This window comes from Nostoc sp. PCC 9305, assembly GCF_963920915.1.
GTDB lineage: Bacteria > Cyanobacteriota > Cyanobacteriia > Cyanobacteriales > Nostocaceae > Nostoc.
This window is the reverse complement of record NZ_CAWUDN010000059.1, coordinates 1-50000: the sequence shown is the minus strand read 5'-3', so window position 1 is coordinate 50000 and position 50000 is coordinate 1. Positions and strand designations below refer to the sequence as shown.

The 50000-nt window shown below is 42.3% G+C and carries 44 protein-coding genes and 1 CRISPR repeat array; of the genes, 22 read left to right on the top strand and 22 right to left on the bottom strand.

Annotated features, from left to right (window positions below; translation table 11 throughout):
• Positions 1–249: 249 nt before the first annotated feature.
• On the bottom strand, positions 250–612 hold the full coding sequence (locus ACM0OX_RS21455) for a hypothetical protein (RefSeq protein WP_414517001.1): 363 nt from the start codon (positions 610–612) through the stop codon (positions 250–252).
• Between the two features lie 256 nt (positions 613–868).
• On the opposite strand from ACM0OX_RS21455, the gene ACM0OX_RS21450 reads away from it, so the two are divergent.
• Genes ACM0OX_RS21450 through ACM0OX_RS21440 form a run of 3 tightly spaced genes read left to right on the top strand, consistent with a single transcriptional unit; the run spans position 869 to position 2909 of the window.
• Entirely contained in the window at positions 869–1933 is a 1065-nt protein-coding gene (locus ACM0OX_RS21450; protein WP_414517000.1) for a DMT family transporter, read from the top strand.
• A 28-nt stretch (positions 1934–1961) separates the two neighbouring features.
• Positions 1962–2195, top strand: coding sequence for a hypothetical protein (locus ACM0OX_RS21445; RefSeq protein ID WP_414516999.1), 234 nt, complete (start codon positions 1962–1964; stop codon positions 2193–2195).
• A 21-nt stretch (positions 2196–2216) separates the two neighbouring features.
• On the top strand, positions 2217–2909 hold the full coding sequence (locus ACM0OX_RS21440) for a DUF2996 domain-containing protein (protein WP_414516998.1): 693 nt from the start codon (positions 2217–2219) through the stop codon (positions 2907–2909).
• Positions 2910–2961: 52 nt separating this feature from the next.
• Here the strand turns inward: ACM0OX_RS21440 and ACM0OX_RS21435 are convergent, their stop codons facing one another.
• Positions 2962–3459, bottom strand: a complete 498-nt coding sequence (locus tag ACM0OX_RS21435; RefSeq protein WP_414516997.1) for a TM2 domain-containing protein — start codon at positions 3457–3459, stop codon at positions 2962–2964.
• Positions 3460–3960: 501 nt separating this feature from the next.
• The gene (locus ACM0OX_RS21430; protein ID WP_414516996.1) at positions 3961–4113 is read right to left on the bottom strand and encodes a hypothetical protein; all 153 of its coding nucleotides are present in this window, start codon (positions 4111–4113) and stop codon (positions 3961–3963) included.
• Between the two features lie 46 nt (positions 4114–4159).
• On the opposite strand from ACM0OX_RS21430, the gene acsF reads away from it, so the two are divergent.
• Complete coding sequence (gene acsF, locus ACM0OX_RS21425) at positions 4160–5236, top strand: magnesium-protoporphyrin IX monomethyl ester (oxidative) cyclase (RefSeq protein ID WP_414516995.1); 1077 nt, start codon at positions 4160–4162, stop codon at positions 5234–5236.
• Between the two features lie 181 nt (positions 5237–5417).
• On the opposite strand, the gene ACM0OX_RS21420 is transcribed toward acsF, so the two are convergent.
• A complete protein-coding gene (locus ACM0OX_RS21420) occupies positions 5418–6632 on the bottom strand; it encodes a type I restriction endonuclease (protein WP_414516994.1) in 1215 nt (404 codons plus the stop codon).
• 896 nt (positions 6633–7528) lie between these two features.
• On the opposite strand from ACM0OX_RS21420, the gene ACM0OX_RS21415 reads away from it, so the two are divergent.
• Positions 7529–8041 carry a hypothetical protein gene (locus ACM0OX_RS21415; protein WP_094348271.1) on the top strand — a complete coding sequence of 171 codons (513 nt, stop codon included), beginning with the start codon at positions 7529–7531 and terminating at the stop codon, positions 8039–8041.
• Between the two features lie 122 nt (positions 8042–8163).
• On the opposite strand, the gene ACM0OX_RS21410 is transcribed toward ACM0OX_RS21415, so the two are convergent.
• The 3 genes from ACM0OX_RS21410 to ACM0OX_RS21400 form a co-directional block, all read right to left on the bottom strand.
• On the bottom strand, positions 8164–8745 hold the full coding sequence (locus ACM0OX_RS21410) for a thioredoxin family protein (RefSeq protein WP_414516993.1): 582 nt from the start codon (positions 8743–8745) through the stop codon (positions 8164–8166).
• A gap of 108 nt (positions 8746–8853) precedes the next feature.
• Positions 8854–9627: an SDR family oxidoreductase gene (locus ACM0OX_RS21405; protein WP_414516992.1), complete on the bottom strand. Its 774-nt coding sequence runs from the start codon at positions 9625–9627 to the stop codon at positions 8854–8856.
• Positions 9628–9745: 118 nt separating this feature from the next.
• Positions 9746–10585 carry a nuclear transport factor 2 family protein gene (locus ACM0OX_RS21400; RefSeq protein ID WP_414516991.1) on the bottom strand — a complete coding sequence of 280 codons (840 nt, stop codon included), beginning with the start codon at positions 10583–10585 and terminating at the stop codon, positions 9746–9748.
• Positions 10586–10669: 84 nt separating this feature from the next.
• Between ACM0OX_RS21400 and murG the strand changes: the two genes are divergently transcribed.
• Together murG and ACM0OX_RS21390 are read left to right on the top strand one after the other, a co-directional pair.
• Positions 10670–11743: an undecaprenyldiphospho-muramoylpentapeptide beta-N-acetylglucosaminyltransferase gene (gene murG, locus ACM0OX_RS21395; RefSeq protein WP_414516990.1), complete on the top strand. Its 1074-nt coding sequence runs from the start codon at positions 10670–10672 to the stop codon at positions 11741–11743.
• A 25-nt stretch (positions 11744–11768) separates the two neighbouring features.
• Positions 11769–13058 carry a hypothetical protein gene (locus tag ACM0OX_RS21390; RefSeq protein ID WP_414516989.1) on the top strand — a complete coding sequence of 430 codons (1290 nt, stop codon included), beginning with the start codon at positions 11769–11771 and terminating at the stop codon, positions 13056–13058.
• 151 nt (positions 13059–13209) lie between these two features.
• Here the strand turns inward: ACM0OX_RS21390 and ACM0OX_RS21385 are convergent, their stop codons facing one another.
• On the bottom strand, positions 13210–13575 hold the full coding sequence (locus ACM0OX_RS21385; RefSeq protein WP_414516988.1) for a VOC family protein: 366 nt from the start codon (positions 13573–13575) through the stop codon (positions 13210–13212).
• A gap of 310 nt (positions 13576–13885) precedes the next feature.
• Here ACM0OX_RS21385 and psbA point away from each other — a divergent pair, with 310 nt between their 5' ends.
• The 3 genes from psbA (at position 13886) to ACM0OX_RS21370 (ending at position 16660) form a co-directional block, all read left to right on the top strand.
• Positions 13886–14968 carry a photosystem II q(b) protein gene (psbA, locus tag ACM0OX_RS21380; RefSeq protein ID WP_335181037.1) on the top strand — a complete coding sequence of 361 codons (1083 nt, stop codon included), beginning with the start codon at positions 13886–13888 and terminating at the stop codon, positions 14966–14968.
• A 246-nt stretch (positions 14969–15214) separates the two neighbouring features.
• Positions 15215–15724, top strand: coding sequence for a hypothetical protein (locus tag ACM0OX_RS21375; protein ID WP_322637125.1), 510 nt, complete (start codon positions 15215–15217; stop codon positions 15722–15724).
• A gap of 48 nt (positions 15725–15772) precedes the next feature.
• On the top strand, positions 15773–16660 hold the full coding sequence (locus tag ACM0OX_RS21370; RefSeq protein WP_322685843.1) for a hypothetical protein: 888 nt from the start codon (positions 15773–15775) through the stop codon (positions 16658–16660).
• An 86-nt stretch (positions 16661–16746) separates the two neighbouring features.
• Here the strand turns inward: ACM0OX_RS21370 and ACM0OX_RS21365 are convergent, their stop codons facing one another.
• From ACM0OX_RS21365 to ACM0OX_RS21340, 6 genes are all read right to left on the bottom strand, one after another.
• Positions 16747–17469: a hypothetical protein gene (locus ACM0OX_RS21365; protein WP_414516987.1), complete on the bottom strand. Its 723-nt coding sequence runs from the start codon at positions 17467–17469 to the stop codon at positions 16747–16749.
• Between the two features lie 542 nt (positions 17470–18011).
• Positions 18012–18206: a 30S ribosomal protein S21 gene (gene rpsU / locus ACM0OX_RS21360; RefSeq protein WP_069073011.1), complete on the bottom strand. Its 195-nt coding sequence runs from the start codon at positions 18204–18206 to the stop codon at positions 18012–18014.
• Between the two features lie 123 nt (positions 18207–18329).
• Positions 18330–18644, bottom strand: a complete 315-nt coding sequence (locus ACM0OX_RS21355; protein WP_414516986.1) for an RNA recognition motif domain-containing protein — start codon at positions 18642–18644, stop codon at positions 18330–18332.
• Positions 18645–19039: 395 nt separating this feature from the next.
• Positions 19040–19900 carry a 3'(2'),5'-bisphosphate nucleotidase CysQ family protein gene (locus tag ACM0OX_RS21350; protein WP_414516985.1) on the bottom strand — a complete coding sequence of 287 codons (861 nt, stop codon included), beginning with the start codon at positions 19898–19900 and terminating at the stop codon, positions 19040–19042.
• 95 nt (positions 19901–19995) lie between these two features.
• Positions 19996–20853: a sugar kinase gene (locus tag ACM0OX_RS21345; RefSeq protein ID WP_414516984.1), complete on the bottom strand. Its 858-nt coding sequence runs from the start codon at positions 20851–20853 to the stop codon at positions 19996–19998.
• 120 nt (positions 20854–20973) lie between these two features.
• On the bottom strand, positions 20974–21558 hold the full coding sequence (locus tag ACM0OX_RS21340; RefSeq protein ID WP_414516982.1) for a PadR family transcriptional regulator: 585 nt from the start codon (positions 21556–21558) through the stop codon (positions 20974–20976).
• A gap of 340 nt (positions 21559–21898) precedes the next feature.
• Between ACM0OX_RS21340 and ACM0OX_RS21335 the strand changes: the two genes are divergently transcribed.
• Positions 21899–22312 (top strand): hypothetical protein, encoded by a 414-nt coding sequence (locus tag ACM0OX_RS21335; protein WP_335009134.1) that lies wholly within the window; start codon positions 21899–21901, stop codon positions 22310–22312.
• Between the two features lie 61 nt (positions 22313–22373).
• Here the strand turns inward: ACM0OX_RS21335 and ACM0OX_RS21330 are convergent, their stop codons facing one another.
• The gene (locus ACM0OX_RS21330; RefSeq protein ID WP_414516981.1) at positions 22374–23936 is read right to left on the bottom strand and encodes a phytoene desaturase family protein; all 1563 of its coding nucleotides are present in this window, start codon (positions 23934–23936) and stop codon (positions 22374–22376) included.
• 826 nt (positions 23937–24762) lie between these two features.
• Between ACM0OX_RS21330 and ACM0OX_RS21325 the strand changes: the two genes are divergently transcribed.
• Together ACM0OX_RS21325 and ACM0OX_RS21320 are read left to right on the top strand one after the other, a co-directional pair.
• Positions 24763–25737: a DNA polymerase III subunit delta' gene (locus ACM0OX_RS21325; protein ID WP_414516980.1), complete on the top strand. Its 975-nt coding sequence runs from the start codon at positions 24763–24765 to the stop codon at positions 25735–25737.
• A gap of 346 nt (positions 25738–26083) precedes the next feature.
• Positions 26084–27277, top strand: coding sequence for a Coenzyme F420 hydrogenase/dehydrogenase, beta subunit C-terminal domain (locus ACM0OX_RS21320; RefSeq protein ID WP_414516979.1), 1194 nt, complete (start codon positions 26084–26086; stop codon positions 27275–27277).
• Between the two features lie 90 nt (positions 27278–27367).
• Here the strand turns inward: ACM0OX_RS21320 and ACM0OX_RS21315 are convergent, their stop codons facing one another.
• The 3 genes from ACM0OX_RS21315 to ACM0OX_RS21305 form a co-directional block, all read right to left on the bottom strand.
• A complete protein-coding gene (locus tag ACM0OX_RS21315) occupies positions 27368–27727 on the bottom strand; it encodes a VOC family protein (protein ID WP_414517003.1) in 360 nt (119 codons plus the stop codon).
• Between the two features lie 123 nt (positions 27728–27850).
• Positions 27851–29476, bottom strand: a complete 1626-nt coding sequence (locus ACM0OX_RS21310) for an ATP-binding protein (protein WP_414516978.1) — start codon at positions 29474–29476, stop codon at positions 27851–27853.
• On the bottom strand, positions 29473–34203 hold the full coding sequence (locus ACM0OX_RS21305; protein WP_414516977.1) for a PAS domain S-box protein: 4731 nt from the start codon (positions 34201–34203) through the stop codon (positions 29473–29475). Before ACM0OX_RS21305 ends, ACM0OX_RS21310 begins: the two co-directional genes overlap by 4 nt.
• A gap of 202 nt (positions 34204–34405) precedes the next feature.
• Here ACM0OX_RS21305 and ldpA point away from each other — a divergent pair, with 202 nt between their 5' ends.
• The 7 genes from ldpA (at position 34406) to aroF (ending at position 42988) form a co-directional block, all read left to right on the top strand.
• Positions 34406–35599, top strand: a complete 1194-nt coding sequence (gene ldpA / locus ACM0OX_RS21300; protein ID WP_414516976.1) for a circadian clock protein LdpA — start codon at positions 34406–34408, stop codon at positions 35597–35599.
• 82 nt (positions 35600–35681) lie between these two features.
• Positions 35682–37415 (top strand): R3H domain-containing nucleic acid-binding protein, encoded by a 1734-nt coding sequence (locus ACM0OX_RS21295; protein ID WP_414516975.1) that lies wholly within the window; start codon positions 35682–35684, stop codon positions 37413–37415.
• 450 nt (positions 37416–37865) lie between these two features.
• The gene (locus ACM0OX_RS21290) at positions 37866–38045 is read left to right on the top strand and encodes a chlorophyll a/b-binding protein (protein ID WP_414516974.1); all 180 of its coding nucleotides are present in this window, start codon (positions 37866–37868) and stop codon (positions 38043–38045) included.
• A gap of 180 nt (positions 38046–38225) precedes the next feature.
• Positions 38226–38549 (top strand): hypothetical protein, encoded by a 324-nt coding sequence (locus tag ACM0OX_RS21285; RefSeq protein WP_292738173.1) that lies wholly within the window; start codon positions 38226–38228, stop codon positions 38547–38549.
• Positions 38550–38903: 354 nt separating this feature from the next.
• A CRISPR array of direct repeats spans positions 38904–40528; the repeat unit is 37 nt; unit sequence ATTGCAATTAACTAAAATCCCTATCAGGGATTGAAAC.
• A gap of 364 nt (positions 40529–40892) precedes the next feature.
• Complete coding sequence (gene rpsO, locus ACM0OX_RS21280) at positions 40893–41162, top strand: 30S ribosomal protein S15 (protein ID WP_094348354.1); 270 nt, start codon at positions 40893–40895, stop codon at positions 41160–41162.
• Between the two features lie 11 nt (positions 41163–41173).
• Entirely contained in the window at positions 41174–41644 is a 471-nt protein-coding gene (locus ACM0OX_RS21275; RefSeq protein WP_414516973.1) for a PAM68 family protein, read from the top strand.
• Between the two features lie 285 nt (positions 41645–41929).
• A complete protein-coding gene (gene aroF / locus ACM0OX_RS21270) occupies positions 41930–42988 on the top strand; it encodes a 3-deoxy-7-phosphoheptulonate synthase (RefSeq protein WP_414516972.1) in 1059 nt (352 codons plus the stop codon).
• A 269-nt stretch (positions 42989–43257) separates the two neighbouring features.
• On the opposite strand, the gene ACM0OX_RS21265 is transcribed toward aroF, so the two are convergent.
• Both ACM0OX_RS21265 and ACM0OX_RS21260 read right to left on the bottom strand, forming a co-directional pair.
• Entirely contained in the window at positions 43258–43509 is a 252-nt protein-coding gene (locus ACM0OX_RS21265) for a hypothetical protein (RefSeq protein ID WP_414516971.1), read from the bottom strand.
• A 660-nt stretch (positions 43510–44169) separates the two neighbouring features.
• Positions 44170–45432, bottom strand: coding sequence for an HhoA/HhoB/HtrA family serine endopeptidase (locus ACM0OX_RS21260; protein WP_414516970.1), 1263 nt, complete (start codon positions 45430–45432; stop codon positions 44170–44172).
• Positions 45433–45748: 316 nt separating this feature from the next.
• Here ACM0OX_RS21260 and ACM0OX_RS21255 point away from each other — a divergent pair, with 316 nt between their 5' ends.
• Positions 45749–46645 carry an ATP adenylyltransferase family protein gene (locus ACM0OX_RS21255; protein ID WP_414517002.1) on the top strand — a complete coding sequence of 299 codons (897 nt, stop codon included), beginning with the start codon at positions 45749–45751 and terminating at the stop codon, positions 46643–46645.
• A 143-nt stretch (positions 46646–46788) separates the two neighbouring features.
• Here ACM0OX_RS21255 and bioD read toward each other — a convergent pair whose 3' ends face one another.
• Together bioD and ACM0OX_RS21245 are read right to left on the bottom strand one after the other, a co-directional pair.
• Positions 46789–47478 (bottom strand): dethiobiotin synthase, encoded by a 690-nt coding sequence (bioD, locus tag ACM0OX_RS21250; RefSeq protein WP_414516969.1) that lies wholly within the window; start codon positions 47476–47478, stop codon positions 46789–46791.
• Positions 47478–49199: a protein kinase domain-containing protein gene (locus ACM0OX_RS21245; protein WP_414516968.1), complete on the bottom strand. Its 1722-nt coding sequence runs from the start codon at positions 49197–49199 to the stop codon at positions 47478–47480. Before ACM0OX_RS21245 ends, bioD begins: the two co-directional genes overlap by 1 nt.
• 287 nt (positions 49200–49486) lie before the next feature.
• Here ACM0OX_RS21245 and ACM0OX_RS21240 point away from each other — a divergent pair, with 287 nt between their 5' ends.
• The gene (locus ACM0OX_RS21240; protein ID WP_414516967.1) at positions 49487–49699 is read left to right on the top strand and encodes a hypothetical protein; all 213 of its coding nucleotides are present in this window, start codon (positions 49487–49489) and stop codon (positions 49697–49699) included.
• Positions 49700–50000 lie beyond the last annotated feature (301 nt).

The following is a 50000-nucleotide window of genomic DNA, read 5'->3' as shown; positions in this document are numbered from 1 at the left end:
TCTTACTTAATTTGTCAAGCTCACCCTATACCAAATTAGATGAGCTTACCCTGATATCTTTCCTATAAAACTCTCAACATCCACAAGGGAACAAGGGGAAAAAACTCATACCCCTTGTCCACACAGTTTCAAGAAGACTGTTTTCAAAGGTAGTAGTTTATGGCGACATTAAGGGAAAACTCTGCTCCTTTTGCTAGCTACGATCTTACAATTTTTCAAATTTTCAGCACCTAGCTTGGACATATTAAGTTACTTCACTTCGCTGGGTTCAAATTTAGTTACCTTACCTTTCTTAATAGCAACAATTACATCGTAATGCGAACAGTAAGCGAATGTGACATCATTAGCTTTGTTATAAAGGTTAACTACATGACCTGCACCACCTACCTGGATACCGATTGGTTCCAAGTCACCAAAAAAGAAACGACGTAGTTGATCGCCACTACCAATTTGACCCTTACTCTTAGTAAGCAAATCTAATTTTTTTGCTACAGACATTTCTTCGGCTGCTGATGCCTGCACTAATGACGGATTGATCGCCTTTAATGGTACGTCCCAAACTGTGAAAAAACCAACCAAGGCTACACTTGTAAGTAAGGGTGCGAGTTTCATTTGTTACTTCTCTTCTTTGTTTTATCCTGAACATCCTAAGCATCTCAGGTGGCAGTGAGAGCTTATTGAAACTCAGCCACTATTTTCATGAATTTATTCCTTGAGAAAATTTAGTTAATTCTCAGCATTTTCTCAGCTAATCATGGCTGCTCAAAGTCACAGGATAATTTCAGTATTTTCTCAACAAAACCTCATTTTGAAGTGCGTGAGGATAACTTAATATGATGAGCAATGCTTTCATTGCAGTAATGTTATTGTGACTAGACCCAAAAAACTACATCGCCAAATCCATAGAATTTCAGGACAAACATATCTCTGGCTAGCAATGCTAATTTTTGGAGCATCTAGCGCCGTTACCCGGAAACTAACAGAAATTGGCGCTCAACATTTTATCGGTAATGCCTACGGCGGCAAGCTACGCAATCCGATTTCTTTGTGTAATGTTTTATTCGTGGGAAACCTTTGCGCCTTAATACTTCTGATCCTAATCTATGGGCGGCAGTGGAACAAAGCTACTTTGAAGCAACTCTCAAGGAAAGATTGGGTTAGTCTAACGGCGGTAGCTATTTTATCAGGAGCGTTAGCCCCTGGTTTAATTTTCCAGGCACTGGCACTTACAGGGGTGAACAATGTCATCTTGGTGGGACGCTTGGAACCGCCTCTAACTTTGGCCTTATCAGTCTGGTTATTGAGAGAACGGGTAAATATTTGGGAATTTATTGGTGCGATCGCAGCTTTTGTTGGTGTTATCCTAACTATTATCCTTCAGCCTGCAACAGGAACCGTGATGAACATGGGAGGTTTCGGTTTAGGCATAGGGGAACTTTTGGCAGCAGTAGCATCTGTAGCCATAGCCGCTTCTACGATTATTAGTAAGAAACACCTTTCGCAGATTCCTTTGGGAATCTATAGCATTTTTCGGACTGCACTTGGAACTGTAATCTTTTTCTTCATTGCTTTAGTCCTCTATGGCAAGGATCATTTTGCTGATGTCCTTTCACCATTCTTGTGGCAGTGGATGTTTCTCTATGGCGGGTTGATTGTGGTGGTAGGCCAGTCTTTTTGGGTTAAAGGCTTGAAAACTACCACTGTATCTACAGCTTCCCTAATTAGCTCATTTGGCCCAATTGTGGGAATCATAGCAGCCTATTTAATTTTGGGTGAAGCCCCTACCCGACCTCAATATATTGGCGGTAGCTTGATTTTAGGAGGTATATTCTTGAGCCAAGTTGGCACCAAGCGTCAGACTTCTACCGGCAAGGTAAATTCTACTCCAGCACAGCAACAGGTAGAAACTGGTATAGGATTCAAAGGGATTTGAAGGATGAAAATTCTAGATCGCTAAAGATGTGATTTATCGCCATCAAGACAAAAGACTGAATATTGTAGAGACGGCGATTCATCGCGTCTCTTCCCTTAACCGAACAGTCTTGCAAGTAAACCACCCATCCCAAATAAATGAAACCCTTGCAGTATATAAATTACGAATTACAAATACAAATTACGAATTCTGCACAGCGGTAGTAGTATGTCAAAATAAAAATACCCGATACATCAAGGTGAGCGATCGCTCCCAAAGCTAGATTAAAGGATTGACCTGAGCAATGGCAGACCCAACCAATCACAATCAAGCGGGAGAAGTAGCTCCCAGCACTGTTGACAAACAAGCTCCCAGTGTCGCTGAAGAACACGCTCCTAGTACAGACTCACCCGAAGCCACAGATATTCCTACTGCCAACGCGCCAGATCCTAAAGCCGCAAACTCCGAAGATAGTCCCAAAGCTGCTAAACCAACTGCTGTACCACCCAAGCGAGAAAAACCCGCAGCCGCAGCTAAAGCCGCAACAGGAGAAAAACCCGCCGCTGACGCAACAGAAGAAAAACCCACCGCAGCTAAAGCCGCCAAAAAGGAAAAAGCCCCATCTGTTGAAGATAAGCCATTTGTAGAGTTCATTGAGCAAGACTACTTGCCAGCTTTACAAAAAGCGATCGCTCAAAAAGGTGTGCAAGATTTACAGGTGTCTTTTGCCAAGCAAAAGATGCCAATCACTGGCTTTGAATCTACCGAAGAATGCTGGCAAATTATCGGCAGTTGGTCAGAAATTGGTAAGCGTCAGTTTAACCTGTATTTCCCCGATGAAGATATTCAAGGAAAAAAGGGATTTTCTTGTAATGAAGGCAAAAAACCTAGCACTCTTGAGTCATTCTTAATCGATGAACGCAAAACTACCCTCGATTTGTTGGTATACGGCTTAGTTCAGCGCTTAGATGGTCAAAAGTGGTTAGGTAGAAATTAGTCATTGGTCATTGGTCATTGGTTTTTAACAAATGACAAATGACAAATGACAATCAAAGCTCGTGGAAATGGTAGGTAACGGCTCCAGTATTGGGGTCGTTATCAATTTTTACATAACCTGATTTGTACATCTCTTTGAGAGTAGCTTCCACTTCAGCAAAGCTGGCTCCTGTAAACTTTACGCCTTGAGTGACAGTTAAAATACCACCCTTGCTTTCCGCCGCTTCAATCAGTTTCATCATGAGTTGGTTGCCTGTTGGACGGTGAACTTGAGAAGCAACTACTGCTTGATTTAACGGCACACCAAAGGGAGATACACCCGCTTTTAATCTCAAGTTGTGTTCGTATTCGTCAACCATATTGGGGATAAAGAATAAATCCACGAACTGCCCTATACCAAACACACCACCAGTCAACAGCCATAACAAACCAGTTCCGATCTTGCCATTGTAGAAACGCTGCAATCCTCCCACCCCGATAAATCCGACTGCACACAAGATATAAGAGACAAGAAGTCGGTCTTTCTGCTGCTGATTGTTTTCAACATTCATCTTGTTTTCAACCTTTTGGATTTACTCTTGTTGTTTAAAATGGTTTTTCGGACTGTTTTTTATACCAAGTGCTAATAGCTAGACTTACATCTTGCACTAGTTGCTTTCTAACAATTTTCGTAATAGACACTGCTGTTCTGATTTGAAGTTGTGGGCACTGTCTAATCTCCAATTATTGAGAAAGGTGCAAAAAATAACTAAAGTACTTAGATTTTTTCAGTAATTATGCTACTCATGGATTGTTAATTTTTAAGATACCCAACGTATTAATAGAACCCTATGAATTTATTGTAGTAACAACCAGAGAAAATTACTGAGATAGTAGTGCTTTGAGAATCAAAAGGTGAGTGCTACTCAACTTGAACGAGATAATGCTGCTTGCTGAACTATATTTATTTGACTACCAATCCGCGGTTTTTGATTCCGCAAATATTGAATGATTGTTGCAACTCTTAATGTTTTGCTTAGAAATTTCTCACCCGCACCTTGGTAGACTGAACTTTATACAATTGGATTATTGTGGGCTGTTACGGTTTGCCAGAGCATTTCTGGTGAGACAGTCCGGTCTTCTCCCAAATGGAGAGGATAGCGCCAACGGGGTTTCCCCCATAAGGAACTGCCACTACCGTAGTGGTAGGGACGTAGGAGCGTCACCCGAAAGGTCTACTTAAGATAATAAAGACGAAAGAGAAATCAAGACATGGTAGATTCCCTCAAAAAACCAGGCTTTGAAGAAATCCGGCCAGGGATTAAAGTCCCGGCAAAAGAAACCCTGTTAACACCTCGGTTTTATACTACCGATTTTGATGAAATGGCACGGATGGATATCTCCGTCAACGAAGACGAGTTAGAAGCCATTCTCGAAGAGTTCCGCACTGACTACAACCGCCACCACTTTGTTCGGGATGCCGAGTTTGAACAATCCTGGGATCATATTGACGGGGAAACTCGCAAGTTGTTCGTTGAATTTCTAGAACGTTCTTGTACGGCAGAGTTTTCCGGCTTTTTGCTGTATAAAGAACTTGGGCGTCGCTTGAAAGGAAAAAGCCCTGTTTTGGCAGAGTGTTTTAACCTGATGTCACGGGATGAAGCGCGTCACGCTGGCTTTTTGAACAAAGCTTTGTCGGACTTTAATATGTCCCTAGATTTAGGGTTTTTGACTAAGAGTCGCAGTTATACCTTCTTTAAACCGAAATTCATCTTCTACGCGACTTATCTTTCTGAGAAGATCGGTTATTGGCGCTACATCACCATTTATCGCCATTTAGAAGCACATCCCGAAGATCGGGTTTATCCAATCTTCCGGTTCTTTGAGAACTGGTGTCAGGATGAAAACCGTCACGGCGATTTCTTTGATGCGATCATGAAATCTCAGCCGCAAATGTTGAATGATTGGAAAGCACGGCTATGGAGTCGCTTCTTCCTATTATCAGTGTTTGCGACCATGTATCTCAATGACATCCAACGCAAGGACTTTTATGCCACCCTCGGATTGGATGCACGAGAATACGATATCCATGTAATTCAGAAGACCAACGAAAACGCAGGTCGGGTATTCCCACTGATGCTGGATGTAGAGAATCCAGAGTTTTATGAGCGGTTGGATGTTTGTATAAACAATAATGAGAAATTGGGTGCGATCGCTAACTCCAATACTCCCAAATTCCTGCAAATCTTCCAAAAACTGCCGCTTTACATCTCCAACGGCTGGCAGTTATTGCGCCTGTACCTGATGAAACCGATTGATACTGTTTCTGCTCAAGGGGCAGTTCGTTAATTAGATAACAGGTTTGTTTGCGAAAGCTTTGGTGGTTCTGCTGGTTGCAGAGCCACTTTTTTTGTCCTTTTTCCAAGCCAATGATTACCGATATGTCAAGTAATTAGTAGTGCGGCTAATTTGTTAGTAGGCAAAAATCGGAGATAGTTGGTTAGGTGTAGTTTGTAGTAGATACCTTGAGTTAAGCTGATTTTTCCATTCTGATTACATCTGGAATCAATATTTGATGTTTGGCTGCTTCTGCCTCGTAACATCTGAGAATCAGTGATGTCAGCTTATCTAAATCACTGACAGAGGAAATAATTACTTTTGATGCGGCATCCCCCAGAGAAGCTGATACTTCCTGCACTTCAAAGTTTGAAGTTAGCGACTTCACTTCATCTACACTTAGTCGAGTAACAAAACTTTTTTTCTGCGAAGATAGATACAGCCGCAGAAACCACCAAGTACTTTTGCCAACAAGATTGATACCAAAGTATGAAACAGTATCTTTGTATTGGAGTTGATAATTGTAACTCGTTGAGGTTTGCGTAATTACTTTAATTTTTTCAAAAGCTTCGATTTCTTCAGCAGTTGTTACTACTTTTGATTCTTGAGGATCTGGTTGTATATCCCCTGCTTCAATATCTACTTCTATTGGAGGTTCAACAGGCTGATCTATTACTGGAGTAAGTGAGCGAGTCATTAACTCTACTAAACTTCCCTGAATCGACTTTTTAACAATTGGTTTGAATTTATCAATAATTTTACTAGTAATTCGGCCTTTAATTTCATAACTAGGAGCAACTGTACCAAGTTCAGTCACTAAAAAGCGAACAAATTCTTCAGAAGGAGAACGTAAAAGATTTCCTAGAAGTTGAGTCATGCCTTTTACATAAACCATTTCCTCAGCATGGTTGGTAATAGCTGTAACCTCAAAATTATCACGGTGAAAGAATTTGAGGTTATCAATATCTTTGGTATCATATTCCAGGATGTTAAAAGTAAAAAATGGCTCTTTGTCCATGACATTTGTTTCACGCAAGTCTGTAAAAAAACGGTATTCAATACCGTTAGTGACGATAGCTACTTTTGTTGTCGAAAGTGCATTAAAATATCTGCTCAATTGTCCATCATGTGCCTCAGCTTTTTGACCACGGGCTTTTGCTTCTACGAGCATAACTTTAGTACCGTTAATAGCTAAGGCGTAATCTACCTTTTCAAACTGCCCTGCTTTTTTAATAGCAAAATCTGCTACGTATTCCGGTATTACTTCACTAGGATCGTAGACATCGTAGCCAAGAACACTCAAAAAAGGAACAATCAGTGCCATCTTAGTAGATTCTTCACCAACAACTTGGTCAGCCCGCTTACGCACTTGTTCAGATAGCTTGGTAATATCTTCAGTGAATGCCATCTTGCTTGCTCCTGGTAGATTATTGAGTATTTATACGTCTTTTTTGTAAAATAAGAGTGATTACAAGGTGACATAGTACATTTGAATTGAAAGTGTTAGTGCGATCGCCTGTTTTATCACTCCTATAAAAGTATTCCCAAATCAGTACCAGCCTGTAACACTCATGACTTGTTCACAGGTGCAATGGCATCGGTAATGAATAAAAATAAATCAGAATGATTTTTTATGAAGCTTCAGGCTATAGCGATTCTCAAAAAAATGCTCAAGCTATAAAGCCCACGAATTCATCCGTGGGCTTTTTAATATAAGCTAACTTGCCGTTGCTGCTTTGAAATGGAAATCTTTGCTCTTTCTTTTCTGCGAGACGCGCAATGGGCAGACCAAAATATTGCTGAGTCAATGAATTTTACTTTTACTCAGCAATATTTTGGTGAGAAAGGTTTTCGTGAGTTTCTACGGATATAACAGAAGCCGACATTAGGATACACTGGCATTTGAATACACCGGAAGTTCATCAGCGACTTAGTTTGTCGCTTCTGGTGACTTCCTTCTTAGTATCCTATTGCTTTTGGCTGTATGAAACTTACTCCAATCTACGGTAAGTCTCCCTGAAGAAGGTTTTTTAGCATCTAAAACGACTGCCACTGTTTTGAGGCTATAGCCTTAGAATATTTACAAGCTTTACTTACGAATTAGCTCTCTCTAGATAAAAGTACCATTTTTACTGTGTAAGCTGACATTCTACCTGTTTCATCCAGATTTGTGTAGCTTATTAACAAATCAACGGATTCATTAATATTAAGCCTGCTTTACTATTTAGTTTCTTAGCCCGACCTATTAGACAGCTAGAGTGTTCATTTCACTTTGTTCAATAGCTTTTAGCCCTTATCGCTCCCATGCTGACCCATCACCGCAAGCCCGTGTGCTTATCACTGATTTCCACTGACCTACCCATCTGGTCTGTTGTCGAAACTGCCGCGACATTGTATCAAAAGGATACCGATCGATTCCATTTACTGATGACCGCACCGCCTTTAATTAGCTGCGAAGTCGAGAGTGTCATAAGTCCAGAAGACACACTTCCTCAAAGCAAGAGCAAAGCTTACGCCCCTAACAGTCCCAGAATTTTGTGGCTAGAGATTTCCCCTTACCGAGTCATCATGACTATGCAAGGTAACGCTCAAGTGAGTTACCGTCACTTTTGGGAACAGGGTGTTTATGGCATTAGTCGCTATTGGTTGCCAACTGAGTCATTGCAACCTAACGATCCGATTCGTTTACGAAATTTTACTCGTAGCCTAACTCTCAACGGACATCCTTTACCAGAAAATTTGCGGCTGGAATATGAATTGTGGGCAGAAAAAGTCCAATTAGGATGCTACATACTGAATTTGGAAATTAAACATTGATAGGTGTGGAGAGTGAAGAAGAGAACAGGGTACAGGGTACAGGGTCAAGGTTACAGGGTATAGATTATTTCCTATCACCTGTCACCTGTCACCTCTCCCCTAATCTCAATTCCCAATCCCTCTTAACCAAAATAACTGGGTTGGTTTCCAGGTTTCCATTTAATATTGCAACCAACACTCGGCTTTTGTTCACTTGTAACAGGTTCACCCGCTAGCACTGCTTTAATGGCTGCGCGTAAATCTGCACCTGTTACAGGTTTACCGTTACTGGGACGGCTATCATCTAATTGTCCCCGATAAACAAGTTGGCGTTGATCGTCAAATACAAAAAAATCTGGTGTGCAAGCTGCTGTGTAAGCCTTCGCCGTTTCCTGACTTTCGTCGTAGCATAAGGTAAAATTTAACCCTTGTTCTGTGGAAAAGGCTTGTAACGACTCTGGCGCATCATCTGGGTAATTTTTTGCATCGTTAGCACTGATGGCAACGATCGCTAAATCACTTGTAAAATAATCTCTTCCTAACTGCACTAATTCGTTTTGGACGTGTTTTACAAACGGGCAATGCCGACAAATAAACATTACCAATAGTGCTTTTTTATCTGCAAAGGTAGAAAGTGAAGTTGCCTTTCCAGATACTACTTCCGGTAGATTAAAATCTGGCGCTTTAGTGCCTAGTGGCAACATAGTTGAAGTAGCTAAAGCCATAGTTCACCCAATATTTTGACGCTGATAACTAACGGCTTTTGTTATCAGTATATTTTCAGTGTAAGTGGCAGGAGTAACCTTTTTACAATGGGATGAGATAGGTTACTTTTATGTTCGTCGATTAACTAACGTAGCGCTAGCTTGATCAACAGGCATTAGCACAACTTCATTAATATTAACATGGGGCGATCGCGTCACACAGAAAAATATCACATCAGCCACATCATCTGCTGTTAGGGGTGTAACTCCTTGGTAGACTTTGTTGGCACGTTCAGTATTTCCATGAAAGCGTACCTCGCTAAATTCCGTTTCTACCATACCAGGATCGACAGAAGTTACACGGACTCGCGTACCCAACAGGTCTTGTTTTAAACCTTCAGAAATGGCTCTCACAGCAGCTTTGGTAGCACAGTAGACATTGCCACCGGGATAGGTTTGATGTCCAGCGATGGAACCTAAATTTACCACATGACCGCGATCGCGACTTACCATTCCCGGAACGACATAGCGGGAGACGTAAAGTAAACCCTTAACATTAGTATCAATCATGTCTTCCCAGTCTTGAAAGCTACCTTCGTGCAACTTGTCTAAACCACGACTTAGACCAGCATTATTAATGAGAATGTCGATGTCAGACCAGGCAGAGGGTAGAGTCGCAATGGCAGATTCAACAGCATTGCGATCGCGCACATCTAGTTGTAGTAAATGAATTTCAGTACTAAAATCTTTACTCAGAGTATCTGCTAGCTGCTGCAAACGTTCTAACCGTCGTGCTGCCAAGATAAGTTTTGCACCCGCATCAGCAAAGATTTTTGCACAAGCAGTACCAATACCACTACTTGCACCAGTGATCAAAATAATTTGATTTTGTAGGGAAATCATTAGGATAGTTAGGAGTGAGGAGTTAACAGTTATGAATTATGAATTAGCACAAGTTTCATCGTTCATAATTTATCATCAGTCGGTCTAGAACTCCTAACTTTTAACTCCTAACTCCTAACTACTTCTTTACCACTTGCAAGCGTTGAGTTACCATTGTCATTCCATTACCTCGCAGGATGACAGCAGAAACCCATTGGCTACCTGGGGTAGATGGTGCTTGTCCTACTTTAAACAATCCACCAGATGTCAGTAATTCTAAATCCACGGGTGTAGGGTTAAGAAATTTATCTGCTTGGATAGATTCTTCTAGCGCTGTTCCTAGTAGAAAATCATCACCAAGTGGCTCTTGGACAATCGCATCAAAATTATACTTCTGACCGACTTGCACTTGCTGGGGTAATTTAATATCAATTTGGGGCGGGTTGCTACCAGAGGTAAGTAAGGTACGTTCGGACAAAATGTCTTGGCGGACTATTTTTCCACCTTCAATGCGCTGACGCGATTTAATCGTGGCATTAAGAGTTAACTTCTTACCGTTACCGGAGGGTAAGCCAGTTATCTTCGTTTCTGTTTCAGCAATAATCCCATTGGCTTCAGTTTTTGAAGATAGCAGTTTCGTGCTGTATTGCAATTTCGGATATCGTTGCCAAAGTGAAGTCAAAGATTTTTCTAGGGTTTGGAGGTTTAATCCATCGCCATGAGTGAAATTAGGGCTGTAGAATTGCAACACCCCTTTGACATCGCCTCGGCTGGCAGCAGTATCAACTTGTGTCAACAGGTTTTTCAGATCGGCTGGTGCGTTTTGGGCTGTCGTGGCTTGGGATAATTGCTGTGGTGTTGCAGCCTGAGTGCGTTGCCAACCGCTTGTTAAACCAATAGTCAGTAGGAACGAAACTAGCCAGATATTTGCTGGAAATTTGAGTTGTCGTCTCACTAAGGCGGTAATAATGTTAGTCATTGGTAAGAATTTACTGATTTGATTAGAGAAAGTAAGCAAATTGTTTTATCTTAGTTAAGCTAGACGCTAAACGGTAGAGGTTTGATGGCAAACGCACCGATACGATTATTAATAGCTGCCAGTGGGACTGGTGGACATTTGTTTCCAGCGATCGCACTGGCACAAAAACTTCCAGACTATCAAATAGAATGGCTGGGAGTACCCGATCGCCTAGAAACTCAACTTGTCCCCAAACAGTATCCCTTGAATACTATTGCAGTTGAAGGGTTTCAGCAAGGGTTTGGACTTTCCTCGATTCGCATTTTGGGTAAACTCGCCCTTTCGATTCTAGAAGTCAGACGAATTCTCAAACAGGGAAATTTTCAAGGGGTGTTTACCACAGGGGGTTACATTGCCGGGCCAGCCGTCATTGCGGCGCGTTCCCTTGGTTTACCCGTAGTTTTCCACGAATCTAACGCCTTACCAGGTAAAGTAACTCGCTTTTTTGGCCCTTGGTGTAGTGCGGTAGCCTTGGGATTTGAAGTAGCTGCTAAGTATTTACCTCGTGCCAAAAATGTCTATGTTGGTACTCCTGTAAGAGAGCAATTTCTTGATGGGGCAATAAATGCACCACTGGATTTAGCTATTCCTGATGGTGTGCCTTTAATTGTTGTTTTTGGCGGTAGCCAGGGTGCTGTTGCAGTAAATAAATTGGTGCGCGAATCTGCAAAAGCTTGGTTTGATGCTGGTATTTATGTAGTACATTTAACTGGCGATCGCGATCCCGAAGCAGATAGTCTCAAACATCCACAGTACATAGCCTTACCTTTTTACAACAATATGGCAGCGTTGTTGCAACGAGCAACTCTTGCCATTAGTCGTTCTGGCGCAGGTAGCTTAACAGAATTGGCAGTGTGTGGAACGCCAGCGATTTTGATTCCTTATCCTTTTGCCGCAGAAGACCATCAATCTTACAATGCAGATGTATTTACTTCATCGGGTGCAGCGTTAACGTTGAAGCAATCTGAGTTGACGACTGAAGTATTGCAAAATAATGTGTTGAATTTATTGCAGTCACCGCAAGAGTTAGCAAAGATGGGGGAAAAAGCTTATGCGATCGCAGTTCCTGATAGTGCCGAAAAATTGGCGCAGTTAGTGCGTGAGGTGATAGAAACATAACGTTAATTATTTAGCATTAGAGAATATGTTATTTAGCAAAAAACTTCGCTTCACAGTAGGTTGTGCTGCCTTATTACTTGCCAGTTTAGTAAGTAGCTATCTATATACCTACTCAAAAACTAAACAACTAGCTCAACAAAATCAGTCATTTACTCAACAAGAAAATTCTGCCCTGCTTCAATCACAGATTTCTCTGACCTCAAATCAAGCTGCCGATCAATTTACCTCAAGGTTTCAAAATACTTTTACATCTCGACAGAACTTGTTAGCAGCATCTGCACCCTATCCAGTTGTTGATGAGTTCAAAAAATATAAATTTAACATTAATGGCAGCCAGATTGCTACTCCAGGAAAACTACCAAATAGTAAGGTTAAATTCAATCAAGGAGATTTATTAAGCGTTCTCGTTAATACTAGAAAATATTTTCAAGATTATGCTTCAGAAGACCCAGATATTATGCGTACAGGAGTGCTTGCTACTCAAGGAGTTACTATACCAGATGTCCTGAAAACTTTGGATTTTATGATTGCTGTTTTGAAAGAGGATATTGCGAATAATCGGGCTACTCGTTTACAAGACTCTCAATTTATTAATACTAATTTTCGAGTCATTAAATGGTCTCCCTACAACCCCAAAAGTAAACAGCAAAAACAATTAAGAATTACCAAATATGCTGTATTTACTCACCCTGGTTCCCGCAAGAAAACCTCTACTTTTAATATACCAATTTATAGTTTAAAAGATAATTCTAATAACGATAAGTTCTACACTCGATACACAAAGCAAGATGTTTTATCTGGTATTTATGAACCAGGTGGTAGAGAATTTGGAAAAGTTAATACTCTTGCTTATCTAACCAGAAACGGCTTAGAAGAAGCAATTATGGAAGGAACAATCCTGATTAATTTTACAGATGGTTATAAGGCATTTTTTAATGTAGATAGAAACAATGGAATGGCTTATATCCGCGGATTAAAGGCAACAGCACAAAAGCGTTATTGGTATTTTAGAGAAGTTGATGCTATTAAAGGCTATGGATACAAAATAGATGCAAAAATTTCTATCAAACCCGGAGTTACTTTTGCTGGAGATGTTTTAAATATCGGTTTAGGTAAGGTGATTGTAATTGAGCATACTCAGGGTGGTCGCAAACATCTACAAATGGGAGTCATAGCCGATACAGGCGGAGCATTTTTACCCAATCTTTATCAGCTCGATTTTTTGGCAGGTATTTTTAAGAATAAAACAGAATTTGGGCAGAATATCAGCCAATTACCGGACTATGCCACAGCATATTTTTTAGTCAAGAAGTAATCCATTGACCTGATATAGCAATGGACAGGAGGCTTAGTACACGTAGCGAAAAGACCGAAATAAACTCTGCATTACTTTGCGCTCAACTCTGCGCCTCTTTGCGTTTCAATAAACTTGTCCTAACACCTTTGGCGACTGCTATATCAAAAATCTATGCACGGGTTAACAATTCTAAGTTATGGCCATCGGAATCATAGAAATAAAAGCCACGACCTTCCATTCTGTGATTAATTTGTCCTTTATTCTGATGCATGGGGTCGCTACTGTATTCAATACCTGCCTCTTTGACGCGTGCAAAAATTGCATCAAATTCTTCATCACTAACATGGAATGCATAATGATGTGGCTCAAACGCTTCAGCATCGGCGAAGTCGAGCGTGAGTTGATCGTTTATATGCACAGCAGCGAAGTGACCAACGGGAAGCTCAACCTCTAAACCGAAAATTTTTGCAAAGAACCTCGCTGATGCTTCTTTGTCATGTGCAGGCACTATGGTGTGATTTAAAGTAATTGTCATGTCACACCTTCCCTCCTAATTTTGGTACTAATCCATATCAACTCTCGATTTCAGAGTCGATAAAAACAATGTTCCTTTCTATTTTATCTTTTGGGCGCTAACACCAGAGTAAATATATCTAAATCTATGTTCACTGTATTTGGAACACCCGCAAACACTAGAAAGATCGAGCTTAAATAAGCAAACCTGATAACTGGTATCAGTTTTACTGTAGTAATAAAAGTTGATTAAAAATTGTAAAGCAGTGTAAAGTAGTTTCACAGGCAAAGACGAAACCGCCTGATTCATAAATAACCGCAATCATAAAACCATGACAACAACCTTACAACAGCGCTCAAGCGCTAACGTATGGGATCGATTCTGCGAATGGATCACCAGCACCAACAACCGGATCTACATCGGTTGGTTCGGCGTAGTAATGATTCCAACCTTGCTAGCGGCTACCGCTTGCTTCGTAATCGCTTTCATCGCTGCTCCTCCAGTAGACATTGATGGTATCCGCGAACCAGTAGCAGGTTCTTTGATTTACGGAAACAACATCATCTCTGGTGCAGTTGTTCCTTCCTCCAACGCTATCGGCTTGCACTTCTACCCAATTTGGGAAGCAGCTTCCTTAGATGAGTGGTTATACAACGGCGGCCCTTACCAATTGGTAATTTTCCACTTCCTGATTGGCATATTCTGCTACATGGGTCGTGAATGGGAATTATCCTACCGCTTAGGTATGCGTCCTTGGATTGCGATCGCATATTCAGCACCTGTTGCAGCAGCAAGTGCAGTATTCTTGGTATACCCCATCGGACAAGGTTCTTTCTCTGATGGTATGCCCTTGGGTATTTCTGGAACCTTCAACTTCATGATCGTGTTCCAAGCAGAACACAACATCTTAATGCACCCCTTCCACCAACTCGGTGTAGCTGGTGTATTCGGCGGAAGTTTGTTCTCTGCAATGCACGGTTCTTTGGTTACATCTTCCTTGGTTCGTGAAACAACCGAAACCGAGTCCCTTAACTACGGTTACAAATTCGGTCAAGAAGAAGAAACCTACAACATCGTTGCAGCCCACGGCTACTTCGGTCGTCTAATCTTCCAATACGCTTCTTTCAACAACAGCCGTTCACTGCACTTCTTCCTCGCAGCATGGCCTGTAATCGGCATCTGGTTCACCGCCTTGGGTGTCAGCACAATGGCGTTCAACTTGAACGGTTTCAACTTCAACCAATCAATCATTGACTCTGAAGGTCGTGTGATTGCAACTTGGGCGGATGTAATCAACCGCGCTAACCTGGGTATGGAAGTAATGCACGAGCGTAACGCTCACAACTTCCCTCTTGATTTGGCTGCTGGTGATTCTGCTCCTGTAGCTCTTTCCGCTCCTGCTATCAACGGTTAATCATAATCTGAGATACGCTCCCCACGCTTATCTATAAACAAAAAACGCTCCCCCTTTCGGGGGAGCGTTTTTGCATTGGGTTAATTGCTACGTTAATTTAAAGTGTAAAAATGACCTTTATCGGTGAGAACTTAGGAAATAATTATCAAAAAGTAAATTTACAGTTAATAACGGTTCAGAAGGGGTAATAATTGCTAGCAGCGCAGATAATTGCCTTAAAGCTCAAATATCAAGGAGAAGCCAAGAATGATTTTACACCGTGGGCGTAGGGTAGTAGCCGCTTTGTTGCTGTCGGTGGTACTACTGACAACAGCCTGTAGTCCAAAAACACCTGGACGTTTTGACCAGGCACAAAAAGAAAGCACTCAACAAAAAAGCGGTCAATCGGTAGCTAAAACCGCAACTCAGGGTAGCGAATTTAATAAACTTTTCCCAAAAGCTGGTGATGGCTACCAACGCGTCTATACCCAAGAGAAAAAAGGCTTTGCGGAAGCAAAGTTGAAAAAAGGCGGTAAAGATATAGCGGTGCTGTCTATTTCTGATACTACTAGCACACCCAGTGCAGCAGCAAAGTTCTCGAAAAGCACTAAAAAAATTGGCGGTTATCCCGCAGTAGAAGTTGGTAAAACGCAAACTGCAATTTTGGTAGGTAAGTACCAAGTAAAAGCACTTTCTCGCGATTCATCATTTACAGCTAGCGATCGCGAAGATTGGCTAGAGAAGTTTAATCTTAATGGTTTGGCTAACCTGAAATGATTTGCACTACTAACATTCAGACCATAAAACCTAAATAAGGAGATTTTTGTGAGCAAATCGATTGTTGAGTTGGTTGATCAATTGCCAACTGGCGGCTTGACTGTTTCTATGTTGAAGTCTCTCGATTTTGTTGCTCCTGGAGAGTGGCAAAATACCGTTGGCTTTGTCAACACTATTAAGAAAGTCACTGGCGAAGACGACGAAGATTTAATTCAGCAAATTGGCGAACGAGCGATTTATCTATTCAACGACAAATCCCAAGGATACCAAACAGCCTTGTGGTTATATCAAACTGTTGATAATACAGATAAAGCCCTTGGTGCAGCAGCTTTAGCTAACAAAGTCGGCGAAAAAATTCCTTTGTTGGGTTTTTTAAACTCTGTCACTCCCAAACCTGATAAAGCCCAAACCATTGATTTGACATTAAAGTTAGTGGCTGAGTTGGTAGCCTTCTGTCAAATTAACGGCATTCCGGGAGACAGTATTGGGGATTTTGTCGCCTCTTTAGGTGAGTATAGTGGTGAGTCACTGATCCGTATGGTGGCGTTAGTTTGCGTTGATGGTTTGATACCTTTGGGCCCAGATTTTATCAGCAAAGCGATATCTGGGCTGAATCAAACAAATCCACAAGAGTTAGAACAAAACTCGACTTTCCAAAACATCAAAGATGTGATTCCAGGGAACAATGCTGGCAGTAAACTCAACTTTATCGGCGAAAGCTTTGACTCAGTTAAAGGTTGGATGAGTGGGTTAGTTAGCGCCAATAATTTAACGCCGCAAAAGGTTGTCCACAACTTGCAAAGTTTTACCGATATTGCTGATGACAAGTTGGACTACCTCGCAGCATTCCTGGATGTAGCAACAAATTATTATGAGCACACTGGCACGCAAACTTTAGCACATCGCTTGATTGAACGCGCGGTGGCTGAGATTTAGGTTGATAAGTGATTAAAGAAGGTTACAGGTTACAGGGGACAGATTATTCCCTATAACCTGTAACCTGTAACCTCCTAACCCAAGGCCTATTGGGGTAAATGCAAATCTGCTGCGATCGCATACAAGTAAGGTTGAAAAATAGCCAAGTTTTCTAGTTTATCAAACTTACCTGTTTGCGTACCCGTGTCAAATGCAGTAGTCATTACGTAAAGTTTAGTACCATCAAAAGCAACATGACCGATATGTTGCTCTTGTACTCCACCTTGTCGCTTAAGTCCGGCGAACCCATAACGGATTCCCTGAAGCTTACCAATGGGTACTGGTTGTGGTGGGTAGGCTGAGAAAATAATCTCTTTTCCATATTCACCCTGGCGATCTTTGGCTAACGCAGCGTAGTGGTCTGCAACCCAAGTCTTAAGTACTGGTAATAATTGGGTTTGGTATTTGGAACTTTGGTAGTCTACTAGGGAAGCAGCTGGAATACCAGCGGCTAAGAGTTTCTTTCGGAAATCCTCATTGTTTGCTAGTGGGTAAATGTTAATCTCTACTGTACCCAAACGTTTTCCTTTGGAGGTGACACACAACAGGGGTGCATTTCCTTCACAGGGATAAATTTGCCAGTTCGTTGGAGCAGCAGTACTTCCCAGGATTTTCTGCCAGATATTTTCCTGATTAGAGTTGGGAAGTTTCGCAACGGTAGGAGGTTTTACTACTTTGGGTGGAGAAAATTGGGGTAAAACAAATTTGGCTCCCACCGGTATTGACACTAGCAAAATAGAGCCTAGTAATAAATGATAAAGTCGTAACATTTTTTCAAAATCCAGAGCCAGGGATTGCAGACTAACGATATCTACAATACTTTATGGATATAGAGGAAGAATACATTTATATTGCCGCGAGTTCCGCAAATGGAACTCAACAAACTATAGCGCTTCTTTGTGGAATCAGGCACAAGTTAGGGACGCATAGATATCTGTACGCCCCTACGAATTGCCCTAAGTAGCTAGGAAAGAAATTAAAGTTTGTAGTGAGTTAGCGCGGTCTTGGGGGTTTCCCCCATGAGCGACTAACGAACCCGCAGGGTAAGGACTTTAGTCCTGATAAACCTTGCTATGAGCGATGAATCGCTCACTACAAACTAGAATTTTATTGTATGTTTAATTATGCCTACTTAGTTCACGCAATTGAAAATATATACACTTAGTAGCGCTGAAAAAACAGTACAGCCCTACTACGAACAGGTTGTTTATTGATTGATGTATGCCTAATTACTTGTGGCTTGCCGGAGGTATGGCAACAATGAAGAGATGCTGGCTAGATGTCAAATGGAAGGACAAATTTGCTTGGACTTTTAATTGAAGCGAGAACGTTGTTGACGACGTTGTTTGTGCCTAGCAATTGCTTTACGCTTCTCTTTTTCTATCGGTGTCTCAAAGTGACGCTTTTTTCTCATATCTTGGAAAATTCCTGCTTTAGAAACTTCCCGTTTAAACCTTCTCAAGGCTGATTCAATACCTTCATTCTCCCCTAAAACTACTTGTGTCATTCTCATTCCTCCTTGATGTGGATGAATAGTTCGAGGCTAGATACCAAATAAAATATTCCAGCAGAATGGAGCCTTTGGCTTTATCTGCTGGAGACTCTAAATGTGAAATTTTCAGGAATCGACTTAGTAGCGATTATTGTTGCGGCGGGCATTATTACCGCCACCCCAGCTACCACGAGGAGAACTGCTTCTTTCCTCACGAGGTTTAGCTTTGTTCACTTTCAAATCACGTCCCATCCACTCAGCACCATCAAGTGCATCAATGGCAGCTTGTTCTTGTGTGTCTGATTCCATTTCCACAAAAGCGAACCCACGAGGCCGGCCTGTTTCCCGATCTGTGGGTAGTTGAACACGATTTACTGTTCCGTATTCTGCAAAAGCCTGCTTTAGGTCCTCTTCTGTAACCTGATAGGACAGGTTTCCGACGTAAATTGACATAGAAATCTCCGAATTCAGGGAGTGTAGAGAGTTAAATTCGGAGAGACGGTTTTTAGAAATCAAAACTAGTTACTCAACCGAAAATAATCTTTATGTCCATGAGTGTAACACAGCCTTCAGCCTATGAATATCGTCTTGTAGTGAATTTTATTCACAAATCAAACCCTTAAGGAAGGTTTGCAGACTTTCCAAAGACTGGCTTTTGTTGCTTGTATTATGAAAGTTACACTTTTAACAGGAAATCGGGATTAACTAGCGATCGCCCAGCTATTTAGTGTTTTTAAAATTAAGCTGTGGACTAAAGAGTAAATATTATTTATCGGTACTAGTGCTAATCATACCATAATTAACTATCTTAAAAGAAAATTAAAAAATATTCATCCTCAAATGCCCTATTAGCTATGGTCAAACTGCGCTAAGATATCCTCTGATTTCTTACATAATACTTCGTGATATTCACCATTACTAGCCAGCAAACCTCCCCATTGATTGATATCACCAGTGTTATACTGCAACGGCGTGCCATCGAAGTGAGTAAACTGACCACCGGCTTCTGTTAAAATCAATTCTGGAGCGGCTATATCCCAATCTTTGGGCGCAGACTTGCCGGAAAGTGAAATGTAGATATCTGCCTGTTGCTCGACAATGGTGGCGATTTTGCAGCCTACACTACCCACAGATTTCTGATTTTGACAGGGTAAATTTTGTAGCAGATGATCTAACCGTTGGTTGCGGTGAGAACGACTAACTACTAAGGTTAAATCCTCAATTCGTTTACCTGAAGACACTTGTAAAGGAACAGATCCGTCACGGGTTTCTACAAATGTACCCCCGCCTTTGGTAGCGTAATATAACTTTTGAGCCTCTGGTACTGCCACCACTGCCAATACTGGGCGCGTTTCCTTGACTAAAGCAATGTGAACTGCATAGTCTCCAGTTTTTTCGATAAAATCTCGTGTGCCATCTAAAGGGTCAATTATCCATACCCAAGGGGCAGAAGCCTTTCTACCACTACTTGACGATTGATAAGTTTCTTCGCTGATGTAAGCAAAATCTTCGTTACCCAAAGTTGCTTGTAGCCTCTGCAAAATGTATTGACTCACAGCTACATCGGCAACGGTGACAGGCTCATTCTGCTTATATTGGACTTCTAAGTTAGGGTCTTTTGCTGTGCCGTCGTAATACGATCGCAGTATATCTGCTGCGCCCCAACCTATTTCACGAGCGATCGCTAATATTTCTTGTAAATCTTTCATTAATTTAGCCTATTTAAAAATATGTATAACGTGATTAGGGGCGCACAGCGATACTTAGTTTAACTAATTACGAATTACGAATTACGAATTACGAATTATCTTAAATCCATCCAGCGCCGAGTACCAAAAAATTTACAGGAATCAGCAGCAATATTAGCTGCCAGTGCCAGTGCATCAGTAAAGCTTTCCCTTAAAATGTAATGACAGAAAGCACCGTGAAAAATATCTCCAGCCCCTAACGTATCAACCGCTTGAATCTGCGGCACATCTACGATACCAGTTTTAGTGCCGCTCAAGTATTCAATTGGTTCTTGTCCGTGGGTAATGGCGATGTGAGGAATGTCAAATCCACTGAGATAGCTAAAAACGTCTTCTCCAGTCTGGCAGTTAGGGGGATAAAAATTAGCTGAACAGATAGCGTAATCCACAAACGGTAGAATTTGCTCAAATCCAGGCTTCCAACTACCACCATCGATCGCTACTGGGATATTATTGGCTTTAGCCATTTGAACGATGGAATCACCAACCACCATCTGATGTCCATCAATTAGTACTATATCGATATTCTGCAAAATATCTGGCGGGATAGAGGCGCTGCTAGCTTGAGTTTTGACAGCATTGATCGAAACCACAGCGCGTTCACCTGTGGCTTGAGTGACAATAATCGAAGATACAGGCGGTACTAAATCAGTGGTAGGCTCAAGGTCTGCGATCGCAACTTTGTAATTTGCCAAGTCATCTCGAATGAGCTGTGTCATTGGGTGAGAACCTACTACACCTAAGACAGTAGCCTGATTTCCTAAATAATTGAATGTTACAGCCGCGTTTGTTGCTGGCCCCCCTGCCGCTACAGTATAGTCAGTAGCAACAATCTTCTGATTATTTTTAGGGGCAGAGTCAGCAAGGTAAATCAAATCTAAAGTTACTAAACCTACAAATAATCCACGATTCATCTGCTCTTTCGTTCAAAATTCAATTTTGAATTCTGGCTCACTTCGACTCCTTTCGACTTCTCTACGAGACGCTACGCGTTAGCGGAGCTTTCGCTTTAGCGATACGCTCAAGGCAAGTCGCTAACTGACCTCCTGACTCTTGAATTCTTTCTTGGTAAATGGATATGACTCTTGGCGACTGACAACTTCGATTGCTGTCTTCAACCAATCAATATAAGTCTCTTCTCTTCGGATTACTAACTCCAGCACCAACCTTTGCATCACCTGCTCGCGGTTGGCAGATTCATCACCGAGTGATGGCAAATCGATGGTTTCACATTCAGCCAGCTTTTTGCTTCGAGCCGTCAATTGTTGCTCCAGTAAGTGAATGATGGTTTCATTCGATAACTGATCTGCAAAATGCAATTGGACGAGTAAAGGTTCTCTGATAGTCGGTAAGGGCTGATGAATCCCTAGCCATCGCCTAAATTCCGCTTTCCCTAGTTCCGTCACACTGTAGACTTTGCGGTTGGGGCGATCGTGTTGAATCTCAATGTTACAGGTAATCCAGCCTTGCTCAACTAGCTTATCGAGAGTTCTGTAAATTTGTGCCTGATCTGCTGGCCATAAATGGGCAACGCATTGATCGAAGCAGCTCGTTTTGAGGTCGTAGCCCGTCATTTCTTGCTGCTGAAGAAGACCTAAAATTACATTTGCTAGCGACATGAAGATGGTTTTCCCATAATTGATATTTTCTTGCTTGGTTCTACACTGTGTACTTCTTATAATTTTATGATATTATATGATTAATCAGATATAAGATATAACGGTTATAAAAAGATATGCTCATTATAATGCTTCTTAGCAAGGAAACCAAATAGATAAAAAACTCCATTCACAAGGGTATGGGGGAGAAGAAGGGAATAGGTTAAAGATTAAAGGTTACAGGGTACAGATCCCTATCACCTGTTACCTGTCACCTCTTCCCCAATTCCAATGCCCAATTCTCAATGCTTAGAAATTATTTAAGCCATTGAAGACTATTGTAACGAGAGGATAAGTAACATTGACTTCTAACACACTTACAGAAAGAATACGTCAGCATCAATATCTGCGTGATTTACGAAACAAATTACTCCACCTTCACAAGATGTTGCTGGAGACAGAACGCATTGCCTACGAACAGATTAGTGGACGAGTATCAAGTGGAGAACTTCTTCAGCTAGTCATCGCTCACGAACAATTTGCTTGGCTACACCGCATTTCTGAGATGGTTGTGCAAGTTGATGAAATGCTCCAAGCAGATGAACCGATATTGCTGGACGATTTCCAAAAATTGATTGCTGATGTCCGTACACTCATTGTACCGTTAGAGACGGGTAATACCTTCGAGAGAAAGTATTACAACGCTCTCCAGCGCGAACCTGGTGCTGTGTTGGCACACGCGGAGATATCCAGATTCCTCACGTCTAAGGTTTGATTGCTAATTTAACCAAACAGTGCTGAGTACAAAAGAATCGTACTCAGCACTTCAGCACTCATCAACCAACTGTCACCAAAGGCTGAGGTATTTCAGCTTTATGCCATACCGATTTTCCTGTTAGCAGTTCTACAACATCCATCCCATTCCCAATCACACCTGGTACACTCGGATATCCGGCACTTGCTCCGACGAAAAACAGGTTAGATAACTCTGTCGTATATCCCAAACGATTTAAACCAACCTGTTTGGGAATTAATTTCGCACCGTAAATATTACCCTGCGGCTGTCCTAGATAAAATTCGCTGGTGGTAGGTGTGCCGTAAACTTTCATCCGGGCGTAGTTGTCCACATCTGGAATCAAATCTCGCACACTTGTCATCATCTGCTGATAAACTTCTCGCTTTTTGGCTTTATAGGCTTTTGGATTAGTTTTGTGCAGATTTTCAAATGGTTTATAAGAACAGACAGTCGCAATCTCTAAAACATGATGTCCTTTTGGCCCCATCCCTGGTTCGCTAGATTTCATCGTTGGACAAGAGAGGAAAATCCACGGATGACTTAAGTCACCTGCCAATTGCTGTTGATATTCTCTGTTTAGGTCGCCTGTGGGATAATACCAAATATTCCAATTACCGATGCCGTAACGTTGAGGATCGAAACGGCTATCTAAACCCAAGTAGATATTGAAAGCACTGGCTGAGTATTCGTAATTGGTTAGACGTTGATGCTCTTTGTGACTCAAAGCTTCAGAATCATGCATCAACTCCACTGTTAATTTGGGGTCGAGGTCGCTGATATAAGCTTTGTTGGCACAATAACTTATACCATCGGCAATGACACTATGGACATTGTGGTTGCTAACTTGAATATGGCTTACCGGAGTTGAGTATTTGATTACACCTCCACCTGCGGTAATGACGTTTGCAATGGTGTTAACAAAGTGTTTGAAGTGATGTTTGGGATAATAAGCACCTTCTGAGTAGTCCCAAGTTAGGGAAGTGTGCGTGAGTAGCGCAATTTCTTCTGGTGGTAGTGCATAGTCCCCACTTTGTCCTGCCAACAATGCTTGTAGTTTAGGCGATAACCCGATATGGTTATACAAATCTTGTAGAGTCCAATTGCGCTTCAAAAATAAATTCAAATATTTTGGTAATTTTAACCAGTCAGACAACTTCCGCTCGAACCAGTGTACTTCCTGCACTAGGCTGCGAATTTCTTGGTGGAGTTGCTGAATTTCATTACAGTAACGGTTGATAGCATTAGCTTCTTCTGGAAATGTGGAGAGTAAACGCGATCGCAAATTTTCCCACCCCAAAGGAATTTTGAAATCTGCCTCTGGTGTAATAACTCGATCTATGCAGTCAGGATCGAGGCTATTAAAGGGTACATCTTGATTAAGATAGTTGAGAAATTGACCTATAGTCTGACCAGAACCACATTGAGAAATGTAATGTACGTCAGCACAAAAACTATATTCTCCGTAATCAAAGGTGTGACAACATCCACCAGGTAAATAATGTTGTTCTAGAACTGCTACCCGATAACCTTGTCTAGTTAAACAGGCTGCGGCCGAAAGTCCGCCCAATCCGGCTCCCAGTATCACATAATCGAAGATTTCCATCTCAGTCTCCTTTGGCAATCTTGATTTCGATGTATGGTCTTTTATCGCTGTTTTTACCAGTAGAAATGCCAAAATACTCAGCGCCTCTTCACCTAGCAGTTTTCATTCAATGAAAATAGCTAGAGAAACCATTCGAGAGACGGTGCAAATATTTTTATCGCTGATAGGAATAATTGCACCATCACCGAATCTTCTGATATTTACAGCACTTCCAGCTATTATGCAATACAGACCGCCAGGGAATAGAATTCCCTGTCTAATGGTGTAAGTCCTCTAGAAGAGGACTAGAAAAACTTGGGTTAAAGCACTGACAGCTATTATGCAATACAGTACAGTTTTTCTTCTTGCCCTTTTCTATCACAGCTTTTAGCTTTGAGGATGTACCTCATAGCTGCCGGAAGTGCTGTAGATGCGGCAATTTTTGCCAACAACTTCACTACATTTAGATGCCCTGAAGGATGTTTAACAGTTCACTGATTTAATTTAGAGTAACCGCAAAAAAACCTAGCTTAAAATCCCTGTTGAAGCTTGCAGATAGTTAGCAGGCGATAATTTAAGACTTTAAGCCCTTGCTCTTTATCCTTTATGTATTAACCTTATCGAAACTATCAAAAATTGTTTTAAAATGGTTGCTTTTCTTCACAAAAACTTACTAAAGTATTAATTAGCTAAAACTATATAGAGAAGCAAAGAAAAAATAATAACTCCTAAATCTTAACTCCTAAATCTTAACTCCTAATTCTTAACTCCTAACTCCTAATTCTTAACTCCTAACTCCTAATTCTTAACTCCTAACTCCTAACTCCTAACTCCTAACTAATAATTAATGACTAACGATCCATTTGCACCAGTTATCGGACAACAGCAAGCTATAGAATTACTTACTCAGGCTGTCAGACAAAACCGGGTTCCTCCAGCCTACTTATTTGTGGGGCCAGATGGTGTAGGCAGGAGTTTAGCAGCCAGATGCTTTGTGGAATTGCTATTTTCTAGTGGGATGGGAGTTACTGCGTCTTTACAAAACCGTTTGCGTCAGGGGAACCATCCAGCTTTATTGTGGGTGCAACCAACGTATCAATACCAGGGACAACGATTAACAGCAGCAGAAGCAGCCGAAAAAGGACTCAAGCGTAAAGCACCACCTGTAATTCGACTAGAGCAAATTCGGGGAATTACCGAGTTTTTAGGTCGTCCGCCCTTGGAAGCGCCGAGAAATGTGGTAGTGCTAGAAGAAGCCCAAACAATGGCAGAAGCCGCAGCCAATGCTTTACTTAAAACTTTGGAAGAACCGGGACAGGCGACATTAATTTTAATTGCACCGACACCTGAATCTGTGTTGCCGACTTTGGTATCACGCTGTCAACGCATTCCTTTTTATCGCTTAAATGCAGAGTCTTTGGCTGTTGTACTCACACAAACAGGCCATCAGGAAATTTTGTCAAATCAGGCAGTTTTGAGTATAGCAGCTGGTAGTGCTGGAAGTGCGATCGCATCTTATGAACAATTACAAGCTATTCCCGATGAGTTACTCGAAGACTTGAAAAAAGCGCCTAAATCTTACCGTAACGCCTTAGAGTTAGCCAAGACAATTGATAAGGATTTAGATACAGAAGCACAATTGTGGTTAGTTGATTATCTTCAGCAATTTTACTGGCAGCAATGGCATAAACCTAGTATAATTAACCAGCTAGAACAATCTCGAAAACACTTGCTTTCTTACGCTCAACCTCGGCTAGTTTGGGAATGTCTGCTTTTATCTGTGTATCAAAAATCAAATTCCATTTATCCTACTCATCGCTGAGTGAGATTGTATTTCTATAGTTCCTCATCAAAGCGTCAGTACAATATTTAATTAATTCGTAGCAAAATAAATTAAGCAAAACTCTGCGTTACTTTGCGTTTAGGGACTGACAAATAAAAAAATATACAACTATTTATTGTGGGGTGGGCGTCTCGCTCTTCAATAGTCAAAGGCGGGCAAGATGCCCACCCCACAAGATTGGATAATTTATTTCTTGGAAATCCCTTACTTTGCGTCCCTCTGCGTTTCAAAATATTACAATGTCTTGTTCATCCTCTATCGTCAAGTTCATAGCGAGTGAAGGTATTGTAATAAAAGCGATTCCTGGATAAAACAAAAAGTTTATATGACCTCAGTTTCTCCTCACAAAAAAGCCAGAGCCTTAAAACCTACCAGCCGCCGCCCTGCGAAAGAACTTTGTAGCGAGTGCGGACTATGCGATACATATTATATTCATTATGTCAAGGAAGCTTGCGCTTTTATTAATCAGCAAATAGGCGAACTTGAAGAAGAAACACACACGCGATCGCGCCATCTCGAAAACCCCGATGAACTCTACTTTGGTGTTCATCAAGACATGATAGCGGCGAAGAAACAGCAACCCATCGAAGGCGCACAATGGACGGGTATAGTTAGCAGCATTGCCATTGAAATGCTGAATCGCGGCTTAGTTGAAGGTGTTGTCTGCGTGCAAAACACCAAAGAAGACCGCTTTCAACCCATGCCCGTCATCGCCCGTACCCCAGAAGAAATACTAGCAGCGCGGGTAAATAAACCAACACTTTCTCCGAACCTTTCCATATTAGAACAGGTGGAAAAATCGGGAATGAAACGGCTGTTGGTAATTGGTGTTGGTTGCCAAATCCAGGCATTACGAGCCGTAGAAAAACAACTTGGTTTAGAAAAGCTGTATGTTTTAGGTACGCCTTGCGTAGATAACGTTAACCGTGCCGGACTGCAAAAATTCTTAGAAACCACCAGCCGATCGCCTGATACAGTTGTGCATTACGAATTTATGCAAGACTTCCGGGTTCATTTCAAACATGAAGATGGCTCATCAGAAACAGTGCCTTTCTTTGGCTTGAAGACCAACAAACTCAAAGATGTCTTTGCACCATCCTGTATGAGTTGCTTTGATTATGTCAATTCCCTAGCCGACTTAGTTGTTGGCTACATGGGCGCACCCTTCGGTTGGCAATGGATTGTAGTTAGAAATGACACTGGCAAGGAAATGCTGGATTTAGTAAAAGACCAGTTGGATACCCAACCAGTAACGTCTAAAGGCAACCGAAAAGAAGCCGTACAACAAAGTATTCCCGCTTACGATAAAGGCGTTACCTTGCCGATGTGGGCAGCAAAACTGATGGGTGTGGTAATCGAAAAAATCGGCCCCAAGGGTCTAGAATATGCGCGATTTTCCATTGATTCTCACTTTACTCGGAATTATTTGTATGTGAAGCGCAATCATCCAGAGAAATTAGACGCACACGTTCCAGAGTTTGCCAAACGTATTGTTGGGCAATATAAATTACCAGAATAGATGAGAGGTGACAGGGGAGAGGTGACAGGTGATAGAAAATAATTTGTACCCTGTAACCTGTACCCTATTCCCTATTCCCTTCCTCACTCCTCACTGCTGACTCAACTCGATAATATTTCCATCTGGGTCTTGAGTAAACAGGGCAGCACGACCGGAGGCGCTAGCTTGAATGGGATAATTATGATTGAGGAATTCCTGTTTGGCGGCGTCTAAGTCAGCTACTTTGAAGGCGATGTGGGGATTACGTCCCCATTTTTCGTTTGCGTTTTCCGTGGGGACAGTGGGTGCAACTATCAGGTGAATTTGATAGTCACCGACTTGATACCATGCACCAGGGTAGTTTAGGGAACGATCTATTTTGGATAATCCCAATACTTTGCCATAAAAATGTTCCGAGCGTTCTAAGTCAGTTACAAGAATCGCTGTATGGAGACTTTGGGTAATCTGCATTGTCGGTAAGATGCGATCGCGTTTATTTAGATTTTGGCGTAGTTTGAACTCTTTCGGAAGGTGAGGGTGGCAGGAAGCATTAATAACCAACGTCTAATGACAAAGGACAAAGGACAAATACCATTACAAACTTAAAGGCAGTTGAACTGTAAACGTTGTCCAGCCCTGAGAACTGGTAACTTCAATCGTGCCTTGGAGATATTCTACTAACTTCTTAACCAATGTTAAACCTAATCCTGTGCCGCTTTGTTGCCAGCGATCGCTTTCAGGAATCCGGTAAAACGGCTCAAAAATTCGAGATTGTTCTTTTTTTGGAATTATCACCCCAGAATTGCTAATTGTGATTTGAAAATAAGGAACTTGAAAATTATGTAGTACACCAGATTTAGCATTCTCATCTATTAAACTTTTTGTGATGTCAATTAGCTGAACCTTTAACACAATCTGTCCATCAGGCGGAGTATATTTACAAGCATTGTTGAGTAATTCTGAGACAATTTCAGTCAGGCTAGCCAAGTCTGAAACCAAAGGTGGTAAATCTGGAGAAACACTAACTTCAAAAGACTGTTGTCTAGCTTTAGCGCGTTCTTGAAAATACTCGGCAACGTGAGGCAGCCAGTTTTGGAGTTGAATTGATGTTAATTCCAATGGATAGACATCTGCATCAATCATTCGTAGATGCAGTAAATTGTCAACCAACTCCAGTTCTTGTTCGCATTGTTCGCGCACAATACCTAAGTAACGGGCTACAGATTCAGATGGGGGAAGTGTGTTTGAAGTTAAGATACCCTGGCGATCGAGAATATTTTCTAGCACAGAGATTGCCATTTTGATGTTTGACAAGGGTGTTCGCATTTCATGAGAAGTGGTTGCCAGAAAATCCTCTTTTAATTGGTTCAGGCGTTGAAGTTCTGCCACTCGAATTTCTAGTTGTTGGGCGCGTTCAGCTGCGAGATTGCGTTCTTCGGTTAACCGTCGTTGCGTGTCATCCCGGAAAACAAAAACGGCTCCTGTAATTACACCACTGTTATTTCTCAGGGGAGTGGCGCTATCAGCTATTGGTATAGTTGTCCCGTCTCTAGCAACTAGTAGAACACCACTACCCAAATATATAGTAGTTTCTTTTTGGAGGGCTGCAATAATTGGATTTTCTCTCGGCAACTGAGTTTGTTCATCAATGATTTTGATAACTTCAGTTAACGTCTTATCTTTAGCTTCATTCCATTGCCACCCTGTTAGAGCTTCAGCTACCTGATTGATATATTTAATATTTAATTCAGTATCGACTACAATTACTCCATCACCCATTCCCCGGAGTACAGAACTCAAAAATTGCTCGCGATCGTAGCGATTTAAGGCTGTTTGAATGGCAACATAAAGTTCTTGCTCTTTAATAGGTTTGAGAATATATCCAAAGGGGGATGTCAGCGTTGCTCGCTCAACAGTACTCTTATCAGAGTGCCCGGTGACGTAGATAATCGGAATTTGCAAATGATGCCAAATTTGCTCCGCTGCCTGGATGCCGTCCATTTCACCCCGTAACCTGATATCCATCAAAATCAAGTTTGGGCGAAATTCAGTTGCTTTAGCAATTGCCCCTTCAGCAGAATCGGCAATATCTAAAACAACATATCCTAAAGATTCTAAAGTTTCTTGTAAGTTGATAGCAAGTATATATTCATCTTCAACAACAAGGACTCGAACTGTCTTTTTTGTCTGTGCGTTTGATGAGATGTCAATTATGTTCATGTCCGGCTGTTTGTAAAAGTAATTTTGAATTCTGTACCCTGTTGAGAGTCAATTTCCAGTTTTCCTCTTAGCTGCTTGACTAAACCCTGGACAAGGGTTATGCCCAGCGTTTTAGTTTTCTTACTATCAAAGTTTTCAGGTAAGCCAACACCATTATCTCTAATAATGAGTGTCAAAGTAGATTCCGATTGTTGATAAAACTTAACCTCAATTTTGCCCCCAATATTACCAACAAAAGCGTATTTCAAAGCATTAGAAACCAGTTCGTTGATAATCAAGCCACAAGGAATAGCGGTTTCGATGTCAAGGCTAGCATTATCAACTTGAATATTTAATTGAATCTGGCTGGAACTGACATTATAGGAATCAAATAGATGAGTTGTTAAATCTGGAATGTATTGAGCGAAATCAATATCAGCGAGGTCTTCAGAACGGTATAGTTTTTCATGAACTAGGGCAATGGAAGCAATGCGGTTTTGGCTATCGCGCAAAATAGCTGTCACTACAGGATCTTGTGTTCGTCTGCATTGCATTTGCAGCAAACTGCTGACAATTCCTAAATTGTTCTTAACCCGATGATGAATTTCTTTCAGTAATACCTCTTTTTCTTTCAGAGAGGCTTTGATTTTTTCCTCCGCTTGCTTTTGCTCGGTGATATCTTGTTGGATAGCCACAAGGACGCTTCCATACTCAGGATGTTCAAAAACGGAAGCGGTAGCGCTACACCAGAATGGAGTGCCATCTTTTTTAATATTATGGACTTCATAGGTTGCTTCACCGTGTTCTAAAATAGCAGTTCTAATCGCCTGATTAACATCTTCAGGTGTATTATTTTCATCACCATAGTTGACAATTGATACATGCTGACCGATTAATTCACCAGGGTCATAACCAAACATCTGCTCGAATTTAGGATTGGCGTAGACAAACACGCCATCTGTAGCACGAACTAGGCAAATTCCCTCCGCCATATTGCGGGTGATGACTGCCTGCAACTCTAACATTTGTTCAGCGCGTTTGCGATCGCTGATTTCAACTACCACAATGCCCATGCTAATAGGTTCATCAGCTTCAGACTGAATTGGAAAATAGGAAGCTAGCCAAGTCCTGATTACACCTGGAAGTTTTGGGGTTTCTCCACTGATTTCTAAATCCAGAATCGGTTCGCCCGTTGTTAAGATATGTTGAAAGATTTGCTCCAGTTTTGATGCCAAATCAGGAACAATCTCCCAGGGTGTCTTGCCAATATGCTCTGCTGCGGGAATGCCATTAATTTCTGCTAATGCTTCATTAATCAATGAATAACGCAGTTCCCGATCCATAATCGTTATACCAACAGGTGCATTATTGATGAAGGTATCCAATAACTTTTGCTTGTGAGCTAGTTCTCGCTCTAGAATCTTGCGTTCTGTGATGTCAATTGCCACCCTACCCACTAGCTTTTGTGCAGACAATCCGAGAATCGGGAATTTGTATACCAAGAACTCACCAAGGGAACCGTCTGGTCGAGGAGCAACTTCAATTGCCTCAATTACCTGATTTGTCTCTATGACTGTGCGAATGTGATCGAAATGCTTCCGAGCAATTTCATCTGGGTAGAGGTCAGAAATAGATTGCCCAATCACCTGTTCGGGTAGTAATTTAAATGTCCGCAGGTATGTTTGATTTAAGTAAAGTACGCGCCCATCTGTATCAGTGATCCAAGCTAGCACTGGGCTGTTGTTCATAAATGCCTGGAATCGGGTTTCACTTTCTTGCAAAGCTGCTTCTGCTTGCTTGCGATCGCTAGTATCAATGATTATTCCTAACATACGTACAGGTTCGCCTGCTTCGTTGTAAACGCCACGTCCTTTCCCCGTGAGCCAGTGAACTCTGCCATCGGGAAAAATCACTCGATATTCACCTTGAAAATTAATATGTTGTGCCAGTGCATTTGATACAGCCTGTTCGATTCGGTCAACATCCTCTGGATGCACGCGATCGCGCCATAATTGATAGCTGGCTGCTGATATTTCTGGCTCTAAACCTAACAAACGATAATGGTTGTCGTTCCAGATAACTTCGCCTGTTTGAACATTCCAATCCCAAAGACCGATGTGATTAAATTCCAACGTTAGTCTCAGTTGTTCTTCACTTTTGGCTAAGGCGGCTTCGGCTTGTTTGTGTTCGCGTAGCGCGGCTTGTTGCTCGCTGATATCCCGATGAGTACCAGTCATTCGCAGAGGATTACCATCTGCATCTCGCATCACAACCTTACCGTAGTTGGCAATCCATTTGCATTCGCCTGACTTAGTTCGGAGTCGATAGTCAAATTTGTACGGTATCGAACTATCCTTGAGGTAATCTGTCAAGATTTTCTCCGCCCAAGGTAGATCGTCTGGATGAACTAATCGCTCCCAAGTACTTAAATTCTGTGGGAGTTCGTCAAAGCGGTATCCCAGCATTTCTAAATAGCGAGGGCTGTAATATGCCTCTCCAGTCAAAATATTCCAGTCCCACAAACCATCCCCAGAAGCCTCAAGGGCTAATTGTAGTCGTTCCTCGCTTTCTCGGAGAGCTATTTCTGCCCGTTGCTGCTCTTGTTCACCATACTTTCGGGCAGTAATATCCGTGATTCGTACTAGTTGCATCACGGTACCAGCGACTGTAATTTGTTTGGCTGCGATGCTTCCCCAAAAGGATTTGCCCTGCTTAGTCATGTATTCAACTTCTCGACTCCAAAACCCTTGCTGGTTAATTTCTTCCATAAAGGTGGCAATCTCATCGGAAGTAAAGGGTTGTTTTTGCAGAGTGTTACCTTTAATGTTAATTAATTCAGCTTTACTAGAGGCTGCAAATAGCTCCACTGCTCGATCGTTACAGTCAGCGATCAGTAATGTTTCGACATCTACCAAAAAAAGTGCATCAGCGGATTCGTTATAAACAGCTTCTAGCAGGTCATGACTACGGATGATTTCTAACTCGGTTTGTTTGCGTTCTGTAATATCTATAACCGCTCCCAATAGCTTAACTGGCTGTCCTTGAGCGTCATAAGCTATCTCTGCTTTCGACTCAACGTACCGCACCGAACCATCGGGTCGGATAATTCGATACTCAAGATTGAAAGGTGTTATTGGGGCGTAGGCGTTGCCCTTTGTAGAGATCATCTTGTCGAGTTGGGCCTTGACCAAAGCGCGATCGCTTGGGTGAATTATTTGGAGAAATTCTGTTTGGTCGGGTTCACCTTGAGTGGGATTTAGACCAGAGATGCGAAAGGTTTCCATTGACCAGGAGCGCTTTTTCGTTTCTAAATTCAATTCCCAACTGCCTACATGGGTGATTTGTTGAGTAGTAACTAGCAGTGCTTCACTTTGTTGGAGTTTTTCTTTAGCCTGTTTGAGTTCGGTAATATCTCGCCCTTCTGGAATCAACAAAACAACTTGACCTGTCTCGTCTAAAAGCGGACGGAGTGAAAAATCGATTGTTGCTACCCGATTATTTGCACCGAGAACATCAACTTCATAGCGGATAAACTCCCCTTGAGCTGCACGAGCGATCGCTTGTTTTAATTCTGCTTGAGTTTGCGGTGAAATTGTCCACCAGTGTACTTCCCAAAAAGGGCGATTGATAACATCTTCTAGTTTTAGTCCGGCAAAACTTAGCGCCGTCTGGTTCGCCTCCAGTAAAATGCCAGCTGGTGTTAGCAGTCCTATGAATTGGAAAGTGTTATTAAAGATGGCGCAAAAACGGCGATCGCTTTGGTGTAATTTGGCAGTGCGTTCTTGTACCTTGGCTTCTAACTCGGCGTTAAGGGTTTGGAGATTGTGGTAGAGTTCGGCTTGTTGGATAGCGATCGCTAGTTGCACCGTCAGTTGCTTGAGCAATTCCACCTCAAATATCTGCCATTGGCGTGGGGCAGAACATTGATGTGCGATAAATAACCCCCAAAGTTCAACTGCTTGAGTCTCCTTGCTCTCTAACAAAATGGGGACAACTAAATTCGCTTTCACCTGAAACTGTTCCAAAAGTTGAATATGGCAATCACTTAAACCCGCTTCGTAGATGTTCCTTGCTGCCCAAATTTTTCCTTGGCGATATTCTCCCCCCTGATTTTCCTGAAAACAGGTATCTTCAATCTCCAGTCCGAAGATTGGTGTCCATTGGGGTAATACCGACTCCGCGACGATGTTACCCCGCATTTGGGGCGTAAATTGATACACCAATACCCGATCGGCGTCCAGTAACTGGCGGACTTCTTGAACACTCGTGGCAAGGATATCTTGAAGCTTCAACGATTGGCGAATATTAAGAGCGATCGCTCCTACTAACTTTTGTTGTTCCTGTTGTTGTTTTAGCTGCCGCATTAGCTGCATCTGCTCGATCGCCCCATGAACCGCTCGACGTAAATTATCAGAAGTCAATTTTCCTTTGACTAGATAATCTTGCGCCCCACTCTTGATCGCTTGGACTGCGATCGTTTCGTCTCCCTGTCCAGTTAGTATAATTACTGAAATTTGGCTGTTAGAAGTTTGCCTCTGTAGCTGAGTGAGAAATTCCAGCCCGTCTAAATCTGGTAATCGATAGTCCAACAAAATCACATCTGGTATTTTTGCTTGACAAGCTTGTAGGGCCTTATTTCCAGACTCAAATTCGTAAATATCATAAGTGTAGCGATCGTCCCGCTCTAAGAAGCGTCGATACAAAGCTCTATCTTCAGCAGAGTCTTCTACAAAAAATACAGTTGTCATGTATGTCGGCCTCCTAAGACAGCTGCGAGAGTGGGGAGATGGGGGAGCAGGGGAAGCAGGGGGAGATGAGGAGATCAACAAAACTCCTAACTCCTAACTCCTAACTCCTAACTCCCAATTCAATAAACCCTAAATCAGCAAATTCGCACTTTTTCTCGATCGCAGACTACTATTTTTAGTCGCATAAACGCATAATAGAATAGTGACTGATCTGTTCGTACCTTTACAATCTCTCAAACAAGGTGACTGGTTCAAGCTGATCTGCGGAGCCAGCTTCCAGCATTTGCCGGCAGTCAGAAGTTTAACGTTAGCCTATACTTTGGCGGGCGCTGACTGCATAGATGTTGCAGCTGATCCAGCAGTAATTGCAGCAGCGCAATCAGGGCTACAAGCAGCCAAATCTCTGGCTAAGGATGCCCAAAAGCGAGGCTTTGACTACAAAGGCAATTTACCCTTTTTGATGGTCAGCCTAAACGATGGAGAAGACCCCCATTTTCGCAAAGCAGAATTTAATCCTCATGAGTGTCCTACAGACTGCCCTAGACCCTGTGAACGGATTTGTCCGGCACAAGCGATCGTGTTTGACAGTATCAAAGAAGACTTTTCAGGAGTAGTATCCGAAAAGTGTTATGGCTGCGGTCGTTGCATCCCAATTTGCCCTTATGGTATAATTTATACAGCTTCATACGTGACAACGCCGGGAGCGATCGCGCCATTGGTAATGTCAACGGGAGTAGATGCCGTAGAAATCCATACACAAGTCGGGCGGTTAGCAGAATTTGAGCGATTATGGCAAGCAATTTCACCGTGGGCCGATACACTAAAGTTACTAGCCATCAGCTGTCCTGATGGTGAAGGGATGATTGACTACTTAAGAGCGCTCTACGATAGGATTGCCCCACTCAAGGGTGCTTTAATTTGGCAAACCGATGGTCGTCCGATGAGTGGTGATATTGGCGATGGCACCACAATAGCTGCGGTGAAATTAGGGCAAAAAGTTTTGGCAGCTAAGTTACCTGGATATGTGCAGTTAGCAGGCGGCACAAATAAGTATACCGTTGCTAAGTTAAAGGCAATGGGACTACTGAAAAGAGCAAGGGAGCAGGGGAGCAGGGGAGCAGGGGAGAGAGAAGAACTTTTTTCCTCTGCCCCTCTGCCCCTCTGCCCCTCCGCCCCTCTGCCCCTCTGCCCCTCCGCCTCCATCGCCGGGGTCGCCTACGGTAGCTACGCTCGCGTATTGCTGTCACCAATTCTCGAACAGTTAGAGAATAAGGAGGTAAGTAACACCAATATGAAGGCGACTGTTCGCCTAGAAGAAGATGAAGTATTGCTTTGGCAAGCTGTAGAACTTGCCCATTCTCTCGTTTCCCAGATCAAGTCACAGCAGGAGCGTTAATCGCTCGTTCGGAAAATTCCCAGAGCGGGTTCTCCTGCACGCAAATGTCCTCGCTATCTCTAAAAACGTCACCATAGAAAGCATGACGATTACAGACGATCTCCAAAAGTTATTAGACATTTTGCCCCAAGACCTGCAACAAGTACTAGAGAGTCATCCCAAACGAGATAGTTTAGTAGAAGTGGTCTTGGATTTGGGTCGTCGCCCAGAGGCTCGCTTTCCTAATCAAGCTGAGTATTTGAGCGAAGTACCCGTTACTCAAGAACAAATAGATGATTGCATTCAACGAGTCGGAATCTTTGGCGGAGATAATCGGGCAGGAATTGAGCAAACTTTGCATCGGATCAGCGCTATTCGCAACCGCACTGGTAAGATTATTGGCTTGACCTGTCGGGTTGGTCGGGCGGTATTCGGAACCATTGGCATGATCCGCGACTTGGTAGAAACTGGTAAATCGATTCTCATGCTGGGGCGTCCAGGCGTGGGCAAAACTACCGCCTTGCGGGAAATAGCCCGTGTTTTAGCGGACGATCTGCATAAGCGAGTGGTGATTATTGACACTTCCAACGAAATCGCTGGGGATGGTGATGTTGCTCACCCCGCCATTGGTCGCGCTCGGCGGATGCAAGTGGCTCATCCAAACGAACAGCATCAGGTGATGATTGAGGCAGTGGAAAACCACATGCCAGAAGTCATTGTCATTGATGAAATTGGCACGGAACTGGAAGCTTTAGCGGCTCGTACCATTGCGGAACGGGGCGTACAGTTGGTAGGTACTGCCCACGGGAATCAGATCGAAAACCTGATTAAAAACCCCACCCTGGCTGATTTAGTTGGGGGTATCCAAGCTGTTACCTTGGGAGACGATGAAGCCAGACGGCGAGGCTCTCAAAAGACTGTTTTGGAGCGGAAAGCCCCGCCTACCTTTGAGATTGCGGTAGAAATGTTAGAACGCCAACGCTGGACAGTACACGAAAGTGTTGCTGACACCGTAGATAATCTGCTGCGGGGGCGTCAGGCTACTCCACAAACGAGAACCGTTGATGACCACGGCAAAATTGCGGTTACAAGGCAGTTAGCTGTTGTTAACGGTCGTGGTGGACAGCTAGGAACAGTGGAGGATTCTTTCCCACCGGCGCGACCGTCTAATGGCTGGCGTTCATCTGGACAAATGGTTGCACTACCCCAATTGCCTGTAGAGCGGGTAACTGGGCGCAGTGAGTTTGACCGTTTGCTGGATGAATCCTTCAATTATTCTGAAAGCATTGATTTTGATGCTGCTACAAGAGTGCCAGGGCCGAATGGTGAAGATTTGCCATTGCACGTTTACCCTTATGGGGTTAGCCGTCACCAACTGGAACAGGTGATTAGCGTACTAACTTTGCCAGTGGTATTGACAAAAGATATAGATACTGCTGATGCAATTTTAGCACTGCGATCGCACGTCAAAAACCACGCCAAATTACGCCAGATGGCCAAAGCTCGTCATGTACCCATTCACATGATTAAGTCCAGCACCATTCCCCAAATTACCCGTGGTTTGCGGCGGTTGCTAAACATCGACGACCCAGAAATGGCCGATGATAGAGAACTACAATTGTTTTTGCACAATGGTAGCGATGATGAGATGGATGCCTTAGAAGAAGCCAGACTTGCCGTTGAGCAAATTGTGATTCCTAAAGGACAGCCAGTCGAGTTATTGCCGCGTTCTCCACAAGTCCGCAAAATGCAACATGAGTTGGTAGAACATTATCGCCTCAAGTCGCATAGTTTTGGCGAAGAACCAAATAGAAGATTACGGATTTATCCAGCGTAACTTTAATAACTCTACCGAAGAGTTTACTTACGATGTACACACAAGCCTTTGTCAAGGTAATTTACGGTTAATCTCATAGATAGCCCCTGAGATACCTCAACCTGTCCTATCTTTAGTAAGGAGAGGACAGGGTGAGGTTTTGGAGGACTTTTGGGTAATCGGATAACTTAATGTGTATAGCGTAACCTTTTAGGAGAAAAGTTTATGCATTTGAAAAGCGCTTTAACCATCAAAAATCGCCAAAATCATTATCTATACTCAAGCTAATAGTCCAATTTTCTCGTACTAATTCGCTGTTATCATCAACATCACGCAGCGTTTCGCAGACAAAGAATTCGTAGAGAGTGAGTAAGTCCTAATTCATTCAATCTTGCATTTTTTTAAACATCTGTTACATTACTTTACAGACAGTTATAACTGCTACAACACTTGAACCTTGGAGTTATTCTCATGTCAGGTTTTAAGAATCCTGCGTCTATTGTTTCAGAAGATCCTAATGCTGTGCGTTTTGGCTTCACTCCTCAGAGTGAAAATTGGAATGGTCGTCTTGCAATGATTGGTTTTGTCTCTGCGATTTTGATTGAAGCTTTTTCTGGTCAAGGGCTACTCCATTTCTGGGGTATCCTCTAAATTGGCGATCGTAGGGTAGAACTGCTGTACTACCCTACATAACTCTCTATATTCCACGCTAGTAACTCGTTTCTAACATCTGGCGGCTATTGCCATTGGTGCAAAATATCAGGATTTTTCCGGTTGAGCCAAAATATAAGTGAATAATTACTTTACATTGAATATGTATAGCTAAAACTCATGGAACTACCCCAACGCGTATCAGTCCGCTACAAAGACGCGTCCTTCAACACCAATGAAATCCGCTTGAGAACTTTTCGGCTTGGCTTGCAAATATGGGATGAACAAACCAAACCCAGAAAAACAGAGCTTTATCAGTTTATATCGTCTTGCTTGAAACAAGTTGACCGCCAAGATCGTTTTATGTTTTCTCTGTTGTTCATAGAATTAACAGACCTCATCCGCAACTCTTCTCTGGAAAGAGGAACGAAAGAGGTTCTGATTAAAACAGCTTTTAGAGAATTTGCTTGTGCGATAACAGATTTTGAAGACGTTGCCAAATAAGGTTAGTTATGGGGATGCTGGAATTACGTAGGCGTAGGCATCACCCTAAAGTCAGCTAACCTAATCGAGTAGGATATCTATAAAGTAAACAGAAACAGCTTTCCAGTCGGATTAGTTTTTTCGCTAAATGCGCGGATGGGTAGGTGTTGGAGAAGGGGAAACACAAAAATGCCTGAATTGCCCTATATGCAAGGATTTGATGGCTGTAGCATCTTGAAACCATCCGCGCACCTTATGTAGACTGACTTTCAGCTATTTACAGTTAGCACAATTGCCACTCCTTATGTTATGATTTTTGCATTCGCGCTATTGAACCTTGAAAACCAAATAACACAAGGCTTTTGGAAGCCAGCTATTGCAATTAACTAAAATCCCTATCAGGGATTGAAACCAGCTAAAGATTTTTTAGTTGCACTTTATAATCATTGCAATTAACTAAAATCCCTATCAGGGATTGAAACATGTACCATTGATCGCTGTCGCAGTGAAACGTTCATTGCAATTAACTAAAATCCCTATCAGGGATTGAAACGTAGAGGCTGAGATGAGAGCGATTCCCGCGTTTGGAATTGCAATTAACTAAAATCCCTATCAGGGATTGAAACAGATAAGCTGCAATCTGCCTACTAGCCCTTTGAACGATTGCAATTAACTAAAATCCCTATCAGGGATTGAAACAGAAATTGCGATCACTCTTATAAAAGAGTTTGAAATTGCAATTAACTAAAATCCCTATCAGGGATTGAAACCAGGAAGCTTACGCAAGCATTAAAACATTTTAATTATTGCAATTAACTAAAATCCCTATCAGGGATTGAAACTTTAGTAAAGGGAATGACCATAGAAAAAGAACGACATTGCAATTAACTAAAATCCCTATCAGGGATTGAAACCTTGCTATAATCGGATGATTTTACATCTAATCCTGTATTGCAATTAACTAAAATCCCTATCAGGGATTGAAACTAGTCGATTCAGGCAGAAAAGAGATTCTAAAAAATTGCAATTAACTAAAATCCCTATCAGGGATTGAAACAGCGATCGCTGCTTCCAATTCAGCGACTTTAGCATTGCAATTAACTAAAATCCCTATCAGGGATTGAAACTTGCAGTCGGTGATGGTTCTATAAGCGGTGGTAAAATTGCAATTAACTAAAATCCCTATCAGGGATTGAAACATTAAGAAGGTTGGGGTTTTAACCCCAACTAAGTTGAATTGCAATTAACTAAAATCCCTATCAGGGATTGAAACAGACGGTAGCCCGCTTTACAAATACGCTGACGATATTGCAATTAACTAAAATCCCTATCAGGGATTGAAACATCGGTGAGAGTGGGGTATATTTCGGCTTGTTTTAATTGCAATTAACTAAAATCCCTATCAGGGATTGAAACGGGATTTTTTTTACTTTGCTATTGACGTTTAAACTATTGCAATTAACTAAAATCCCTATCAGGGATTGAAACTATATTGGTGAATACAATGAATCGTGGAGGCATCCAATCCATTGCAATTAACTAAAATCCCTATCAGGGATTGAAACGTGAAGCTTCTCACATCAATTTATATAAAACAATGATTGCAATTAACTAAAATCCCTATCAGGGATTGAAACGCAATGCCGGAGTGAGGTTCCCTGAAGGAGGAATAAATTGCAATTAACTAAAATCCCTATCAGGGATTGAAACAATGCAGCAAACGCAGCAGATAATGGTACTGATGCAACTAATTGCAATTAACTAAAATCCCTATCAGGGATTGAAACGGTCGATGTGCCAGGGTAAGCTATTTGAACCATGAATTGCAATTAACTAAAATCCCTATCAGGGATTGAAACTCGTCTTGTTCCCTGATGCCATGCCTGCGAATCACATTGCAATTAACTAAAATCCCTATCAGGGATTGAAACATCTCCCCTTCAAAATCCAATCCGAAATTAAAATTGCAATTAACTAAAATCCCTATCAGGGATTGAAACACGCTATTTCCTGTGATTCCTGGAGTAAAGCAAAAATTGCAATCAACTAAAATTCCTACCTATTAGGGATTGAAACGCGTGTACAAAGGCAAAATCACTACTGGGTATTCAATCTCAATCAACTACAATCCCTATTAAGGATTGAAACCATTGAACCGGCAACACCCAAGTAGATGCTCTTGGAAATCGCAATCAATTAAAATCCCTATCAAGGATTAAAACGCATACTGAGAATTACCCTCTAAAAAATAGTATCAAAAAGTACAAATTTTACTTCAAAGGTCATTCCACATCCAGCTTGAGGGCTGTGATATTATAGGAGACTGCTGCATACATTTTAGAAAAACTAGAAACTGAATCGACCATGGCCCTCACGCAACTGCGGAAACAAGAAATAATCTCCAACTATCAAGTTCATGAAACTGACACTGGCTCGGCCGATGTCCAAGTCGCTATGCTAACTGAGCGCATTAACCGCCTCAGCGAACATCTCCAGGCAAATAAAAAAGACCATTCTTCTCGGCGGGGACTGTTGAAGCTAATCGGACAGCGTAAGCGTCTTCTAGCTTATATATCGCAAGAAAGCCGGGAAAAATATCTAGCTTTGATTGCTCGTCTCGGTATTCGTGGATAGGACTACCGCTTATGTCTGCTGAAGAATCTGAACGCAGTCGTTTGCCCTTTGAACCGAACAAAAAGCGCCAAAAACCCGCAAAAGCTCAAAGTAAACCAGCAGCACAGCCCCAAGAATCCGTCAAAAAGGCTGATAAAAAAGTGGTTTACACCAAACAAGAGATGGCAATTCCCCAAGTAGTCAGTCAACGAATGATCCGACGGGTAGCTGGGTTCTCTGGTGTACCAACAGCTTTGGGCATTAGTGCCTTGGTTGCTAGCTATCTGCTTGCTACCTACTCCGATATCCGACTACCTCCCATCGCCGTGTTATTGGTGAACATGGGATTATTTGGTTTGGGGGTTTTAGGGATAACTTATGGCGTTCTCTCTGCCTCTTGGGATGAAGAAAAAGTCGGAAGTTTGTTGGGTTTGGGTGAGTTCAACACCAATTTGGGACGAATGGTGGCAGCTTGGCGTGAAACTCGGCAAAAAAACTTATAATGAACGGCGCTCAGGTATTAAGTAACTGTGATATTGGGTAAATGAAAAAGTTAATGTTGAAGTTTAAATTTTATTACTTCAACATTGTAATTTAAATTACATTTCACTTTTTATACTCAATATATAGCTATTTAGCAGTAAAAATACTGACTGAGCGCTACATTTTATCTATTTATTTTGTAAACAAATTTTATTTTTAACTATTTGTAATTAGGCCAATAGGTAACAATAAAGTTAGCCTATTTACAGAAAATTTTACTCAATTAATTAATCAGGAACTTTCAGATGATTATAGTAATGAAAAGTGGTTCCCCAGAGGCGGAAATAAACCGTATTGATGAGGAACTAACCAGTTGGGGGCTAACTCCAGAAAAAATTGTAGGTCAACACAAAGTAGTTATTGGTCTAGTAGGTGAAACCGCCAGCTTAGATCCGCTACAAATTCAGGAACTTAGCCCCTGGATTGAACAGGTGTTGCGCGTAGAACAGCCTTACAAACGAGCTAGCCGTCAGTACCGCCACGGCGAAGCTTCAGATGTGGTGGTTAATACTCCTGATGGAGCGGTAGTATTTGGCGAACATCAGCCTTTGGTAGTTGTTGCTGGCCCCTGCTCCGTAGAAAATGAAGAAATGATTGTGGAGACGGCGCGGCGCGTCAAGGCTGCTGGAGCCTCATTTTTGCGCGGAGGTGCATACAAACCCCGGACTTCACCTTATGCCTTCCAAGGACACGGCGAGAGTGCTTTGGATTTATTGGCAAGAGCGCGGGAGGTCAGCGGACTAGGTATTATTACAGAAGTGATGGATGCTGTAGACCTGGATAAAATTGCCGAAGTTGCTGACGTGATTCAGGTGGGAGCAAGAAATATGCAGAATTTCTCCTTGCTCAAAAAAGTGGGAGCGCAGCCGAAACCGGTTCTGTTAAAGCGGGGAATGGCAGCTACTATTGAAGATTGGTTGATGGCAGCCGAGTATATTCTAGCATCTGGCAATCCTAATGTAATTTTGTGTGAAAGGGGAATACGCACCTTTGACCGTCAATATACGCGAAATACACTCGATTTATCGGTAGTGCCAGTGTTGCGAAAACTGACTCACCTGCCAATTATGATTGACCCCAGCCACGGCGTAGGTTGGTCTGAATTTGTGCCTTCAATGGCAATGGCTGCGATCGCAGCTGGCACAGATTCCCTGATGATAGAGGTTCACCCTAATCCTGCCAAAGCTTTATCCGACGGGCCCCAATCTCTGACACCAGATCGTTTTGATAACTTGATGCAAGAATTGGCAGTAATTGGTAAAGCGGTGGGACGCTGGCAGCAACCAGCAGTAGCTCTAGCTTAAAATTCAGTTGCAACTTATTGCTAGGCATAAATAAATTAAAGTTTGTAGTCATAACTTGAGTTTTGATAAATCTGAAGAAGCGATAAATCGCTCACTACAAACTAAGATTTTCTTATATGTTTAATTATGCCTAACTATTTATTATAAAAGTGAAATAAATCCCCTTTATAAATCTTGTAAAGGGGATTTTTAAACACTAACTAAAGCTATGAAAAAATAAATCTGCAATCAATATTGATGGACAATATTTTTTGCAATTGTAAGACTTCTTATCTATATACAGAGCGAGCAGGTATCCAGCGGCGACCACGATTTGTTTGCACCCAACGTCCAGGAATCACTATTCTCCTTCTCGCTTGAATAGGGGTACGAACCCTAACTCGCACTGGTCTTCTGATTATTCTAGCTGGAACCGATCGCCTAACTGGTCTTCTGATCTGAGCATCGGCTTGAAAAGGAATAAAGGTAACAGCAATTGGTAAAATCAGCGCTGCACTAGCAAGCATTCTTTTAATACTCATTCGCAAACTTCCCTTTTATGATATTGACATCAAAGAGATTAATAATTGCCCAAATATTAATCTCTTTGACAAATAAATACTAGGACTGAAAAGAGCTATTCACTAGTGAAAAAAGTAATTAGTTGAACCGTGACTAATGTCATGGATAAAAAATGTAAATATGACTCTGCTATTGAATAAAACTATTTTTACAAATTCGATTTTGATGTTTGTGCCAGTGCCTACCTGACGGCAATACGGTTACTGCAACTCAATTGCGCCACTTAAAAAAAATGTGAGTTCGATGCACAGGATTTTGACCTCACCCCCAGCCCCTCCCCACTTGCGGGGCTACGGTGTACACACAAGTCGAAAAAAGCTTGATTTTCCATTCTTCTCTCGTTTATCTCGAACACAAGCTCTACATGGGAATGCTCCTCGTGGAGGCAGAGCCTCCAATCTGGCATTGAGTCAGAGACTCAATGAATGCATTCCCAGCCGGAGACTGGGAACGAGGAAAGTCTTATCAAGCTAGGTTTTTAGGACTTGTGTGTACACCGTAGCTCCTCGCAGGAGAGGGAGGCTGGGTGGGTGAGGTCTGTCGAATTCACGTTAAAAAAAAGGACGGGCACAATACCCATCCCAGAAAATTCCCTTTTACTTAATTGACTAGCAAAACTTTTATTGCACTTGGGTTTGGGTGGGGAAAGCACCAGGTTGCACAGCTATGTTAAGATTTTGCCCATTGCGACGTAATTCCATACGTAAATCGCTTCCGACTTGACTATTTTCTACTGCCCTTTGGACACTGCTGGCATCTGTGACTGCTTGACCTCCAAGGGTTTGGATCACATCACCAGCACGTATCCCTGCTTTAGCAGCTGGTGAATTTGGTATAACTTTTACAACTAATACACCTTTATCTTCATTCACACTCAAACCGCTATTGGGATCTGAGTTGATATTTTGTTTTAGCTGAGGTGTTAACCCTACCATCTGAATTCCCAAGTAAGGATGTTCTACTTTACCTGTAGCTATTAGTTGACTGGAAATGCGTTGTGCTGTGTTGATAGGAATAGCAAAGCCTAATCCTTGTGCCCCTTGAATAATGGCTGTATTCATGGCAATTACCTGGCCACGCGAATTTAGTAGGGGGCCGCCAGAGTTGCCGGGATTAATTGCGGCGTCAGTTTGAATATACTCTACTCGCTTATCGGGAGCGCCGATTAGATTGCTACTGCGTCCGGTGGCACTGATGATTCCGGTAGTTACTGTATTATCTAACCCAAGGGGATTGCCGATCGCGATCGCCCATTCTCCGGGTTGTAGTTGATCTGAGTTACCCAAGGCTACTAACGGCAGATTATCTGCCTGAATCTTGACAACGGCAACATCGGTCAACTCATCTTTTCCTAACACTTTACCTTTAAAGCTGCGCCCATCCTTGAGTGTTACTGTTACGGTATCAGCACCATCAACTACGTGGGCATTGGTAAGAATACGACCATCAGCACTAATAATAAAACCTGAACCAGTACCCTTTTCTACGCGATTCTGTTGTTCTGGCATTTGAGAGCCAAAAAAGCGTTGGAAAAGTGGATCGTTAAATTCATCTGGTAACTGGGTTTTTACGGTTCGGGAAGAGTCAATTCGCACTACAGCAGGCCCTACCTTTTGCACCACCTGGATAACAAAGTTAGGATCTGTGCCTGCTGGTAATGGAGGAGCAGCATTTACTCGACTTACTGCCAAATTAGATGCATTTTCAGACACCTGCTGAGAGTGTCCAGCCATATAGCCGCCTGCCAATGTCATACCTGATCCCAGCAGCACCAGCGATAGAGAGGCGGCAGCCTTTCTCCAGGGTTTATGATATTTGGCATCAGCAGTGTTATGTGAAATGCTATTTGATGGGTGTTCTCTGTCGCGAGATTCGTTTTGCATTGCTGTCTGGAAAGATATTTAGATGTATTACTAATGTAGATATTATTTGTGACAGTTTTGTTGCGGAGGTATTGCGTTGTTGTGAAAGCTTTGGTATTTTATTGAACCGTATTGGAATATAGTCATTCGTAGAGACGCAAATCGCTGCCTACTCTTTACCAAACTCAGTGCTGAGTAAATTAATAATTACTCAGTAATTTATGTACTTGGGTTTGAGCAAGGCATCTTGTGGGCGGTCTTTCAACTCAGAACTCAGCACGGGCTAAACGCCCCGCTACCGCTAACAGCACTCTTCATCATGCCTGAAGGAATAAAAATGGCACAGGGGAAAATCTTACTTAAACCTGGCACTTTATGGACAAGTGTTAAAGAACGAACTGAATATGCTTTGCAATGCGGGGCGCTACTCTCGATTCCGACAGAATTTGAATTTGTTGAACAGGATGGCGTGCGCTTTTTGGTGCGTATTTTGTCTAACCTGAATCGCAAAAAAGCAGCTAAGAAAAAACAGGAAAAACAATCTGCTACTTCTGGTGAAAAGTTTAATCCTTTTTTGCCCTACGAAGAGGATTTATTTGTGGCGGATATCTCCGATACCCATGTATGTATTTTAAATAAATTCAATGTTGTAGATTATCATCTGCTAATCATCACCCGTGGTTTCGAGGAACAAGAAAGCTTACTCACCCTGGAAGATTTTACGGCTATGTGGGCCTGTTTAGCTGATTTCGATGGTTTAGCATTTTACAACAGTAGCAAAACCGCAGGTGCTAGTCAGCGACACAAGCACTTACAATTAGTGCCACTACCACTTGCACCTTCAGGGTTGCAAATACCGATTGAACCTTTGCTAATATCAGCACAATTTCAAAACTCGAATGCAACTTTAGCAAAACTTCCCTTTGTACATGCTTTCGCACCATTAAATTCTAATTGGGTGCGATCGCCATTGGCAGGGGCCCAAGCAACACTGGAAATTTATCACACTTTGCGTCACGCTGTGGGTTTAGATGACAAGCAATCTGGTGCTTACAATCTGCTAGCGACACGAGAATGGATGTTGATCGTACCGCGATCGCAAGAGCATTTCCAATCTATCTCTGTGAATTCATTAGGATTCGCTGGTGCCCTACTGGTACGAAACGCAGCAGAAATGGAGATTCTCAAAACCCAAGGGCCAATAACTATCCTCAAAAATGTTGCTGTATCCTAATTAAGTTAGTGCGATATACAGCAGTTTTCAAGTAGATGAATTACAAAGTGCAGGACTTAAAATCAGACATAAAAAGTTTTACACCCTTCCTCTGCCCCCTGCCCCCTGCTCCCTGCTCCCTGCTCCCTGCCTCCTACCCCAATTTAATCATTCTCAAGTGTTAGTGTTTCCCAATCTAAATCTGATGCTATTTGAGCAAGTTTATCTAAATCAGTCAGGTTATCTAAATAGGGTAAGCAGCCTAAAACTGGCGTGTTAGTGAGTGATTGAATCAATTGAAATGGTGTCCAGTCGGCTATTTCTGCATCCGTTCGGGGTTGTACGCAGTTCAGAACAATGCCTTTGAGATTGATGCGCGATTGTCTAGCTAATGCTACATTTGCCACTGCTTGAGCGATCGCACCCAATCTCACTGGTACTACCAATACTGTTGGTAAACGCCATTCCCCCGCCAAATCAGCTACCGTTAATTCCTCGGTTATTGGCGAACCTAACCCTCCCAAGGCTTCTACAAGCACAAAATCACGCTGCGATCGCAACTTAGACAAAGCTTGCCACACAAGTGCTAAATCTACTTGGCGATTTTCCCGTGCTGCTGCGATTGGAGGAGCCAGAGGTGCTTGAAAGTATAAAGGTGTAATTTCTTCAGCAGATTGTTCTAGCGCAAATAGCTTTTGATACCACTCGCGATCGCCAATTCCTGATTGAATCGGTTTCATGATTCCCCAGCGACGCTGCGGGTAATATTTTTGCCAATAAGCTGCTAACGCTGTTGTTAAAACAGTTTTACCAGCTTCCGTATCAGTTCCAGTAATCAGTAGTGTGTTTAACATTAATTCCTTTGGCCAGAAAATGGTTGGGTTTCATCAGGTGGCGGCAAAGTTGGCGCTTCAGTAATCGTCGGAATTGGTAAGGGTGTCTCTGTGGGAAGTGGCAAAGGTGTTTCTGTGGGAAGTGGCAAAGGTGTTTCTGTGGGAAATGGCAAGGGTGTCTCTGTGGGAATTGGCAAAGGTGTTTCTGTCGGTGTTGGTTTGACTGGTTTTTCTAATGCAACATTGAGATTGTAATTGCTTTCGGCAACTCCTGGAAGCAGAGTTAACTCAATAGTATATCTACCAGTAACCAACAATGTGCCTTGATAAAATGTGACTTGTTGGGCAGTACTCTCAATTGGTTGTCCATTGGGACTTAAGACTGTTAATAGAATGCTGCTTCCTGGATCAATAAACGTGTTTAATTTAGTACCTTCTCGCCCAAAAAAGCTGTACTGGATAATTTGATTTGCTTTGAGAGTACCTTCAACCGCGATCGGGTTAGATGTTGTAAGCTTGAGGCGCTTAGTAGATATAACAGGTTGGTTAGTAGGTGTGGGTGTTGGTGTGGGTGTGGGTGTTGGTGTTGGTGTTGGCGTCGGTGTGAATGTAGTACCACCAGAAATTACTGGTGAAGGGAAATTTTGTGGAAGCGTCTCATCTGGTGTTTTTGACTGACTGCGGATAGAACTGACTAGTGCCCAAGAACCAAATCCTGCTACGATCGTGACAGCAATGGCAATTGCGGCGATCGCTAACGGATTATCCAAAACTGAGTTAGTGGAACTTGGTGGAATCACAGGAGCGGGTTTCTTGGGCGGAGTTGCTGGTGTTACTAAGTCAGGACGGCGACTAACTGCCATTGTCTGCAAGTTAGACACATTTACATTCGGAAGATTGACTTCGTGTAAAGGTTGTAGAGCTTGAGATACACTAGCAGCACTTTGATAGCGATCGCTCGGTATATGATTCAACATTCGATTCAACACTACAGCAAATCGCGGGTTCACTTTTACCCACCGTTGCCAATTCCAAGTTAGTTGGTTTTGATCGAATAGATCCTTGGGTTCTTTACCAGTCAGCAAAACAATCGCGCTTACCGCTAATGCATACAAATCACTACTAGGATAAGCTCCCCCTGTTTGCATTTGTTCGCTAGGAGAGTAGCCTAATTTTCCTACGGTGGTTTTTGGTATGGGACTATCTGGCGATTGTAAACGCGTTGCCAGTTCCTTCACCACCCCAAAGTCAATTAACACAGGTTTAGCGTCACTATCTCGCAAAATAATGTTTTCTGGCGAGATATCCCTGTGAATAATTCCTCTATTGTGAATATGCTCTAAAACAGGCAACAACAACTCTATCAGCTGCAATACTTCAGCCTCTGTGAAAGTTTTACCCACAGCTTGACGTTCAGCCAGCAGAGTGCGGTACGTCTGACCTGCAATATAGTCCTCCACCAAAAATAAGCGTTGGTCTTGCTCAAATCTTTCCCGGAATTTCGGCACTTGTGGGTGTTCGATTTGATATAAAATGGCAGCCTCTCGGTGAAAAAGCTCTTGTGCCCTCTCCCAATCCAAAGCCGACCCTGCTGTTGAATTCAATTCCTTGATCGCGCAAAGTTCGTTAAAGCGCCTCTGGTCTTCTGCCAGATAGGTTCTACCAAATCCTCCTTGTCCGAGAATTTGAATTATGCGGTAACGGTTTTGCAAGACAGTGCCAACTGTAATCGGTGGTTGCATGATCGGTTGATTGAGTGTAGTAGCAACTGAGGAGGAAGTCACCCACAAAGATTAAGTCCAGGAGGCGACGGACAGTTACCTGCGGCAATATTCTACTATACTCAACAAGTACACTCCACCAGAGCAAGGTTTTTCATACTCTATAACTTCAGAGTCCCAAATTTTCTATTCAATTTTTCTTCCTAGAAAAACCAGAGATTTTGAAATATGCAAAATTAACTTGAGAATCCAGGTTATACAAATCATTCTTCTGTTTTTCAATCAATCCTTTGGAAAATTGAAGAAGAATGCAGAATTCTGAATTCCAAATCAAGATCGAGAATGATTCCTTTAGCATTAAAAATCTTGATTTGGTCAATTTTTCTGCTATTTGGCTATTTCCCAAATTTCTTCGAGCGGCAAGCGCCCCAAACATCCCAAATTATCATTCGTTTGAATCGCAGGGCAGAGGCAGTTATCGCTGCACACAATTAGAGCGATCGCAACCACCCAAAGATTAGAGCAAACTCAACAGTACTAATTTTATCTCGGCAGCAATACGGATGCTAACTAATTCAGAGGCAATTGGTAGCTTACACTTGACAGGATGCTCAGGTTCTAACATTTACAATGTTATTGATATTAGACCTCTTGCAAAAGTCCCTAACACCCCACCCCCAACCCCTCCCCACAAGCGGCTACGGTGTACACACATCTTTGTATAAAACCAAAATCGTTGAAGATCCCCCTAAATCCCCCGATAAATTGGGGGACTTTGACTCTGGTTCCCCCTTTTTTAAGGCTAGGGGGGATCTAAACGCT

What these genes read in the sequence shown, in the direction of transcription:
- ACM0OX_RS21260 (WP_414516970.1), bottom strand. Translation starts at nt 45,432, where the DNA reads ATGCAAAACGAATCTCGCGACAGAGAACACCCATCAAATAGCATTTCA.
- ACM0OX_RS21275 (WP_414516973.1), top strand. Translation starts at nt 41,174, where the DNA reads ATGTCTGCTGAAGAATCTGAACGCAGTCGTTTGCCCTTTGAACCGAAC.
- ACM0OX_RS21240 (WP_414516967.1), top strand. Translation starts at nt 49,487, where the DNA reads ATGCAGAATTCTGAATTCCAAATCAAGATCGAGAATGATTCCTTTAGC.
- ACM0OX_RS21255 (WP_414517002.1), top strand. Translation starts at nt 45,749, where the DNA reads ATGGCACAGGGGAAAATCTTACTTAAACCTGGCACTTTATGGACAAGT.
- ACM0OX_RS21405 (WP_414516992.1), bottom strand. Translation starts at nt 9,627, where the DNA reads ATGATTTCCCTACAAAATCAAATTATTTTGATCACTGGTGCAAGTAGT.
- ACM0OX_RS21310 (WP_414516978.1), bottom strand. Translation starts at nt 29,476, where the DNA reads ATGAACATAATTGACATCTCATCAAACGCACAGACAAAAAAGACAGTT.
- ACM0OX_RS21265 (WP_414516971.1), bottom strand. Translation starts at nt 43,509, where the DNA reads ATGAGTATTAAAAGAATGCTTGCTAGTGCAGCGCTGATTTTACCAATT.
- ACM0OX_RS21375 (WP_322637125.1), top strand. Translation starts at nt 15,215, where the DNA reads ATGATTTTACACCGTGGGCGTAGGGTAGTAGCCGCTTTGTTGCTGTCG.
- bioD (WP_414516969.1), bottom strand. Translation starts at nt 47,478, where the DNA reads ATGTTAAACACACTACTGATTACTGGAACTGATACGGAAGCTGGTAAA.
- ACM0OX_RS21390 (WP_414516989.1), top strand. Translation starts at nt 11,769, where the DNA reads ATGTTATTTAGCAAAAAACTTCGCTTCACAGTAGGTTGTGCTGCCTTA.
- ACM0OX_RS21330 (WP_414516981.1), bottom strand. Translation starts at nt 23,936, where the DNA reads ATGGAAATCTTCGATTATGTGATACTGGGAGCCGGATTGGGCGGACTT.
- ACM0OX_RS21435 (WP_414516997.1), bottom strand. Translation starts at nt 3,459, where the DNA reads ATGAATGTTGAAAACAATCAGCAGCAGAAAGACCGACTTCTTGTCTCT.
- ACM0OX_RS21320 (WP_414516979.1), top strand. Translation starts at nt 26,084, where the DNA reads ATGACCTCAGTTTCTCCTCACAAAAAAGCCAGAGCCTTAAAACCTACC.
- rpsO (WP_094348354.1), top strand. Translation starts at nt 40,893, where the DNA reads ATGGCCCTCACGCAACTGCGGAAACAAGAAATAATCTCCAACTATCAA.
- ACM0OX_RS21410 (WP_414516993.1), bottom strand. Translation starts at nt 8,745, where the DNA reads ATGGCTTTAGCTACTTCAACTATGTTGCCACTAGGCACTAAAGCGCCA.
- rpsU (WP_069073011.1), bottom strand. Translation starts at nt 18,206, where the DNA reads ATGACACAAGTAGTTTTAGGGGAGAATGAAGGTATTGAATCAGCCTTG.
- acsF (WP_414516995.1), top strand. Translation starts at nt 4,160, where the DNA reads ATGGTAGATTCCCTCAAAAAACCAGGCTTTGAAGAAATCCGGCCAGGG.
- ACM0OX_RS21415 (WP_094348271.1), top strand. Translation starts at nt 7,529, where the DNA reads ATGCTGACCCATCACCGCAAGCCCGTGTGCTTATCACTGATTTCCACT.
- ACM0OX_RS21455 (WP_414517001.1), bottom strand. Translation starts at nt 612, where the DNA reads ATGAAACTCGCACCCTTACTTACAAGTGTAGCCTTGGTTGGTTTTTTC.
- ACM0OX_RS21355 (WP_414516986.1), bottom strand. Translation starts at nt 18,644, where the DNA reads ATGTCAATTTACGTCGGAAACCTGTCCTATCAGGTTACAGAAGAGGAC.
- aroF (WP_414516972.1), top strand. Translation starts at nt 41,930, where the DNA reads ATGATTATAGTAATGAAAAGTGGTTCCCCAGAGGCGGAAATAAACCGT.
- ACM0OX_RS21400 (WP_414516991.1), bottom strand. Translation starts at nt 10,585, where the DNA reads ATGACTAACATTATTACCGCCTTAGTGAGACGACAACTCAAATTTCCA.
- ACM0OX_RS21365 (WP_414516987.1), bottom strand. Translation starts at nt 17,469, where the DNA reads ATGTTACGACTTTATCATTTATTACTAGGCTCTATTTTGCTAGTGTCA.
- murG (WP_414516990.1), top strand. Translation starts at nt 10,670, where the DNA reads ATGGCAAACGCACCGATACGATTATTAATAGCTGCCAGTGGGACTGGT.
- psbA (WP_335181037.1), top strand. Translation starts at nt 13,886, where the DNA reads ATGACAACAACCTTACAACAGCGCTCAAGCGCTAACGTATGGGATCGA.
- ACM0OX_RS21440 (WP_414516998.1), top strand. Translation starts at nt 2,217, where the DNA reads ATGGCAGACCCAACCAATCACAATCAAGCGGGAGAAGTAGCTCCCAGC.
- ACM0OX_RS21285 (WP_292738173.1), top strand. Translation starts at nt 38,226, where the DNA reads ATGGAACTACCCCAACGCGTATCAGTCCGCTACAAAGACGCGTCCTTC.
- ACM0OX_RS21340 (WP_414516982.1), bottom strand. Translation starts at nt 21,558, where the DNA reads ATGTCGCTAGCAAATGTAATTTTAGGTCTTCTTCAGCAGCAAGAAATG.
- ACM0OX_RS21290 (WP_414516974.1), top strand. Translation starts at nt 37,866, where the DNA reads ATGTCAGGTTTTAAGAATCCTGCGTCTATTGTTTCAGAAGATCCTAAT.
- ACM0OX_RS21325 (WP_414516980.1), top strand. Translation starts at nt 24,763, where the DNA reads ATGACTAACGATCCATTTGCACCAGTTATCGGACAACAGCAAGCTATA.
- ACM0OX_RS21245 (WP_414516968.1), bottom strand. Translation starts at nt 49,199, where the DNA reads ATGCAACCACCGATTACAGTTGGCACTGTCTTGCAAAACCGTTACCGC.
- ACM0OX_RS21345 (WP_414516984.1), bottom strand. Translation starts at nt 20,853, where the DNA reads ATGAATCGTGGATTATTTGTAGGTTTAGTAACTTTAGATTTGATTTAC.
- ACM0OX_RS21350 (WP_414516985.1), bottom strand. Translation starts at nt 19,900, where the DNA reads ATGAAAGATTTACAAGAAATATTAGCGATCGCTCGTGAAATAGGTTGG.
- ACM0OX_RS21295 (WP_414516975.1), top strand. Translation starts at nt 35,682, where the DNA reads ATGACGATTACAGACGATCTCCAAAAGTTATTAGACATTTTGCCCCAA.
- ACM0OX_RS21420 (WP_414516994.1), bottom strand. Translation starts at nt 6,632, where the DNA reads ATGGCATTCACTGAAGATATTACCAAGCTATCTGAACAAGTGCGTAAG.
- ACM0OX_RS21385 (WP_414516988.1), bottom strand. Translation starts at nt 13,575, where the DNA reads ATGACAATTACTTTAAATCACACCATAGTGCCTGCACATGACAAAGAA.
- ACM0OX_RS21315 (WP_414517003.1), bottom strand. Translation starts at nt 27,727, where the DNA reads ATGCAGATTACCCAAAGTCTCCATACAGCGATTCTTGTAACTGACTTA.
- ACM0OX_RS21305 (WP_414516977.1), bottom strand. Translation starts at nt 34,203, where the DNA reads ATGACAACTGTATTTTTTGTAGAAGACTCTGCTGAAGATAGAGCTTTG.